The sequence below is a fragment of the Streptomyces sp. NC-S4 genome, assembly GCF_054353315.1.
Genome location: NZ_CM135937.1, coordinates 5,712,878 through 5,770,090 on the forward strand (window position 1 = coordinate 5,712,878; position 57,213 = coordinate 5,770,090).

Genomic DNA, 57,213 nt, shown 5'->3' on the forward strand with positions numbered 1-57,213 from the left:
CGGCGACCTCCTGCGTTCCAGCTACCCGCCCGCCGAGCTGACGACCGCGCTCTACAAGGCGGCCGCGAAGATCCCCGGCGTGGTGACGGTCGACGAGGCGGTCGACGCCGCGGGCCGCAGCGGCATCGCGGTCGCCCGGCTCGACGAGCACTCCGGCCAGCGCGAGGAGTGGATCTTCGACCGCCAGACCCTCACGTTCCTCGGCGAGCGCAGCGTCCAGGTGCAGGGCGAGTCCGGTGAGCAGGGCCTGATCAAGCCCGGCACGGTCGTGTACACCAGCGCCGTCATGACCCGGACGGTCGTCGACCGGATGAAGGAGCTGCCGCCCACGGCCCGCTGACCGGCCTGATCGACAAGATCCGGAAGGGACCGCCCTGGGCCGTCTCTTCCGGATCTTGCCGGGCCCGCGACGCCCGGCACCGCACCCGGCCGCGTTGTCGGGGCACCCGAGGACGTCCGGTACGCGGGCGCCCCTCCGCCTTGCCGGATACGGCACCGGACGCCGCGGGCTCGGCCGACAAGATCCGAAAGAGACGGCCTAGCGCCGCGCCCGGGCCCGGTCGTACGCCAGGGAGAGGGCCCCCTGCCCCAGCAGGACCGCACCCGCCGCCGCCCAGCCCGGGCGGCGGCGGTGGGCCGCCCAGGCCAGCAGGGGCACGCCCGCGGCCATTTGGGCGGCGCCCAGCAGCCGGGCCCTCGGGCCGCGCAGCCACGGGCCGAGCGGGCCCTGCTCCACGGCGTCGAGCCCGGCCCGTACCGCGTCGCGCCGGCCGGACCACTCCAGCGTCTCCACGCCGGGAGCCACCCGGGCCGCACCCCGCAGCCGGTCGGCCGATTCGCCCGGGGCGAGCCCGGGCGGCAGGGCCAGTCCCGCGCGCGTGAGCAGGGCGACCAGCGCGAGCAGCCGGGCCTCCCCGTCCACGGCGGGGTCGGGGTCGGCGCGGGTGAGGCGCTCCAGTTCCGCCAGGTCGAGTACGGGGTCCAGGCCGAGGCGTGCCGACAGGGTCCGCATGGCGTCGGGCTCGCCGGCCGGGCCCCCGGCCGCGTCCCACGCGTAGGCCACGGTCCGCCGGAACCCGCCGGCCAGGGCGAATCCGGTCCGGCCGCCCTCCCACCACAGGCTCAGCACGGGCCGGTCGGTGCCGATCGCGAGCGCCGAGCCCCACCCGGAGAGGACCTCCGCGACGGTCTCCGTGCCGTCCCGCCACGGCTTGTCCTCGGGAACCAGCACGCTCCACGCGCCCGCCGGGGCGAGCAGCAGGCGTACGCGCAACAGATGTGCCGGGGGCCGGACGGCAAGGGGTTCGGCACGGCAGAGCAGCATTCCGCCGGTCGCGGCCCTGGATATTGACATGCCCACACAGTAGTGCAAAACGCCCTGAATCGGAGGGTTTCGGAAGGGCGCTTGACTTCACCCAACCGCGATATATCGTGTTAGCAAGAAGACGCGATATGTTGCGTGCGTCGAGCCCCGTCCGTGAACGCACGAGGAGGATCAGCACCATGGCAGAGCAGTCGCCCGAGTCGTCGTCGCCGTCGACATGGCACTTCGACGCACCGCAGAAGCTCACCTTCGAGGAGCCGGTGACCGAGCTGCGCGTCCGCCTCGTGAGCGGCACGGTGAACGTGGTCGCCGCCGAGGAGGGCCCGGCCCGCCTGGAGGTGACCGAGGTGGACGGACCGCCCCTGTACGTCGTGCAGGACGGCGGCACGCTCACCGTCTCCTACGAGGACCTGCCCCGGAACGGCTCCCAGGGCCTCAAGCAGTGGTTCGAGACCAAGCCCTGGAAGGCCTGGGCCGGTTCCGCCTCCGGCCGCAAGGCCTGGGAGCGCAGCGTCGCGATCACCCTCACCGTGCCCGCCGCCACCCGGGTCCACGTGGCCGCGGTCGGTGCAGCCGTCTTCGTCTCCGGCATCTCCGGCGGCACCGACGTCAACGGGGTCTCCGGCGACGCCACGCTGGTCGGGCTGTCCGGCCGGGTCAAGGCGCACACCGTCTCCGGCAGCGTCGAGGCCCAGTCCGTCTCCGGCGAGTTCGGCTTCCACTCCGTCTCCGGCGGCCTGACCGTGGTCGACGGCTCGGGCGGCAACGTGCGGGCGGACTCGGTCAGCGGTGACATGCTCATCGACCTCGCCGCGGACCCCGCCGACCCCCGGCCGGTGGACATCTTCCTCAACTCCGTCTCCGGGCAGGTCGCGATCCGCCTCCCGCACCCCGCCGACGCCAAGGTCGAGGCCAACACCGCCACCGGCCGCGTCTCCAACGCCTTCGAGGACTTGCGGATCTCCGGTCAGATGGGCGCCAAGCGGATCACCGGAACGCTCGGCTCCGGCGCCGGCACCCTGCGGGCGACCACCGTCTCCGGCTCGATCGCGCTGCTGCGCCGCCCGCAGGCCGACGCGGACCGCCCCGCCGCCCCCCTCGCGCTCGACAAGAAGGTGCTCTGACATGCCGCCCGTCTTCGCCCACGGCCGACTCCGCCTGTACCTCCTCAAGTTGCTGGACGAGGCCCCGCGCCACGGGTACGAGGTGATCCGCCTCCTGGAGGAGCGCTTCCAGGGCCTGTACGCGCCCTCCGCGGGCACCGTGTACCCGCGGCTGGCGAAGCTGGAGGCCGAGGGCCTGGTCACGCACGCCACCGAGGGCGGGCGCAAGGTGTACTCGATCACCGATGCGGGCCGGGCCGAACTCGCCGACCGCGGCGGGGAACTGGCCGACCTGGAGCTGGAGATCCGCGACTCGGTCACCGAGCTCGCCGCCGAGATCCGCGACGACGTCCGGGGCGCGGCGGGGGACCTGCGCCGCGAGATGCGGGCCGCGGCGTCCGCGTCGGCGACCCAGGTCGAGGACGAGTCCTGGAAGGCCGCCAAGGAGGACCTGCGCAAGGCGCGGCAGGAGTGGAAGGAACAGGCGCGCCGGGCGAAGGACGAGAGCCGCCGGGCCCGCGAGGAGGCGCAGCAGGCCCGCCGTCAGGCCAAGGAGGCCCAGGAGCGGGCCCGCGAGGAGGTCCAGCGCATCGCGGGTCAGCTCCAGGAGCAGTTCGCCAAGTCCGGCGGCGTCCTGGGCAGCCTGGCCGGAGCCTGGCTCGGGAGCGGTACGCAGGCCCCGCACTCGGCGGGGGCCGCGGGGGCCGCGGGGACCGCCGGGGCGGCGGCGGACGCCGGAGTGGCGGACGGGGACTGGGCCGCCGACCTGGCGCCGACCGGTGACCCGGCCCGTGACCTGGACCGTCTGCTGGACCGTTTCCGCGACGAGGTCCGCGATGCGGCGCGGGACCACGGCGTGACCGCGGCCCAGGTGGCCGAGGCCCGCGGGCACCTGAAGGCCGCCAGCGGCCGGCTGGGAGCCACGTTCGGCGCCGGGTCGTAGCCCGCCCGCGGCACCGCTGCCGGGGCGCCGCCCCGGACCCCGCGCCTCAAACGCCGGCGGGGCTGAAAGAGCGGGGCGCCGCCCCGGACCCCGCGCCTCAAACGCCGGCGGGGCTGAAAGAGCGGGGCGCCGCCCCGGACCCCGCGCCTCAAACGCCGGCGGGGCTGAAAGAGCGGGGCGCCGCCCCGGACCCCGCGCCTCAAACGCCGACGGGGCTGAAAGAGCGGGGCGCCGCCCCGGACCCCGCGCCTCAAACGCCGACGGGGCTGAAAGAGCGGGGCGCCGCCCCGGACCCCGCGCCTCAAACGCCGACGGGGCTGAAGGAGCGGGGCGCCGCCCCGGACCCCGCGCCTCAGACGCCGGCGGGGCTGGAGGGGTGGTCAGGCTGCCAGGGTCGTTTCGGCCGTGCCGTAGGTGACGCCGTGGTCCGACAGGACCTCCGAGACGGTGCCGGGGCGGGAGGTCAGGGCCAGCAGCAGGTGCAGGGTGCCGATGTGGTTGTCCTTGCGGCCCAGTGCGATGCGCAGGGACTGCTCCAGCACCTTCTTCGCGTCCTCGGCGAAGGGGACCCGGTAGCTGCCGGTGCGGTCGTCCGCGTCCTCGCGCCCGAGGGCGGAGCGGATCGAGGCGCCCAGGGTCCGCCTGCGGGGCGCGGGAGCCGCGAGGGCGCCCTCGCCGTGGGCATCCTCGATCCGGGAGACGATCCCGGTGAGGTCGATGCCGAGTCCGGCCAGCGCCTCCTCGTCCGCCCTGGACATGCCGCCCCGGCGGCGGGCCGCCGCTAGGTCGGCGGCCACCGCCGCGCGGTCCACGCCGAGCGGGTCCAGGGTGCCCAGGGCCAGCAGGGAGAGCAGCAGGTGCTCCTCGGTGACGGTCGGAGCCCCGGCCTGCCGGGCCTCGGTCACCGCCCCGGTCACGGTCGACCGGGCGTCGCGGGTGAAGCGTTCGAACATCAGAGCCTCCCGTACTTCTTGTGCACGGCCTGCCGGCTGACGCCCAGCTCGGCCGCGATCTCCTGCCAGGACCACCCCTGCGCGCGGGCACTGCGTACCTGTACGGCCTCCAGCTGCTCCAGCAGCCTGCGGAGGGCGGCCACGGCACGCAGGCCCACGCGCGGGTCACGGTCACCGGCCCGCTCGGCGAGATCAGTGGCTTCGGTCATGGATGTCAATTTAGGTTGACGCGGGAGGTTCGTCAACCCTGGTTGACATCAATGGTGGTCAGGGCTTGAGGACGATCTTGCCGAAGAGGTCGCCCGCCGCGAGCTTCTCGAATCCCTCCCGCGCCCGGTCCAGCGGCAGCACCTCGTCGATGACCGGCCGCAGCCCGGTGGCCGCGCAGAAGGCGAGGAGGTCCTCCAGCTCGTCCTTCGAGCCCATCGTCGAGCCGACCACCTTCAGCTCCAGGAAGAAGATCCGGGTCAGCTCGGCGTGCGCGGGGCGGTCGCCGCTCGTGGCGCCGGAGATCACCAGGGTGCCGCCGGGACGCAGGGACTTCACCGAGTGCGACCAGGTGGCGGCGCCCACCGTCTCGATCACCGCGTCCACCCGCTGCGGCAGCCGCGCACCCGGCTCGAACGCTTCCACCGCGCCCAGCTCCACGGCCCGCTTGCGCTTGGCCTCGTCCCGGCTCGTGGCGAACACCCGCAGGCCGGCCGCCTTGCCGAGGGCGATCGCGGCGGTCGCGACCCCGCCGCCGGCCCCCTGCACCAGGACGGAGTCGCCGGGGCGGACCCAGGCGTTGGTGAACAGCATCCGGTACGCCGTCAGCCAGGCCGTCGGAAGGCAGGCGGCCTCCTCGAAGGTGAGCTCGGCGGGCTTGCGCAGCACGTTCCAGGCGGGGACGGTCACCTGTTCGGCGAAGGTGCCCTGATAGCGCTCGGTCAGGATCGAGCGCGGCTCGTCCGGGCCGACCCCGTGGCCGCTCTGGCCGATCACGGAGTGCAGGACGACCTCGTTGCCGTCCTGGTCGATCCCGGCGGCGTCGCAGCCGAGGATCATCGGGAGTTTTTCCTCGCCGAGGCCGACCCCGCGCAGCGACCACAGGTCGTGGTGGTTGAGGGAGGCGGCCCTGACGTTCACGGTCACCCAGCCGGGCCGGGCCTCGGGGGCCGGGCGGTCGCCCAGCACAAGGCCGTTCAGCGGCTGGTCACGGTCGATTCGGGCGGCGTAGGCAGCGAACATGCGGCGACGCTACCGCTCGGTAGTCCCGGCATCCACCCCCGTTCCCGTCACACGGCCGTGCCCGCCGTAGGCTCCGTTCGGGTGCGGACCGTACCCAAAGGGGAGGAAACCGTGCAGTACTTGAACGAGAACGACCCGGAGTGGGACCGCCACGACGGCGGATCGGGCCACTCCGCGCCCCCGTGGGCGGCGGCGGACGGCGGACTGGCCCTCGGCTATCTGACGGGGCTTCGGGCGCAGGGCTCCGACAGTGCCCGCCGGATCTTCGACCACCTGATCGAGCACCCGGGCGCTCGGATCGGATCGGCCGAGCTGTTCGAAGGGGTGCTCGGTCGGCCCGCCGCCGAGTTCACCCCGCCGAGGATCGCGGGGGTGATCTCCGCGATGTGCAAGCCGCTGGACGGAACCGGGCGGCGCTACCCGTTCACCTGGTGGGAGCAGGGAGCCGGCGAAGGGGCCATGTACGGGGTGCGGCCCTCGGTGGCCGCGATCTTCCTGGCGGCCCGGCTCCGGCTCGACGGGGCGACGGACACCCCCTAGGGGCGACCGACGCCGGGGGTCGGCAAGGCCCGCCGGGGCCGTACCGTGCGGGCGCCGTGCGGAAGGGCAGCGGAACGGCAGAGGCCCGGCCGGAGGGGATCCGGTCGGGCCTCTTGGCGTACTGCTCGGGTCCGGTCTCAGACGAGACGGGCCACACCGTCGGCCTTGGCCGCGGCGGCCACGGCCGTGGCGACGGCCTCGGCCACGCGCTCGTCGAACGGCGACGGGATCACGTAGTCGGCGGCGAGCTCGTCACCCACGACGCCGGCGATGGCGTCGGCGGCGGCGATCTTCATGCCCTCGGTGATCCGGGTGGCGCGCACCTTGAAGGCACCCGCGAAGATGCCCGGGAACGCCAGCACGTTGTTGATCTGGTTCGGGAAGTCCGAACGGCCCGTGGCCACGACCGCCGCGTACTTGTGCGCGACGTCCGGGTGGACCTCCGGGTTCGGGTTGGCCATGGCGAAGACGAACGCGTCCTTCGCCATGGTGGCCACCGCCTCCTCGGCGACGGAGCCGCCGGAGACGCCGATGAAGACGTCCGCGCCGTTCAGAGCGGTCTCCAGGGAGCCCGTCTGCCCGGTCTTGTTGGTCAGGCCCGCGATCTCCGCCTTGACGTCCGTCAGGTCGGAGCGGTCCGCGGACACGACGCCCTTGCGGTCGGTGACGCAGACGTCGCCGATGCCCGCGTCCACCAGGATCTTGGCGATGGCGATGCCCGCCGCGCCCGCGCCCGCGATCACGGCGCGCAGGTCGCCGAGGGTGCGACCGGTGAGCTTGGCGGCGTTGCGCAGCGCGGCCAGCGTCACGATGGCCGTGCCGTGCTGGTCGTCGTGGAAGATCGGGATGTCCAGCGCCTCCTGGAGGCGGCGCTCGATCTCGAAGCAGCGGGGCGCCGAGATGTCCTCCAGGTTCACCCCGCCGAAGGACGGGGCCAGACGGATGACCGTCTCGACGATCTCGTCCGTGTCCTTGGTGGCGAGCGCGATCGGAACCGCGTCCACACCACCGAACTGCTTGAAGAGGATGGCCTTGCCCTCCATCACGGGGAGGGAGGCTTCCGGGCCGATGTCACCGAGGCCGAGCACGGCCGTGCCGTCGGTGACGACGGCGACCACGTTGGACTTCCAGGTGTACTCGTTCACCAGCTCCGGCTGCTCGGCGATGGCCGTGCACACCTTCGCCACGCCCGGCGTGTACGCGAGGGACAGGTCGTCCTTGTCGTTCACCGGAACCGTGGCCTGGATGGCCATCTTGCCGCCCCGGTGCAGTGCGAACACCGCGTCGGGGTTGTTGTCCGTCGCGCTGTCGCTGCGAGGGTTGACGATCTCCGCTGCCACTTCGTGTGACCCCTTAATTCCTTTTGTTCGTTGAGGGTGGCCACTCCTGGTTAAGGGGTGGGCGGGCACCGCGTCCGTACTCCGCGTCAACGGTTGGCCCGTCTCCGCGAAGGGGAGGTTCGTACGCGCGGGCGCGCCGCACGCGCGCCCTGAGCCCCGGATGAGGGGTGTAAGGATCTGTTCTACCCGAAGAACGCTCGCCCAGACGAGTCGATTCCCGCTCAACTGTAGGCCTGCTGCCCGTCTTTTGGCGAAAAGTCCAAACCTTGCCGTCCAGTGGGCGAGACGCTCCGTAGAAACTGCGGCAAAAACAGCAGGTCACAGCAGTATCTGCGGCCTCGAACCCCCTTCTCCGCAGTCCTGTTGGGCTACCCCGGGCGCCCGTTATGCGATTTTGACCTGACGGGCACCCTGAATGTCTCAGTCCGAATGGCAAGATGCCGTAATCACACAAGGTCGCGACACTCGATGGTGCGTGTTCGACCGTTTTTCGTTGCTTTTCCACCAGCGCCGGAGGAACCAAGCCATGACCGCTAGCACCACCCGTCGTACGACCGCTGCACGGTCCCGGATCGCCGCGGTCGGCGCGATCGCGGTCGCGGGCGCCCTGATCCTCACCGGTTGTGGTGACCAGACCGACAAGGCCTCCGGCACCCCGTCGGGCGCGGCCGCCAACAGCAGCGCCCCGCTCTTCGCCAAGCTCCCGAAGAAGATCCAGGACGCGGGTGTGATCAAGGTCGGCACGGACGCCACCTACGCGCCGATGGAGTTCACCGAGGGCGGCAAGATCGTCGGTGTCGACCCCGACGTGGCGGCGGCGCTGGCCAAGCAGCTCGGCGTGCAGTTCAAGTTCGAGTCCGGCACCTTCGACACGCTGATCGGCAGCATGCAGACGGGCCGCAGCGACCTGGTCATGTCCTCGCTCACCGACACCAAGGCCCGTCAGGAGGGCCTGGACGACAAGGGCGCCAAGACCGGTGCCGGTGTCGACTTCGTCGACTACTTCTCCGCCTCGACCGGCATCCTGGTGAAGAAGGGCAACCCCCAGAACATCAAGACCCTCGACGACCTGTGCGGCAAGACGGTCGCCGTCCAGCGCGGCACCACGTACGAGGAGTCCGCCAAGACCCAGGCCGAGAAGTGCAAGACGGACGGCAAGGGCGAGCTCAAGATCGAGTCCTTCCCGACCGACGCCGAGGCCCAGACCCGCGTGAAGGCCGGTGGCGCCGCCGCCGACCTGAACGACTCCCCGGTCGCCGCGTACATCGCGCAGACCGCCGGTGGCGGCAACGACTTCGAGGCCATCGCCAACCCGACCGACGCCGGCCTCTTCGGCATCGCGGTGGACAAGAAGAACACCCAGCTGCGCGACGCGCTCAAGGAAGCCCTTGACGCGGTCATCAAGGACGGCACCTACAAGGCCGCCCTGGACAAGTGGAACGCGGGCTCCGGTGCCGTGACCGAGGCCAAGATCAACGCAGGCTCCTGACCCACGCGTACCACCGCAGCACACTGAAGGGCAGTCACTGTGACTGACAAGCTCGACAAGGTCCCGGGCCCGGCGGACAACCCGCCGGCCGGGGCCGTCCCCCCCGAGGCCATCAAGGCCATCCCGGTGCGCCACTACGGCCGCTGGATCAGCGCCGTGGTCGTCATCGGCCTGGTCGTGGCGCTCGCCTTCGCCTTCTCGCAGGGCAACGTGCGCTGGGCGACCGTCCCGGAGAAGCTGTTCGACCCGACGATCCTGCGCGGTGTCGTCAACACGGTCTGGATCAGCATCACCTCGATGGCCCTGGGCCTGGTCCTCGGTATCCTCTTCGCCGTCATGCGGCTCTCGAAGAACCCGGTGACCAGCACCATCGCCTGGTTCTACATCTGGCTGTTCCGCGGCACCCCGGTGTACGTGCAGCTGCTGATCTGGTTCAACCTCGCCCTGATCTTCCCGATCCTGAACCTCGGGTTCTACAAGGACGAGATGACCCAGGTCATGACCCCGTTCCTGGCCGCCCTGCTGGGTCTGGGCCTGAACGAGGGCGCGTACATGGCGGAGATCGTCCGCGCCGGCATCCAGTCGGTCGACGAGGGCCAGACGGAGGCCTCGCACGCGCTCGGCATGACCCGCACGCAGACCATGCGCCGCGTCGTGCTGCCGCAGGCCATGCGGGTGATCGTGCCGCCGTCCGGCAACGAGTTCATCAACATGCTGAAGACCTCGTCGCTCGTGGTCGCCGTGCAGTACTTCGACCTGCTGCGCGCCGCCCAGGACATCGCCTCGACCTCGTTCGCGGTGATGGAGATGTTCTTCGTCGCGTCGATCTGGTACCTCGCCCTGACCTCGGTGTTCAGCGTCGGCCAGTACTACCTGGAGCGCCGCTACGCCCGTGGTGCGCTCCGCTCGCTGCCGCCGACACCGCTGCAGAAGATCAAGGCGAAACTGTCCAGCTTCTCGAACCGCAAGGCGGTGGCCTGATGACGACTGCCATGGTGAAGGCCGAGGGCGTCCACAAGTCCTACGGTGCGGCGCACATCCTCAAGGGAATCGACCTGGAGGTCGCCCCGCGTGAGGTCTTCTGTCTGGTCGGCCCGTCCGGCTCCGGCAAGTCGACGTTCCTGCGGTGCATCAACCACCTGGAGCAGATCAACGCCGGCCGGCTGTACGTCGACGGGGACCTCGTCGGCTACCGCCAGAAGGGCGACAAGCTCTACGAGCTGAAGGACAGCGAGGTCGCGGCGCAGCGCCGGGACATCGGCATGGTCTTCCAGCGCTTCAACCTCTTCCCGCACATGACGGCCATCGAGAACGTGATGGAAGCCCCCGTCATGGTCAAGGGGGAGTCGAAGGCGGTGGCGCGCGAGCGTGCCATCAAGCTCCTGGACCGCGTGGGTCTCGGTGACAAGGGCGGGAACTACCCCACCCAGCTCTCCGGCGGCCAGCAGCAGCGCGTGGCGATCGCCCGCGCGCTGGCCATGGAGCCGAAGCTGATGCTCTTCGACGAGCCCACCTCGGCCCTCGACCCGGAGCTGGTCGGTGACGTCCTCGACGTCATGCGGGACCTGGCCGAGTCGGGCATGACCATGATCGTGGTCACCCACGAGATGGGCTTCGCCCGCGAGGTCGGCGACAACCTCGTCTTCATGGACGGCGGCGTGGTCGTCGAGTCGGGTCACCCCCGCGAGGTCCTGGGCAACCCCCAGCACGACCGCACGAAGGCGTTCCTCTCCAAGGTGCTGTAGCTCCGAGGGGTGGTGACGAGGGGCGGTACGGGATCCCGTACCGCCCCTCGGTCATGCCGGGACCGTCACGCCGGGACCGTCGTCCCGGGGTCGCTACTTCAGTCCGAGGACCAGCGCGTCCGAGGGGGAGCGCCAGACCGTACGGGCCTCCGCGAAGCCCGCGGCGCGCAGGGTCTCGGCGTGCCAGGCCGCGGTGGGGGTGTCGCCGTCCGCGTGCTCCCCGTAGATCTCGAAGCGCCGCTTCACGTGCTCGGTCAGCGCCGGGTCGGCGCCCGCCAGGTCCCACCACTCGCGCCAGTCCACCGCCCCGGCCGCCTTGGCCCGGTCCATGCCCGCGTGCCGGTGGGCGCGCTCGGCGGCGTTGATGCGCGGGGTGGCCGGTTCGGGCATGTGGTCGGCGTTCATGAAGACCCCGCCGGGGCCCAGCAGCGGCGCGAGCTGCCCGTACAGCACGGCCAGGTCCTCGCTGTGCAGCCAGTGAAGGGCGGTGGCCGTCAGGATCGCGTCGTAGTGGTCGTGGGGGAGGGCGGCGCGCCAGTCGGGGTCCTTGAGGTCGGCGGTCACGAAGGTGACGCGTGCGTCGCCCGCGAAGTGCCCCTCGGCGATCGTCAACAGGGCGGGGTCGAGGTCGACGCCCGTGCTGGTGGCTTCCGGGAACCGCTTGAGGACGCGGTCCGTAATACTTCCCGTACCGCATGCGAGATCCAGCACCCGGGGGGCGGGTCCCACCAGTGCCTCGACCATGTCCAGCATCACGCGGAACCGCTCCTCGCGGTCGGGCATGTACCACTCCTGCTGCCGGTCCCAGCTGTCCTGCCAGGCCTGCCAGACATTCGCCGTATCCGTCATCCCGAACCCCTCCATACGTAATACCCTCGAAGACGTCTCAGCTGTTACCGGAGACACTAATCCGCAGCCGTAAGGACTACAAGTGGAACTGGCCCATTACTCGGACTTCGCCGTGCGCCTGGTCAACACCGAGGAGCCGGCCCGCAACAAGGACGCGCTCACCTCGGTGGACGCCGTCCGCGCCCTGTTCGGCGCAAGTCAGCAGATGGCGCGCCGCGTCACCGACGGTGACGTCACCCGCTTCCGCAACGTCCGCGGCCGCCTGCGCTCCGTCTTCGAGGCCGCCGACGGCGGCGACGAGGTCCTCGCGGTCGACCTGCTGAACTCGCTGCTCATGGAGTTCCCCGTCAGCCCCCAGGTGTCCGGCCACGAGACCCTCGCCGAGGACGGCCGCCCCGACTGGCACATCCACCTCGCCGAGCACCCCTCGAACGCCTCCGCCGGCTACGCCGCCATGGCGGCCATGGGCCTGGCCTTCGCCCTCACCGAGCACGGCCCCGACCGCCTGGGCCTGTGCCAGGCCGCACCCTGCCGCAACGCCTACCTGGACACCTCCACCAACCGCTCCCGGCGCTACTGCTCCGACCGCTGCGCCACCCGGGCGAACGTGGCCGCCTACCGGGCCCGCAAGCGGCTGGAGGCCGAGGAGTCCGCCCGCAGCGGGCGCAGCGCCGAGGCGGCCCAGGACAGCCGGGCCCTCAGCGAACGCTGATCCTCCTCGCGCGGCCGGAAGCGCAGCACCGCCGTCGCCAGCACCAGCTCCGCGGGCACCGGCCCGAACACGGTGCTGTCGCCGGTCTCGTTGTACGGGTTGTCGCCGAGCACCCACCAGCTGCGGCCCGGCCGCCGCTCCACCGCGCGTTTGACCACCAGCAGGTCCTGCTGGAGCGGATGCCGCAGCACGACCACGCTGCCCGGCCGCACGGCAGCCCCGTACCGGACCACCAGCTGGTCCCCGTTCAGCAGCGTGGGCACCATCGAGGCCCCCGTCACGTCGACCACCCCGAACCGCGTGAGCGGGCGCCCGATCTCCACCATGCGTGTCCTCCTCGTCACCCCCGCATGCTGCCGCACGGGTCCGTACATTCGCTCACCGGTCCGGCCGTGCCCCTGGACTTTTGTCCCAAGCCCATGGGGGCGCCCGCGAAATCCGGTTGTTCAGCGAGTAACCTCCCCCTTGAGAAGACGATCACGAGGAGGACAAACTCCATGCTTTCCCGCCTCTTCGCCCCCAAGGCGAAGGTCTCCGCCCACTGCGATCTTCCGTGCGGCGTGTACGACCCTGCCCAGGCCCGCATCGAGGCCGAGTCCGTCAAGGCCGTGCAGGAGAAGTACCAGGCCAACGAAGACGCCGACTTCCGCGCGCGCGCCATCACCATCAAGGAGCAGCGCGCCGAGCTCGCCAAGCACCACGTCTCGGTGCTGTGGAGCGACTACTTCAAGCCCCCGCACTTCGAGAAGTACCCCCAGCTGCACACCCTGGTCAACGACACCCTGAAGGCCCTCTCGGCCGCCAAGGCGTCGAACGACCCGGCGACCGGCGCGAAGGCCCTCGAGCTCATCGCCGAGATCGACCGCATCTTCTGGGAGACCAAGGCCGCCTGATCCCGGGCGCCCGAGGAACCTCACCGCGCCGCTGTCCGCGGCGCACACGACACCGGCCCGACCGCTCCCGAGCGGCCGGGCCGGTGTCGTACGCACCCCTGCGGGACGTCCTCAGGGCGTCTCGCCGAGGACGGTGCGCAGCCAGTCGAGCGGGTCCTGGCCCAGCAGCTCGTCGGCCAGCCGCTGCCCGGCCTCCGTCGTCAGACGGGCCCTGCTGTTGTCGATCCACCGCTGGGCAAGGGCGTGACCCTGGGCCTTGTACTCGATGCCCTGGAGCATGCACTCCAGCTTGTCGGCGTCGCGGGCACAGACGGCCTCCGGCGAGTCCTTGGCCTCGTACTCGGCGACGATCTCCCGAATCGCCGAGGCCAGCACCTGAGGCATCCCGGCGGTCTGGTCGGCCGTCACCGCGATCGGGTCGGCGCTCGTCGCGTACTTCTTCCCGAGGTGGTTGACGTCCCCCGTGCGGGTCTCCTGGGTGTCGTGCCACACAGCGAGGAACGCCGCCCGCGCGGGGTCGGCGCCTTCCAGTTTCGCGATGATGGACGCGATGAGTGCCGTGCGCCAGGAGTGTTCGGCGACGCTCTCCGGGTCGTTGACGCCGGCCATCCACCAGCCCGTGCGGCGCGTGTGCTTGAGCGTTCCCGCCTCGTAGAGGAAGCCGGCCACCGCGGACAGGTCGTCAGCCACTGTGTCTCTCCTTCATGCCTCGGCGAGGCGGATCGCGTACCGAATGCCTTCCAGCTCCCGACGCGCGCGCGGCGAGGGCCCGGTGTCATCCAACAACACGGGCAACCGGTCCCGGAGGGTCCGCCCGGCGGCGGGGCCCAGGAGGGTGGGGCGCGCGGCGATCAGGGCCCACAAGGTGTGAATGTTCAGATCGAGGAAGCCGTGCTCGGGCGCGAGGCCTTTCACGAGGTGCTGGAACACTCTGTGGCCGTGCCAGGTCCCGGGCCCGGGTGCGGCGATGAACTCGTCGGAGAGCTGGAGGTGAGGGCTCTCACCGAGCCAGTAGGCCCAGTAGTTCAGATTGGCCGCCTCGCCCGTCTCGTCGTCCAGAGTGGTGGAGACGAAGTGCCGCATACGGTCTCGGTCGCCCTGGCGGGCGGCGACGGCTGCCACGGAGCGTGCAGCCAGCCAGCGGGTGAGCCAGTCCTGCGGACGCTCCGCCCGCTGCTGCTGCGCGAGCCAGGCGGCGGTGTCCGGGGCATCGTCGTAACCGGCCAGGTAGAGAGCCTGGCGGCGGAGCAGGAACTCGCCGGAGCGGGCTTCCTCCGCGGTTCGGCGGATGTGGCGGAAGAACCGTCGCCGGTCGTCCGCCGACAGCGCGGGTCCGTCGGGGCTGGGGCCGCGGCGTGGCCTGCCGACGGCCACGTGGGCGCGCAGCGGCTCGGGGGCCACCCCGTTCAGGGGCCAGACCAGCACCTCGACAAGATCGCGTTGCAGGACCCACGTACCCAGGGGGCTGTCACCTGTGGGCCCGTCGTCGGTGAGCACGTTCGCCAGGAGGAGATCCGCCTCCAGTGCCTTCTCCAGGACGAGGAGCAGCGCGGTGCTGGCACCCATGCGCATGAGCCGGTGGCGATGCGCCAGCATCTGCCCCACCGCCAGAGAGGTCAGCGGCCGCCGCCCCGACTCCCAGCCCGCCACCGTGTCCACGGAGACCCCGAAGGCCTCGGACAGAGACTCCTGCGTGTGCCCCAGATGCTCGCGGACCAACCGGAAAACATAGCCGGACACCACGCCGCCGCGACCGCGTTGGCGGGTTCCCTGACCGGGGGTCGGGGTGGGATCCACCGGTGCGCCCACGACACTCTCCCGCCTGCGAAATGTCACCAAAGTACCCGTACCGGGGGTCACTTCGTGGAGTGGTTTCCGATTTCTACGCTCGTCCCACTACCCGCTGAGGACCGTAGGGAGCTGCCGTGACCTGGAAGAAGACTGCCGACTGGTACGCCCGCAGCCTCGCCGATCCCGCGGCGGCGCATGCCGCATGGTGGGAGCACGGTGTCGCCGTGCTGCCGCTCGGGGCCCGCTTCGAGGCCGTACGGATCCCGGACCCGCTGGCCCACGCGGCCGTGGAGAGCAGTGACGACCGGATCGTGGACCTCGCGCTCACCTGGGCCCTGGAAGGGCCCGTGATCCACGACCCGCGCGGCCGGAACCGCTATGCGCTCGTCGAGCCGGGTACGGCGGAGCGCTGGAAGCCCCAGAGCACGGTCGAATGCCTCGGCCACGGCACCCACCTCGGGGTGCCTGACCTCGGGAGGGTCCGACCCGTGTCCAGCCGGACCCTCTACTGGGCCTCGACACCCGGCCCGGGGGCGTACTTCTGCCGGGTCGCGGCCGTACGGCTGCTCGTCCGGGTGGGCCGGGCACGTCTCGCCGAGGAGGTGGCGAGGTGACGGGCTGCCCGGATCGCCCGGCGGTCGAGGCCTCCTACGTGCACCCCGACAAGGAGTGCACGACGGCGCACGCGCCCTGCGCCGGGTGTGGACGGGCGGCTCCGGTCCTCGGCGCTGCTCGTGCCGTGCTCGACGCTGTCGTCGGCGACCTCTGAGCCGGTCAGGCGCCTGCGTCGGACTCCCCGGTCCGGGCTTCGCGGGTCGCGGTCAGATGTCTGGTCTGGCGTCTCGTCAGCAACTCGTCGACGGGTTCGAGCAGCCGGTCCCATGCCCGTTCGGCCTCGGGCGTCCGGCCACGGATGCGCGCATAGGCCTGCGCGGCGGCGATCGCCTCGTCGTAGAGGTCGCGATCGGCGGGCAGGGCCGTCGAGCGTTCGCGTCGCAGCCGCGTGATCAGCCACGGCATGTCCCGGGGCCACTGCGGGTTCCCCAAGGAGCGCACGCGCAGGTAGCCCAGCTGGTCCCACCAGCGGCGGTTGTGCCACTTGCGCGAGTGGGCCGGCGGCAGGCCGGGAGGCAGGTCCTTCACCGGGCCCATGCTGCCCGGTGGCGGCGCCGGGGCCGACGGAATTCGGTTCCGGCGGACGGAACCGGCCGGTCCGGGCGGGGGTCCGGGCAGGCCCGTCGGGCCGGTGCCCGGACCCGGAGGGTCACTCGTCGTCCGCGTCCTCGTCGTCGTCCAGCCGGGCCAGCCAGGTGGCCAGGCGTTCCACCGGGACCTCGAAGTCCGGGTTCAGGTCGACGAAGGTGCGCAGCTGCTCGGCGAGCCACTCGAAGGTGACCTCCTCCTCGCCGCGCCGCTTCTCCAGCTCCTCGATGCCGCGATCGGTGAAGTACAAGTCGGGCTCCGTGCCGTGATGGGGGTGTGCAGGGGGTGTTTCCCGCCAGGATAATCCGCCTATCGGCGAGACCTCCCGCACGCGCCGTTCCCGGGTCTAGCCTGGATGCCCAACGAGCGGGGGGTGCGGATGACGGACGGGCGCACGACCGGGTCCGCGCGCGCCTTCGAGCTTCTGGAGCCCCTCGTCCAGGCGGCGACCGTACGCGTTCACGCCCCGCCGGGCGGGTATGACAACCCTCGCAGTCATCGGACCGGTCCCACGTGGGGGAGCGGCTTCTTCATCGCCCCCGGCTGGGTCCTGACGTGCGCGCACGTGGTCGGCGAAGGGGGTGCTGCGGTGCGTCTGGCAGGACGCGAGGTCGGCATCACCTTTTCCGCCGGGAGCATCACCGGCACGGTCACCGGGCGCGTGGAGTGCGTACTGCCCGAGCGGCTGGAGGAGCGGCGGCCCGCCCGGCACGCGCTGTGGGACCTGCCCGACCTGGCGCTGGTCAGGGTGCTGGCACCCGTCTCGCACGCCTGCGTATGGCTGACCGACCGCTCCAGACCACGCTTCGACGAGGTCGCCTACTTCGGCTGCACCGAGGACCTCGGCACCCCCGAGATCACCGGCCGCACCACCCGGCTGCGCGGCACCGCCGGGAACGGCGCGGCCATCCGGCTCGGCGACGACGACGAGATCGAGCCCGGCATGTCCGGCGGGCCCGTGGTGGACCTCGTCCGCGGCGAGGTCGTCGGCGTGCTCAAGGCCCGGCGGCAGGCGGGGGGCGGCGGGCTCGCCGTCTCCGTCGTGCAGTTGCGCACCCTGCCGATGGCCGCGCGCGGCCAGGTCGGGCTCTACCGCCGGATCATGCAGGCCCACGACCTGTACCACTACGACCAGCACCTCAGCGACCTCGACAACCGGCGGACCTGGACGGACGTGCACGGCGAGCTCCCGCCGCAGGAGGGCGACCCGTACGCCGGCCGGGGCCGGCTCACCCCCGGTGAGCGCACCACCCTGTTCGGGCTGCTGGCCGAGCTGCCCCCGCCGGGCTCCTCCGAGGTCGTACGCGCCCTGGTCGAGGAGGCGCGCGGCGAGGAGCCGGACCCGCTGCCGCCGGCCCCGCTGAGCTGGCGCGACGGGCTGGGACTGCTGCACGACCCGCCGGGCGGGACCGCGGAGGCCGCGGCGATGCTCCGGTACGCGACGGACGTGAGCGTGGCCGAGTACCGGGAGCCGGCCACACCGGGCGCGGACGAGGAACTGTGGGACTGGGTACGGGCCACGGCCGAGCGGCTGTGGCGGCCGCTGCGGCGCGAGCTCGGCGAGCGCCACGAGCGGGGCCTCGCCGAGCGCGAGCGGCGCCGCCGGGCCTCGGCCGGGCGGGCGGCGCACGGCCCGGCACGGCGCTCCGGCGGCCTGCCGCCCGGGGCCTCGGTGCTGCTGGAGGTGTGGGCGCACGGCTGGGAGGACGTCTACGACTGGCGGGTCTCGGTGCTGGCCGGTCCCGCGCACACCGGACGGGTGACACCCGTGGACTCGGGCGTACGGGCCACCCTGGCGGGCCTGCCTGAGGCCTTGCGGGCCCCGCTCGCCGAGGCCTTCCGGCGCTGCGACACCCACGAGGCGGCGGCCCTGCTCGAAGTGGCCGTGGCCCCCGCGCTGTTCGGGCTGGCCGTGGACGAATGGGTGGTGGTGGGCGGCGTACCGCTCGGCGTGCAGCGGCCGGTGGTCCTGCGCCACCCCGCCGGGACGAACCCCGCCGCGACGAACCCGGGCGGCGCGAACCCCGCTGGCCCGAACCCGGGCGGAGCCGGCCCCGGCGCGGCCGCCCCGGGCGCCGCCAGGGAGCACCCCGCCGACCGCGAGGGCACCGACGCGTCCGCCCGATGGGCGCGGGTCCAGGCCGGACCGCTGCAGGACGAACGCGCCGACTGCATACGGGGACGCCCGCGCAGCCCCGCCGCCGAATGGCTGACCGGACTCCCCGACAACACCGTGCCGGTGCACTGCCGCGCGGCCGACCAGGAGCCCACGCTCGGCTCGCTGCACGCGGTACGCGACGCCGGCTACGGGGTGGTGGTGACCCGGCGGCCGCCACCGGACCCGGGAGCCTCCTGCGCGCCCTTCCACCGCGGGCTGCGGGAGGAACTGGCCGACGCCGGGCGGGCGGAAGTGCTCCCCGTACGCCTGCAGAACCTGCGGGGCCGGGCGTACGGGGCGGATCCCGACGCCTACTGGGCGGCCGGGACGGGGCTGGTGTGGGAGGACCCGGCGCGACCGCTGCCGGAGGAGGAGCCGCTCCAGGGCGACCTGTGACGGGGGCCGCCGCGGACGACGCGAGGGAGGGAGCAGGAGCACCATGAACGACGAGTGGCTCATTTACCGCGGGGTGGGCGAGCCCCACGACGGGATCGACGCCCTGCCCGACCCGCCGCCCTGGCGGGACTTCGACGGCGGACCCGTGGCGGAACCGGGCGGTCCGGCCCGGGCCGCCGACGGCAACGTGGCCCGGCGGCTCGGGGCGCACCGGCAGGCCGCCGAACTGCACCGGCCGGAACCGGAGGAGCTGGAGGCCATCAACGCGGCCCTGTACCTGCGGCGGCCGCTGCTCGTGACCGGCTTCCCCGGCACCGGGAAGTCCACCCTCGCGCACGCCGTCGCCCACGAGCTCAAACTGGGCCGGGTGCTGCGCTGGCCCGTGGTGTCCCGCACCGTGCTCCAGGACGGCCTGTACCGCTACGACGCCCTGGCCCGGCTGCAGGACGTCCAGATCGCCGCGAGCAGCGCGGGCAGCGCGGGCAGCGCGGGCACGGGCGGCGCGGGCGCGGGCGCGGGCGGCGCGGGCGCGGGCGGCGCGGGCGGCGCGAGCACCCCGGCCGCCGCCGCGGCCTCCGGGGTCCCCGGCATCGGGAAGTACATCCGGCTCGGGCCGCTCGGCACCGCCCTGCTGCCGACGGCCCGGCCCCGCGTCCTGCTCATCGACGAGCTCGACAAGAGCGACATAGACCTCCCCAACGACCTGCTGAACGTGCTGGAGGAAGGGGAGTTCGCCCTCCCCGAGCTGGAACGGGTCGCCGACAGCGAGCCCGAGGTCCAGGTGCTCACCGACGACGGGACCAAGGTCACCGTCCACGGCGGCCGCGTGCGCTGCCGGGCCTTCCCGTTCATCATCCTGACCAGCAACGGGGAACGGGACTTCCCGGCCGCCCTGTTACGCCGCTGCATCCAGCTGAAGCTCGGTCAGCCCGGCGAGAAACGGCTCGCCACCATGGTCCGCGCCCACCTCGGCGAGGAGGCCGCCCGCCTCGGAGCCGACCTGATCCGGGAGTTCCTCAGCCGCTCCCAGTCCGAGCTGGTCGCCGCCGACCAGCTGCTCAACGCCGTGTACCTGACCCACTACGCCGCCCCGCCCACCCGGGAGGACCTCGCCGACCTGCTCATCCAGCGCCTCGACCGCCCGAGGTGATCGGCCGTGGCATCCGCCGGCGCACCCGGCGTCCGTGAACTGGCCGCGCTGCTGCTCGCCGCCGGGCTCGACCCGTCCGCCGGGGAACTCGCCGACGCCCTGTGGCTGGCCGGGCACATCGGCGGCCCCGGGGCCCGGCCCGCCCCCGGCGGGCCCGAGCCCGGCGGTCCGCCGGCCGCGCCGGAGGAGCCGGGCGGGGAGCCCGTCGAGCCCGTGCGCGCCGATCCGGAGGCCGACGCCCCGGTCGGGCTCTACGCACCCGGGGCGGCCCGGCCCGGCGGCGCCGACGGCGAACCGCCGGGGGAGTCCCCCGAGGAGTACGGAGTACCCGTACGAGTGCCCGGCGCCGCCGCGCTGCCCCGCATCCTGGACATCCAGCGGGCCCTGCGCGCCCTCCAGCGGCACCGCCCGCCCGGCCCGCCCACCCGGCTGGTGATCGACGAGGCGGCCACCGCCGAGGCCAGCGCCCGCGCCCTCGGACTGGTCATCCCGGTGCTCCGGCCGGAGAGCCGGCGCGAGGCGACCGTACGGCTGGTGATGGACGCGTCCCCGTCGATGGCCGTCTGGCAGGACATGTTCGAGGAACTGCGGTCCGTGTGCGAACGGCTGGGCGCCTTCCGGGACGTCCAGGTCCACTACTTGCACCGCCTCGCCGACGGCACGGCCGCGCTCGGCCGCAGCCCCGCACCCGGCTGCGTGCGCGCCTCCGGCCTGCGCTCCGGCGACCAGCTGCGGGACCCGACCGGCCGGGCCCTGACCATGGTGGTCTCCGACTGCGCCGGGCCGCTGTGGCGCGAGGGCACGGCGCAGCGGCTGCTGCACCGGTGGGCCGAGTGCACCCCCTGCATGGTCGTCCAGCCGCTGCCGCAGCGGCTGTGGGGGCGCAGCTGGCTGCCCACCGAGCGGGGCACGCTCACCCGGCCGGAGGGCGGCGGGCAGCAGCTCGCCTTCCGGCCCGACCGGCCACCGCTGCCCGGGCGGCCCACGGGCGGGCTGACCGTACCGGTGCTGCCGCCGAGCGCGACCGCCCTCGGCGCGTGGGCCCGGCTGCTGGCCGGGCTCACGGCCGGGCCCGTACCGGCCGAGGTGGGCCGGGTCCGGGCCGACCATCCGGCCGCGCCCCTGCCGCCGCCGCGTGCGATGCGGCCGCCGCGCGAGCTGGTGGCCCGGTTCCGGTCCTCGGCAGCACCACGGGCCGTGCAGCTCGCGGTGTACCTGTCGGCGGCGCCGCTGACCCTGCCCGTGATGCGGCTGGTGCAGCGCACGATGCTGCCGGACTCCGAGCCCTCCGACCTGGCCGAGGTACTGCTGAGCGGGCTGCTGCGGCGCAGCGGTCCGGGGCCGGGGCACTGGTACGAGTTCGTCCCCGGGGTGCAGGACGTACTGCTGGGGCCGCTGGGGCGGGACGAGGCCGCGCTGGTGCTCAAGCACTGCTCCGAGTACGTACTGGCGCACTTCGGCCGGGGCGTACGCAACTTCCCCGCGCTCGCGGTCTCCCAGCTGACCGGGACCCCGCCGGCGGTCGCCGACCCCGGACCCGAGGACGACGAGCGGGCGCCGGAGGGGCGGCTCCCGCAGGCCTTCGCACAGGTTTCGGCCAAAGTCGTACGGCGCTACCTGCCCGGGATGCCGCAGGAGGGCCCCGCGGTGCGCCGGCCCCCCGCGGCCCCGGTGCCCACCCGCGCCGGGGCGGTGCGCGCAGCCCGGGACCGGCTCGCGGACGCCGACGCCGACGGGGAGGGCGGCGCGCGGGCGCTGTACGAGGCCGTGGCGGTGCTCCGGCGGGCGGTGACGGCCCCGCCGGGGCCCGGCGATCCACCGGAGGAGGCGGAGACCGAGCTGGCGGGGGCGCTGCTGCGGCTGTGGGCGGCCCAGCGGGACCCGGAGCTGCTGGCCGAGGCGGAACGGGCCGTGACCGGGCTGCGGACGGCACGGGCGGGGGCGGTGCTCGGCCGGGTGCTGTACGAGCGGGCGCTGGCCGCCGGACCGGACGCGGAGCTGCTGGCGGCGGCGGACATGGAGTTCGCGGCGGCCGGAGCCGCGGCCGACCCGGAACTGCGGCGGGACTGCGCGGTGCGGCGGGCGGAGACCCTGATCCGGCTGAGCGGACTGCGGGACGAGGCGGGCGCGCTCCGCGAGGCGCGGGCGGCCCTCGAACCCCTGGCGGGCCGGGCGCCGGGCGCGGACCCGGCCCACGGGACGGACGACGGCCCGGACCGCGGCGGGGAGGGCGCCGGGCGCGGCGGCGGGGAGGGCGCCGGGGAGGGCAGCGGGGAGGGCGCCGCGCACGGCGGTCCGGCCCCGTACCCCGAGCTGCACCTGGCCCTGGGCCGTGTCCTGCTGGCCCTGCTGCCCCGCACCCCGGATCCGGCCGAGCGCACGGCCCTGGCCGAACAGGCCGCCGCCCGCCTGGCCGCGGCCCTGGCCGCCCCGCCCCCCGCCCCCGGCCACGGCGGCCACGGCGGCCGTACCGGCCCGGGCACCGCGCAGGTACGGGTGGAGCTCGCCGAGGCGCTGCGCCACCTCCCCGGCCGGCTGGAGGAGGCCGCCGGGCAGCTGGGCACGGCCCTGGCGGAGGCGGGCGGCGACCCGGAACTGCGGGTGGCCGCACTGGTGTGCCTGGCGCGCGTGCACCGGGAGCGGTACGCGCGGGACGCCGACCCGGCGGCACTGGAGGACGCTGCCGAGGCGTACGGCCGGGCCCGGCGGCTGATCCCCCGTGACGCGGAGGCCTTCGGGGAACTGCTGCCCGAGTGGGGCGACGTACTCCTGGACCGGGCCCGGGCCACCGACGGGCGGCGGTTCACCGGGGCCGCCGTACGCGTCCTGCGCGAGAGCCGGGCCGCGGTCCCGCAGTCCGACCCCGGCGCGGCCCACCGGCTGCTGCGGCTGGCCACCGGGCTCCGGCTGCGGCACGCGTACGAGGGCGACCCGGTGGATCTCCGAGAGGCCGAGTACCTGCTGGAGCTGGCCGTCCGGCACAGCCGCAACCCGCTGGAACAGGCCCGCATATGGCGCGACCACGGCGACGTCCAGCAGGAGATCCACGGCCACACGCGGGCGCTGGAGCGCCTCGACCGGGCGGCGGACTCCTACCGGAGGGCCTGGCGGGCCGCCCTGGAGGCCGATGTGGAGGAGCGCGCGGACACCGCCGTCCAGCTGGCCGCCCGCGTACAGCAGTTGCGCGGGGACGTGCTGGAACGCCTGGCCCGGCCCCGCGCGGCCCTGGACGCGTACCGCTCGGCGCTGGAGCTGTGGACGCGGACCCGCGAGGGCGCCGCGGGGCGCTCGGACGCGGTCCGCGTACGGATCCTGGCGCTGGAGGCCGCGCTCTGACGCCCGCGCCGAGGGCGCGGGCCCGGCCGGGGGCCGCTGTTTCCGCGGACCGGCCGACGGGAAAAGGAAGCCGATGGGAAAAGGAAGTGGACCATCCGGTGTGCGACGCGACAGGGGGCCCGGCGGCACATGGTGACGAAGCAGCAGGAAGTGGCGGCGGCGACCCCGGGATGTCCGGGGCGGCTGCCGGATCTCTCCGGGCTGGACCTGGCGGCGCTGCGCGGGATCGATCATCCCGTGCTGGCCGGGGTGATCGAGGGCATGGTCGAGCGGGTGACCCATCCCGCGGAGATCCTCAACGCCTTCGACTCCAGCGTGGCCTGATCCCACCATGCCTGATCCGTCCTACCTTGAAACCGAGTTGACCACTTTCCGCCGTTAGCCGGGACCGTCCCCAGGGCAGGGATGGACCGTCCGCCGGGGTGTCCCCGGGCGGTTGTCGCCGGGGGAGGGAGGTGCGGTGATGCGGCGAGCGGCCACGAGCGGAACCCCGCTGCCCGCACCCGACGGCCCCGACACGGCACCCCGCACCGACCTCACCGCGCCCCCCGACCCGGCCCCGCACGCGGACGCACACCCCGCCGCGCGCGCCGAAGCACGTCCCGAACCGCACCCCGATGCGGGTCCCGCCTGCGCTGTCGCCGCGGCGGCCGCCCCGCGCGCCGATGCCGGTCCCGCCTGCGCTGTCGATGCGTCGGCTGCCCCGTGCGCCGATGCAAGTCCTGCGCCGCGCGCCGCCGCGGTGGCTGCCCCGCGTGTGGATGCGCGTCCCGACCCGCGCACCGACGTGCGTCCCGCCCCGCACACCGATGCGGGTCCCGCACTGCACGCCGATGCGGGTCCCGCCCGCGGTGTCGCCGCGGTGGCCGCTGCTCGCGCCGGTGCAAGTCCCGCGCCGCGCCCCGTCGTGGTGGCTGCCCCGCGTGTGGATGCGCGTCCCGACCCGCGCACCGACTCGCGTCCTGCCCCGCGCGCCGATGCGGGTCCCGCACTGCACGCTGATGCAGGTGCCGCCTGCGCTGTCGATGCGTCGGCTGCCCCGTGCGCCGATGCAAGTCCCGTGCCGCGCGCCGCCGTAGTGGCCGCCCCGCGTGTGGATGCGCGTTCCGAACCGCGCACCGACGTGCGTCCCGCCCCGCACACCGATGAAGGTCTCGACCCGCGGGGTGACGCCGATGCGGACGCGCAGTGGCTGCGGCACGCCCGGTGCGCGCCCTGGCCCTATACCCGGCTCGACGTGGCCGCCGCGCGGGCCGCCGGCCACCGGCCCCACCCGATCCGCCAGTTCGTCCTCAAGACCCGCAGCCGCTGCAACCTCGCCTGCACCTACTGCTACGTCTACGAGATGGCCGACCAGGGCTGGCGCGACCAGCCGACCGCCATGACCCCCGCCACCACCGCCCGCGCCGCGCAGCGGATCGCCGAGCACGCCGCCGCCCACGACCTGCCCCGCATCGACCTCGTCCTGCACGGCGGCGAACCGCTGCTCACCGCCCCCGCCCGACTGGCCGAGCCCGTCGACGCCGTCCGGGCCGCCGTGGCCGGGGCCGCCCCGCGGACCCGGGTCACCGCCACCGTCCAGACCAACGGCACCCTGCTCACCCGCGGCCGCATCGCCGCCCTCGCCGCCGCCGGGATCCGGGTCGGCGTCAGCCTCGACGGCGGGCTGCCCGCGCACAACACCCGCCGGGTGGACCACGCCGGACGGCCCGGCTTCGCGTCCGCCGCCCGCGGCCTGCGGCTGCTGGCCCGCCATCCGCAGAGCTACGCCGGGGTGCTCTGCGTCGTCGATCTCGACCACGACCCGGTGGAGACCTACGAGTCCCTGCTCGCCTTCGCCCCGCCCAGCATCGGGCTGCTCCTGCCGCTCGCGAACTGGAGCGCCCCGCCCCCCGGCCACCACCCGGACCGGACCCCGTACGCGGACTGGCTCCTCGCCGTCTTCGAGCGCTGGTGGCACGACGGCGTACGGCGCACCCGGATCCGGCTCTTCGAGGAGATCATCGCCCTGTTGCTCGGCCTGCCCACCACCACCGAGACCCTCGGGCTCACGCCCGCCGCCACCGCCGTGATCGAGACCGACGGCTCCATCGAACAGGCCGACTCGCTGAAATCCGCGTACGAGGGGGCCGCCGCGACCGGGATGACCCTCGACACCCACAGCTTCGACCAGCTCCTCGACCACCCCGGGCTCGCCGCGCGCCAGCTCGGGCGGGACGCGCTCGCCGCCCGGTGCCGCGCCTGCGAGCTGGTCGACGTGTGCGGGGGCGGGCACTACCCGCACCGCTACCGCGCCGGTGAGGGCTTCCGCCAGCCGTCCGTCTACTGCGCCGACCTCCAGCCGCTGATCCGGCACATCGCCGCCGCCGTCCAGCGGGCCGCGCAGACCGCCGGGCCCCCCGCCGCCCAAGCCGCCACCGCCCAGACCCCCACCGCCCAGACCCCCGCCGCCCACCCCCCGGCGGTCGCCTCATGACCGACGCCCTCACCGCCTTCAGCGTCCCCTCGCCCACCCTGCGCGCCCTCGCCTCCACCGAACCCTCCCCGGAGGGCACCCGCCTGGTCCGCGACGTACGCCGCTCCAAACGCCTGCTCCTGCTGCGCGCGGTCCTCGACGCCGCCCCCGGCGGCCGGTCCGGGGAGACCGCCGACCACTGGGCCCTGCTGGAGGAGGCCGAGCGCCGCGACCCCGGCGCCGTGCGCGACGTACTGCACTACCCGGCCACCGGGGTGTGGGCCGAGGAGACCCTGCGCCGGCTGCACGCCCCCTGCGGCCCCCCGGCCGACCTCGGACACCTCGGGGCCCTCGCCGTCGCCGCCGCCCTGCGCGCCGGGATCCCCTTCAGCCACACCCTGCGGCCCCTGCACGGCCGGCTCGTCCTGCCCACCCTCGGGCTGCTGCGCCCGGACCGCCCCGGCCCGCTCGCCCTCTGCGAACGCTCCTGGGACCCCGACGACCCCGCCACCGTGCCCCTGCACGCCCTGCCCGGCGGCCGGACCGCCCTCGACGACCTCGACCCCTACCGGGCACCCGGACCCGCGCAACCCGCCCCGGTCCGCCCCGCACGCCGGCTCACCCCCAAGGGGCACAAACGGTGGGACACCCAGTGGTCCGGCGCGCTCACCCTGCTCCAGCGCTACGACACCATCCGCGCCGAGGAGACCGTCCAGCTGCTGCGTTCCCTCGTACCGCTGGCCGGCGGCTCCCGCTCCAGCGGTGCCACCCTCCCCGCGGCCGCCGGCTCCGTACTCGCCCGCGCCCAGGCCCCGCCCGCGCTCGCCGCGACCCTCGTCCACGAGGTCCAGCACGGCAAACTGACCGCCCTCACCGACGTCCTGATCCTGCACACCGCCGACCACACGCCCCGCCACTGGGCCCCCTGGCGCAGCGACCCCCGCCCCCTGGAGGGCCTGCTGCACGGCGCCTACGCCCACCTGGCCCTCGCCGGGTACTGGCAGCGCGCCGCCCTCTACGGGGCCCGCGGCGCCTGGGCCCAGCACGCCCGGATCCGCGCGCAGGTGGCCGCCGTCCTGCCCGTCCTGCGGGGGCACGATCGACTGACCACCGCGGGACGGGAGTTCACCGACGCGATGGGGGCCGCCGAACGAGCCATGGACGACCTGCCGCCGCCCGGCGACCAGCACACCGCGGCCCGCCGCGCCGTCGACCGCGAACGCCGCGCCTGGTGCGAGGCACACCCCGAACTCGCGCCGTTCGCACAAGGCTGACGGACCGTCCGCTGCGGTACCTTTCAAGCCCGTCCACCGCCCGGATTCCAGGGAGACGGCCCGATGACCACCGGTAGTCGCCAGGACCGTGAACCGGCGGCGCAGCAGCCGCCCCAGCCGCCCCAGCCACAGCGATTCGTCATCAGCTTCGCGGGATTCAACCGCCCCTGGGCGGTGTGGATCGCGCACCGCCTGGAGGAGCACGGCCACCGCGTCGCCCTCCAGCGCTGGGACCCGCAGAACAGCCCCGGCATCGACCAGGCCCTCGACGACCTGGCCCGCTCCGGCAGCCGGGTCCTCCTCGTCCTCAGCGAGCGCTACTTCTCCGCCGGCACGCACACCGACGAGCAGTGGAACACCGCCCTGCGCGCCGTCACCGACCGCCACCCCGACCGGTTCGCGGCGGTCTGCCTCACCGACGCCCCGCTGCCCAGCGCCGTCGCCGTGCTGGAGAAGACCGACCTGTGGGGCCTGGACGCGTACGAGGCCGAGTACCGCGTGCTGCGCCGCCTGGAGCTGCCCACCGACCGGATCGGCACCGAGACCGGCCGCCGCGGGCCGCGCTTCCCCAACGACCCGCCCGAGATCTGGGGCCGCGTCCCGCGCCGCAACCCGCGCTTCACCGGCCGCAACGACGTCATCGGCAACCTGCGCGAGGCACTGACCGAGGCCCCGCCCGGCGCCTCCACCGTCACCCTCCTCGGGCTCTCCGGCGTCGGCAAGACCCAGGTCGCCACCGAGTACGCCTACCGCTTCGCCTCCGAGTACGACGTGGTGTGGTGGGTCCCCGCCGAGGACCGGCCCACCCTGCGCGAACGCCTCGCCGACCTGGCCCCCGCGCTCGGGCTGCCGCGCGGCGCGGGCAGCTACGGCGAGCAGATCCGGGCCGTCCTGGAAGCGCTGCGGCGCGGAAACCCGTACGGCCGCTGGCTGATGGTCTTCGACGGCTGCGACAACCCGGACGACCTGATCGACCTGCTGCCCTCCGGCGCGGGCGACGTCATCATCACCTCCCGCAACCGCGAGTGGGCCGCCCGGCACACCAGCCTGGTCGAGGTCCCCCTCTACGCCCGCCCCGAGTCGATCACCTTCATCCGCCGCCGGGCCCTGCGCCTGACCGCCGACGAGGCCGACCAGCTCGCCGAGGCCCTGGAGGACTACCCGCTCGCCCTCGACCAGACCGCCGGCTGGCTCGCCGACTCCCCGCTGCCGGTCGGCGACTACCTCCTCCTGCTCCAGCACCGGATGGACTCCCGCGAGGCCGTCACGGTCTCCGAGGACTACCCGCTGCCCTTCCCCACCGCCCTCGCCATACTGCTCAACAACGTCCGGGAGAACTTCCCCGACGCCCTCGCCCTGCTGCGGCTGTTCGTCTTCTTCGCCCCCGGCCCCGTGCCGCTGCGCCTGCTGCGCGAATTCCCCGCCGACGACGTGCCCGAACAGCTCGCCGGGCTGATCAACGACCAGATCCGGTGGAACGCCGCCCTCAACAAACTCGTCCAGTTCTCCGTCGTCCGGCTCGAGTACTCCGACCTGGCCGTGGAGGAGGGCGGCAGCGGGCTGGAAACCGTACAACTGCACCGCATGGTCCACGGCATCGTCCGCGACGACCTCTCCGAGGCGGAGGCCGAGCCCCTGGCCCGCGCCGTACGCCAGGTCCTCGCCGCCGCCGACCCCGGCCGGCCCTCCGACTCCCGCCTGTGGCCCCGGTACGCCGAACTCATCCCGCACCTGGCCAGCGCCGGGGTGCTCACCAGCAGCAACCCGCGCATCCAGAACTTCCTGCTGCACTGCCTGCGCTACCTGATCCTCGCCGGGGAGTACCGCACCTGCCTGCGGCTCTCCGAGGAGACCGACCTGATCTGGCGGGCCCTGCTCGGCGAGGACCACCCCAAGGTCCGCGAACTCAGCTACCAGTACGGCGAAGCCCTGCGCAACCTCGGCCTGTTCCGGCGCGCCGAGACCCTCACCCGCGCCCGCGCCGACCGGCTCGCCGCGGAGCGCGGCGAGCGCGACCTGGAAACCCTGCGCGCCACCAGCTCGTACGGCGGGGTCCTGCTGTGCATCGCCCGCTTCGAACCGGCCCGCGAGATCTTCGAGCACTGCCTGGCCACCTACCGCGAACTGCTCGGCGAGGACGACTCCACCACCCTCGCCGCCCAGAACAACCTGGCCGCCACCTACCGCCTGCTCGGCCGCTACCAGGACGCCTACGACCTCGACCTGGACACCCTGCGCCGCCGCGAACGGGTCCTCAGAACCCACCACATCTCCACCCTGTCCTCCGGGATCGCCTGCGCCATGGGGCTGCGGCTGATGGGCCGCTACCACGAGGCCCAGACCCGGCAGGAACAGGGCGTGAAGATCAACACCCAGGTGCTGGGCCTGGAACACCCGCAGACCCTGCGCGCCGAGCACAACCTCGGCATGTGCCTGCGCCGCTCCGGGGACATCCCCGGCGCGGGCCTGCGGCTGCGGACCGTGTGGGAGCGCGCCACCCGGGTCTTCGGGGTCGACTACCCGTGGACCCTGATGGTCGCCTCCGACTACGCCACCTACCTCAGGGAGTACGGGGACATCGGCGAGGCCCGCCGGATCTCCGAGGACGTGGTCCGCGGCTACCAGTCCCAGCTCGGCCTCGCCCACCCGTACAGCATCGGCACGGTCGGCAACCTCGGCCTCGTACTGCGGGCCCAGGGGGAGCGCTCGGCGGCCCTCTCGCTCGCGGAGCAGGCACTGGTCGGCATGCGGGGCGCGCTCGGCGACCGGCACCCCTGGACACTGGGCTGCGCCCTGAACGCCACCGGGCACCGCAACATCACCGGGCGGCTGGAAGACGCGCTGGACCTGAGCCGGAACACGCTGCGCACGGCCGAACGGGTCCTCGGCCCGGACCACCCGATGGCCCTGAGCGCCCAGATCGCCCTGGCCGCGGACCTGCGGTCGGTGCGGGAGTACGAGGAGGCGGCGAAACACGAGGACGCGGGCATCAAGGGCCTTACCCGCACGCTGGGCCCCCAGCACGTCCACACGATCTCGGCAAAACAACAGACGAGGCCGTACTGGGACTTCGAGCCCCAGCCGTAGGGGGTGGTACGGGAGGCCCTCGGGCGGGACCTCCGGGAAGGCGGGTGCGGTACGGAACCGCTCGGGCGGGGCCCTCACCCCCTCGGCCCGGCCTCCGGGGCGGCGGCTGCCCATCCGTCCCCCCCCCCCGGAGGCCGGGCGAGAGCCGATGCGCCGCCGGGCGGGATGGGGCGAAGGCGCCGGCTCCGGCGGCGGGCGGGATCCACTCGGGCGGTATCAGGGACAGGTACGGGGGTTTCCCGTCAGTCCCATCGTCCCTCCGGGTCGGGCCGGTCCCTCAAGGGCGCTCCTCCTTCGTCGTCGCGTCGCTTCGCGATGGCCTTCGGCCACCCTTGACCGACCGTCCCGCCCCGGAGAAACGAAAGACTGCCGGGAAGCCCCCAAAGGAACGGGCCGGGGGACAAGAGACCACCGGGGACGTGGGCGATGCCCGGGCGGGCGCCCGAGGGGGCGGATCCCGAGTCGGGTCCCATCCGCACCGGATCCCGGGTCCGGGCGGGCCGATGTTCCCCCACGCGGCAACCGGACGGAGCCGGCGGTGTGCCGGGCGGCCCGGACGCCTCAGATCGCTACGCGCTTCGGTGGACACGGCGTCCGACGTCCGTCCGGGGCTGGTCAGGCCGGTTCTACGTTGCCGACAGTCCAACTGCCCGGGGAGCGGTGCGGACCTGCACGACGTGATGTTGCTGGACCTTCGCTGAAGGGACCACCGGGTGTTCAGGGATGCCTTGCCCTGTGCTCCTCATCGAGGGCGTCCGGCGGCCGTCCGGGGGCGGCTATTCGGCCGGCTGGACGTTGCTGACTGCGGTGGTGAACTCGCGGCCCGAGGCTGCTCGGATGTAGGCCAGCTCCATCCAGTGGGGGTGGACGGAGTCCGACACGTTCTCGTTGATCACGGCCATCAGCAGTCCTTCGGTGCCGGACGCGACGTCCCGTACGCGGCGGCGCAGCAGGTGGTGGGGGACGTATTCGTAGCGTTCAGTCATCGGACGGTTCCTGGAGGGAGGCGACGAACCGCTCCCAGCCGACGCGAGCACGGTCGAGGAGCTCCTCGCTGGGCTCGTGCTGCTGGCTCAGCCGTGGGCCGGCCGGGGCTTCATGGGCGTCGGTGGTCGGTGTGTCGCTTCGACATGGCCTCTTGGCCTCCATGTCCGTGTCCCTCCAGAGGATCCGTCGGCTGGATACCGTTCAGCCTGGACGTCCTCCACGGATGCGGAAATGTCCGCCCGTTGTACTTGCGTTGCACTTGTGTCCCCGTGCGCGCCCGGGCCGTGCTTCGATTGCGGCAGGAAGGGAGCGACGCGTGGCGACCGTGCAACGTTGGACCGGCCTGGAGGCCCGCGCCCTGCGCCTTGCGCTGAGGATGAGCGTTCGATCGTTCGCCTGCCATCTTGGTGTCGGCATCCGCACCATCTCAAAGTGGGAAAAACTCCTTGCCACGACAGAGCCCCGCCAGGACACCCAAGCGATCTTGGACACTGCGCTGGCCCGCGCGAACGCGGCCGCCCATCTACGCTTCGAGACCTTCCTGTCCGAAGCGGACAGGGCTCCGTCCGCTGTCGGCATGCGCGGGGTCGTCTCGCGGGGGCCGCTGGCCTGGGAGTACGAGTCTTGGGTGGACGATCTCGACCGTGCTGTGGTCGCCCTCTCCCGGCAGGACTTCATGTTTGCGGAGAGTTTGACCGGCCGATGGCTCGAACGTTTCAAGCCGGCCGCGCTGGATGACAGGGGTCTTTATCTCTTCGCGCGCTCAACGGCCCTGCTCGGGGATCTGCGGCGGGACCAGGGCGCTGTGCTCGGCCCGCTGTCGGCCCAGCGAGCCTATGCCTCGGCGAGGTCCCTGTTCGGGCAGCTGGACATCCCTCGCCGCGTAGCCCAGATCGATCTGTCGCTCGCGGTGGTTGCGGAGATGTCGGGCAGCCTGGAGGTCGCAGCCCAGCAGTACGAGTCGTTGGCCGTCGACGATCGATTGTCCCGCCGCGACCAGGTCCGGGCCCGGCTGTGGGTGGGGACGGCCTTGAGCAAGGACGGAAGCCACAGCCATGCCTCCCGCGTCATGCTCGCCGCGACCCGTGAGTTCGAGGACCTCGGTGAGCCCGAGGATGGGTCGGTCGCTCACCAGAAACTGGCACTGGCTCACCGCGGGGCCGGAGATCTCACCAGTGCCCTGCGTTTCATCGGTATGGCCCGTAGGACGGCGACCACCGACGCGCCGATGCAACAGGTCCGACTGGACACGGCCCACGGCCACATCCTGCTGTCCGATCCCGCCACCCGCGATGATGGGCTGGCCATACTCGACAAGGCAGCCGGCCTGGCTGGACGGTTCGGGCTGAGTCATCAGCTGGCCAGCATCGAGGGCATCCGGTCCATGAGGGAGAAGAGCGCGTGACGGACATCCAGCAGAGGATCACCGAGGAGCAGTGGCGGCGGGCCGAGCTGATCTGGGACTACCACCGGATGGGTCACCGCCCGGTGCCTGTGGACGTTGCGATCGGACTGGGCAGTCACGACCTCGGGGTTGCTGCGGCCTCTGCCGATCTCTACCGGGCCGGGCTGTTCCCGGTGCTCGTGTTCACCGGGGGCAACAGCCCTACCACTCGGGCTCGTTTTCCCCGAGGGGAGGCTGTCCACTTCCGCGAGCACGCGCTCGAACTCGGGGTTCCTGACTCTGCGATTCTCGTCGAGCCGAACGCGGCCAACACCGGCCAGAACATCACGCTCACGCGCGACCTCCTGGCCGCGAACGGCATCACCCCGAAGACCCTGCTGCTGGTCTCCAAGCCCTACATGGAGAGGCGGTCTTTCGCCACGGCCCGCAAGCTCTGGCCTGAGGTGGAGGTCCTCTGCGCCTCGGAGCCGCTCGAGCTGGACGACTACCTCAAGAGCATCGGTGACGAGAAGCTCGTTGTGGACATGCTCGTGGGTGACCTTCAGCGGGTGATCGAGTACCCGAAGCTCGGGTACGCCATTGCCCAGGACGTTCCGGAGGACGTGTTCGACGCGTACGAGTCGCTCCTGCGCGACGGGTTCACCAGCCGCGTCATCGGCTCCTGACTCCGCCCCGTGATGGGCGCCCCGCGGTACCTGTTGCTACTGCCCGACGATGTCCTGTAGTTCGGTGAGGGAATCGATCGACCAGTCCGCGGCGGCCCGGACCTCGGGGGTGTCCGCCCACCAGTGGCCCCAGGGGCCGCGCCGGATGTGGGCCGTGCGCAGCCCTGCGGCTCGCGCGGGGTGGATGTCGTTGGCCGGGTGGTCGCCCACGTACAGGGTTTCGTCGGCGGGGCTGCCGGAAACCGCCAGCACCTGGTCGAAGAAGGCGCGCGCCGGCTTGGACACGCCCCACTCGCCCGAGGTGACGACGAGGTCCGCGGGGAGGTCGAGCGCGCGCAGCAGGTCACCGGCCCGGGGGCTCTGGTTGCCCGCGACGACCACCCGTACCCCGGTGGCCCGGAGTGCGGTCAGGGCCGGACGGACGTCCTCGTAGAGGTCGCTCTCGTCGAGCCGCTCGCCGCGTCCGGCGGCGTCGCGGGCGGCGTATTCGGCGGCGATGTCGATGCCCGGGCGCAGGAGGCGGATCGCGTCCGCGTTGTCCCGGCCGTCCACGACCACGGCACCCACCAGCGCGGAGAGGGTGTGCCTGGTCACGCCGAGCCAGTCCGCCCATGCGGCCCAGTAGCGATCGTCTCGGGTGAGGGTCTCACCGATGTCCAGAACGACGGTCCGAATCATTCGGCCAGCGTAGGTGCGTTGGGGCGGGGTTGTTCCCGTCCGGGGGACGGGAACAACCCCCGAGGGTTACAGGCCCGGGATTCCGGTGAGGACGGGGCCGTTGTCGATCTGCCTGCCCTGGCCTTTGACCCTGTCGCGTTCCGCGGGTGTGACGCACTTGGTGTCGCCCTCCCACTTCTCGCGCCAGACGTAGCCGGGCTTGCATGTGCTGGGTCCGTAGTCGCCGCCGCCGGGCTGGCGGTTGGGGTTGGCGTCGTGGACGCGCTGGCGTTCTGCGGGGGTGACGCACTTGGTGTCGCCCTCCCACTTCTCGCGCCAGACGTAGCCGGGCTTGCATGTGCTGGGTCCGTAGTCGCCGCCGCCGGGCTGGCGGTTGGGGTTGGCGTCGTGGACGCGCTGGCGTTCCTCCGGGGTGACGCAGAGGGCGTCGCCGTCGTAGCTGTCGCGCCAGACGTAGCCGGGCTCGCACGTGTTCGGTCCGTAGGCCCCGTCGGCGTGGACGCCGACCGTGGAGCGGGGTGGGTGGCCGGTCGCCGCGGAGGCCGGCAGTGCGACGGCTCCGGAGACGACGGCGACCGAGGCGATGGGGATGACGAAGCGGGCGATGCGCCGCTTGGGCCGGATGGCGGCCGGGGCGTGGACGTCGTAGGACATGGTGGGCTCCTCGAAGGTGTGGATCGGCTGGTTCGGGGTCCCGCGGTCTGCGCCGCGGGGTCACGTTCCCAGTACGCCCGCCGGGTCGGCCCCGGTCACGTCCCGCAGGCTCGTGACTTGACGCGACAGCCGGAGGCCCGGCCCCCGGGAGGGGCCGGGCCTCAGCCCATGGGTATTCGTTACTTGAGTATGATGTTGGCTCCGAAAATGTTGCCGACCTCCGCGCATTCCTTGACGTCCTCGCGGCTGAAATAGGGGGTGCTGGCGGTCCCGGTCAGTCCCTTGGCGGTCGAGGTGCAGTACCACTTGCGCGGCGACTTGTAGGCCACCTTCCAGACCTCGCTCTTTCCTGCCGCCATGTTTCCGGAGCACTGCGTCGCGATGTCCGTGTGGACGCAGATGTTCGCGATGGTCGCCGAGAAATTGCTGAGGCGGAAGGCCGCGACCGGGGCCGCCTGGCTCGCGGGTGCCGTCAGGAGCATTCCCGCGCCGATGGCTGTCACCATTCCGGCGACCGTGGCCATCCTGGTGGTCCGCTTGATGGTTCGGGACATTGTTGCCTCCAGTGGTGGTAATTCTGTGCCGGGATATATGAATTGACTTCGGCCGGGGTTATCGGGTGCGGCTCCGGCGAATCGTCGCATCCGTTCGGCAATGGCCGAGAAGGGTGAGCGCGATTTCGGACGCTGCTTTATGTCGTCGCAATACAGTCGATATGGCTGCTGGTGGTGACGGTGTTTCCATATACGATTTCCGGTGTGCTGCGCCCACCCCGGCCGGAGTTTCCGGAAGACTTCCTCGCCGTCGAAACGTGATCGTCATACGCGGAACCGAGTACGGCGAGACAGGGATTCGGTGCAGCCGTTGTCTCGATTCCGGTGGGTTTACGGCTGTCGTGAGAGCTCGCCGCGCTCCCTGCGGGCCGCGTCCGCCTCCTCGCGCATCCTGTCGAGCCGCTCCTCCAGCTGGGCGACCCGCTCGCGGTAGCGCTCCAGCTCGGCGCGCACGAACTGCACGTCGGTCATCTGTTGCGCGGACTCCTTGCGGATCTCGTCCACCTCCGCCTCGAACCGGTGCCTGGCCACGTCCAGTTGGGCGACGGCCATGTCCGCCGCCTCCTCCGCCAGCGCGGTGCGTCGTTCGGCGTCCAGGGCCCGCTGGTCGGCGGCCTCGGTCACGGTCCGGATGCGCTCCTCGGCCGCGGCCGAGTCCGTGATGAGCGCGAGCTCCTCGAGGTATCCCGGCAGGTCCGCCGACAGCTGGGAGATGAGCGCCACGAGGTCGGCGCGGGCGCCGGATCCCTCCTTGCCCTTCTTCTCGGCCTCGGCCGCCCGGCGCTTCTCGTCCTTGCGCTGCTGCCGCTTGGCCCGGAACCTGCGGAACGCCCCCAGCGCGTTGTGGTCCGGGTGAGCGCAGTACGTGGGCTCGGGGTTGCCGGGCGTCGGCGGCTCGGGGTGGTTGGTGCACTCCGGGTAGGCGCAGAGGGGAAGCGTTTCGACCGTCATTCTTCTGCTTTCTCGTGAAATTTCGGGTCCGCCGGAGGCGGCCGGTACCGGGCGCGGCTCGCGCCCGGTCGGTCGCACTCGGGGAGGTACGAACACGCTAGAGGCAGAAGGGGAGTTGTGGGCGTTTCGGGAAGGGGCGTCAGATTTCGGTAAGATCATCGGCCGTCCTGGGCCAAGAACGCCGGAAGGCCCGGCCCCCAGAGGGGGGCCGGGCCTTCCGTGGTGCCGCGGGGCGGTTACGCCTCGAAGACCTCGTTCAGCAGGAGCTGCTGCTCCGCCTGGTGGCGCTTCGCGGAGCCCACCGCCGGGGACGAGCCGTGCGGGCGCGAGATGCGCCGCAGGCGCTCGCCCGACGGGACGTCCGCGCCGACCGCCAGGTCGAGGTGGTCGATCAGGTTCAGCGCGATGAACGGCCACGCACCCTGGTTCGCCGGCTCCTCCTGGGCCCAGATGTACTTCTCCGCGTTCGGGAACTTGGCGATCTCCGCCTGGAGTTCCGCGCCCGCCAGCGGGTACAGCCGCTCGATGCGGATGATCGCGGTGTCCGTGATGCCGCGCTTCTCGCGCTCGGCCTCCAGGTCGTAGTAGACCTTGCCGGCGCAGAAGACGACCTTGCGGACCGCGTTCGCGTCCACCGTGGTGTCACCGATGACCGGACGGAACGAACCGGACGTGAACTCCTCCGCCTTCGACGCCGCAGCCTTCAGACGCAGCATCGACTTCGGGGTGAAGACGATGAGCGGCTTGTGGTGCGGGTTGTGGACCTGCCAGCGCAGCAGGTGGAAGTAGTTCGACGGCAGGGTGGGCATGGCCACCGTCATGTTGTCCTGCGCGCACATCTGCAGGAAGCGCTCGGGACGCGCGGACGAGTGGTCCGGGCCCTGGCCCTCGTAGCCGTGCGGGAGGAGCAGCGTGACGCCGGAGGTCTGGCCCCACTTCTGCTCGGCCGAGGAGATGAACTCGTCGACGACGGTCTGCGCGCCGTTGACGAAGTCACCGAACTGGGCCTCCCAGAGGACCAGCGCGTCGGGACGGGCCAGCGAGTAGCCGTACTCGAAGCCCATGGCCGCGTACTCGGAGAGCAGCGAGTCGTAGACGTTGTAGCGGGCCTGGTCCTCGGACAGGTACAGCAGCGGGGTGTAGTCCTCGCCCGTCTCCCGGTCGATGAGGACCGCGTGGCGCTGGCCGAAGGTGCCGCGGCGGGAGTCCTGGCCGGACAGCCGGACCGGGGTGCCCTCCATCAGCAGCGAGCCGAAGGCGAGGGTCTCGCCCATGCCCCAGTCGATGGTGCCCTCGTCGATCATCGCCGCGCGGCGCTGCAGCTGCGGCAGCAGGCGCGGGTGGACGGTGACGCCCTCGGGGATGGTGACCTGGGACTCGGCGATCCGCTTGACGACGTCCTGGGAGATCGCGGTGTTCACGGCGACCGGGAAGTCGGCGGACGGGGCCGGGGCGGCCGGCGCGGCGACCGCGGGCTGCGTGGCGGCCTCGCGGACCTCCGCGAAGACCTTCTCCAGCTGGCCCTGGAAGTCCTGCAGCGCCTGCTCGGCCTCTTCCAGCGTGATGTCGCCGCGACCGATGAGGGACTCGGTGTAGAGCTTGCGCACCGAGCGCTTCTTGTCGATCAGGTCGTACATCAGCGGCTGCGTGAAGGCCGGGTTGTCGGACTCGTTGTGGCCGCGGCGGCGGTAGCAGATGAGGTCGATGACCACGTCCTTGTTGAACGCCTGGCGGAACTCGAAGGCGAGCCGCGCGACGCGGACGACGGCCTCCGGGTCGTCGCCGTTCACGTGGAAGATCGGCGCCTCGATCATGCGGGCCACGTCGGTCGCGTACATCGAGGAACGCGAGGACTCCGGGGCGGCGGTGAAGCCGACCTGGTTGTTGATGACCACGTGCACGGTGCCGCCGGTGCGGTAGCCGCGCAGCTGCGACATGTTCAGCGTCTCGGCGACGACGCCCTGGCCGGCGAAGGCCGCGTCGCCGTGGAGCGCGAGCGGGAGGACCGTGAAGTCCGTGCCGCCCTTGTTGATGACGTCCTGCTTGGCGCGGGCGACACCCTCCAGGACCGGGTCGACCGCCTCCAGGTGGGAGGGGTTCGCGACGAGCGAGACCTTGATCTGCTCGCCGTCCAGGCCCGTGAAGGTGCCCTCGGCGCCCAGGTGGTACTTGACGTCGCCGGAGCCGTGCATGGACTTCGGGTCGAGGTTGCCCTCGAACTCGCGGAAGATCTGCGCGTACGACTTGCCGACGATGTTCGCGAGCACGTTCAGGCGGCCGCGGTGAGCCATGCCGATGACGACCTCTTCGAGGCGGGCCTCGGCGGCCGAGTCGATGACGGCGTCGAGCAGCGGGATGACGGACTCGCCGCCCTCCAGGGAGAAGCGCTTCTGGCCGACGTACTTCGTCTGCAGGAAGGTCTCGAAGGCCTCCGCCGCGTTCAGGCGGCGCAGGATGCGCAGCTGCTCCTCGCGCTCCGGCTTGGTGTGCGGGCGCTCGATGCGGTCCTGGATCCAGCGGCGCTGCTTCGGGTCCTGGATGTGCATGAACTCGACGCCGGTGGTGCGGCAGTACGAGTCGCGCAGCACGCCGAGGATGTCGCGGAGCTTCATCATCGACTTGCCGGAGAAGCCGCCGACCGCGAACTCGCGCTCCAGGTCCCACAGGGTGAGGCCGTGCTCGGTGATGTCGAGGTCGGGGTGCTTGCGCTGCTTGTACTCCAGCGGGTCGGTGTCGGCCATGACGTGGCCGCGGACCCGGTAGGAGTGGATCAGCTCGAAGACGCGGGCGGCCTTCGTGACGTCGTCGTCGTGCGAGGCGTCGATGTCCCGGTTCCAGCGGACGGGCTCGTACGGGATGCGCAGCGACTCGAAGACGGCGTCGTAGAAGCCGTCCTCGCCGAGCAGCAGGTTCGCGACGATGCGCAGGAACTCGCCGGAGGCCGCACCCTGGATGACCCGGTGGTCGTAGGTCGACGTCAGGGTCATGACCTTGGAGATGCCCAGCTTGTTCAGGGTGTCCTGCGAGGTGCCCTGGAACTCGGCGGGGTAGTCCATGGAGCCGACGCCCATGATGACCGACTGTCCGGGCATCAGACGGGGCACGGAGTGCACGGTGCCCAGGCCGCCGGGGTTGGTGAGGGAGCACGTCACGCCGGTGAAGTCGTCCATCGTCAGCTTGCCGACGCGGGCGCGGCGGACGATGTCCTCGTAGGCCTGCCAGAACTCGAAGAAGTTGAGGGTCTCGGCCTTCTTGATGCCGGCGACGACGAGCTGGCGGTCGCCGTTGGGCTTCACCAGGTCGATGGCGAGGCCGAAGTTCACGTGGTCGGGCTTGACCAGGGTCGGCTTGCCGTCCTTCTCCGCGAAGGAGTAGTTCATCGACGGCATGGCCTTGATGGCCTGGACCATCGCGTAGCCGATCAGGTGCGTGAAGGAGATCTTCCCGCCCCGGGCGCGCTTGAGGTGGTTGTTGATGACGATGCGGTTGTCGAACAGCAGCTTCACCGGGACGGCGCGGACGGAGGTGGCCGTCGGCACGTCGAGGGAGGCGTTCATGTTCTTCGCGACGGCAGCCGCCGGGCCGCGGAGCGTCACCAGCTCGGGGCCCGCGGGGGCCTCGGCGGCGGGCGCGGCCTTCGGAGCTGCGGCGGAGGGGGCGGGCGCGGCCGGTGCGGCGGCCGGGGCCTGGGAGGTGACAGTCACAGCAGGGGCACCAGAGGGGGTGGCAGGAGCAGGGGCAGGGGCCGGCACGGGCGTGGGCGCGGCGGCGGGAGCAGGGGCCGCGGCGCGCGCCGCCCCCGTGGCGGCGGCGTCGGTGGCCTGCGGCGCCGCGGTGACGGTGGTGGCGGCCTGTGCGGAGGCGCCGTCCGTCGTCGCGGGCTTCTCGGGACCGTCCGACTTCACCGGAGCGACAGCGCCCCCCGGCTTGTAGTCGGCGAAGAAGTCCCACCAGGCCCGGTCGACCGAATTCGGGTCCTGGAGGTACTGCTGATAGATCTCGTCGACGAGCCACTCATTGGCGCCGAAGCCTGAGGCAGGGTTCTTCCCGCCCTCTGCTGCTTCGGTCGTGGTGCTCGAGTTACTGGGGGACTGTGGCGACACGGCGGCAACCGCCCTCTTCCGCTTCACAAGGTATGGACAGCGGGAATAAAGGCTACGCCTCCTCGGGCGCTGCATGCAGGCCGGGCGGGACTTACGTCGCGTAGGTCACATCGAACGGCGGGTTTCGGCACGTGGAATGGCGGGAAACGAGCCTGGTTCGGGTAGGGGGCACCGAGGTTGCGGCCCCCTTGGCTTCGCACCCCTGACGGACCTCGGGTACGTGTGGCCGAGATCATGTCCTTCGCACTCGAACCCTACGTCAACACGGGACCTATGAGCTGCCCGGAAGCGTGACGAGGATGCGGCAGCCGCGTGACGATTCGGCCACTCCGATCCGGCCTCCGTGCAGTTCCACGGCCCAGCGGGCGATCGCCAGGCCCAGTCCGGTGCCTCCGTCGCCGCCGCGCGCGCTGCCCCGGTTGAACCGCTCGAAGACGCGATGGCGCTCCGCCTCGGGGATGCCCGGGCCCTCGTCGCGCACCTCCAGCACCAGGCTTCCGGGCGCGTCGCCGGTCCGGGCGCGGACCGTGACCCGGCCGTGCGGAGGGCTGTGCTTGACCGCGTTGTCGATCAGATTTGCGACCACCTGGTGGAGCCGCTCGGCGTCCGCGTGCGCCCACAGCTCGGGCGGGAAGACGTCCAGGTGCAGATGCACGTCGTTGCGGGCGTGCCCGCCCGAACCGGAGAGCAGCCCCGGCCGGCCGGCTGCCGCCAGCCGTGATTCCTTCAGCACGCCCGACAGGTACGGCCACACCTCGAAGCGGCGGGCGCGCAGCGGGACCACGCCGTTGTCGACCCGGGACAGGTCCAGCAGGGTCTCCACGAGCCCGCCGAGCCGCTCGGTCTGCTTGAGCATGGTGCGCATGGTCTCCGGATCGGCGGCCGAGACCCCGTCCACCACGTTCTCCAGTACGGCCCGCAGTGCCGCGATGGGCGTGCGCAGCTCGTGCGAGACATTGGCGACGAGCTCCTTGCGGTGCCGGTCCACCGCCTCCAGGTCGTCCGCCATCAGATTGATGGTGGAGGCCAGGTCGCCCAGCTCGTCGCGCCGCCCCGCGCCGCGCACCCGCCGGGTGAAGTCGCCGTGGGATATCGCCCGGGCCACCGTCGTCATGTCGTCCAGCGGCGCCGTCAGGCTGTGCGCCACGAACTGGGTGATCAGCATCGAGGCGATCACCGAGAAGACCGTGATGAAGCGCAGCTCGGTGTCGGTGCGCAGGGCCACCAGCAGCAGGCCCGTCGTGATGAAGACCGAGACCACCACGAGCGTGCCCAGCTTGGTCTTGATCGAGAAGGGCGAGAAGGGCCGCAGCCCCGCAGGGGGCCGTTGCCGTTGCCGCTGCCGGATCGGCGGGACGCTCATGCCTGGGCCGGGGTCTCCAGGGCGTACCCGACGCCGTGGACCGTACGGATCCGCTCCGCGCCGATCTTGCGCCGCAGGGCCTTGATGTGGCTGTCGACGGTACGGGTCCCCGACGCGTCGGCCCAGTCCCACACCTCGGCGAGCAGCTGCTCCCGGGAGAGCACCGCCCGCGGGGTCCCGGCCAGGCACACCAGCAGGTCGAACTCGGTGGGGGTCAGGTGCACGTCCTCGGTGTGCACCCGCACCCGGCGCTGCGCGTGGTCGATCTCCAGATCGCCCAGGCGCAGGGTGGCCCCGCGCGGGGTGTGCGCGGCCATGGTGGCCCGCTCCACGCGCCGCAGCAGGACGTGGACCCGGGCGGCCAGCTCGCGCATCGAGAACGGCTTGGTCATGTAGTCGTCCGCGCCGACCCCGAGCCCGACCAGCAGGTCGGTCTCGTCGTCACGCGCGGTGAGCATGAGGACCGGTACGGGCCGCTGGGCCTGGACCCGGCGGCAGACCTCCAGGCCGTCGAAGCCGGGCAGCATGATGTCGAGGACCAGCAGCTCGGGCAGCCAGCTCTCGGCCGCCGCGACGGCCGAGGGGCCGTCGCCGGCGGTCTGCACCTGGAAGCCCTCCGCTCGCAGGCGGGCCGCGATGGCCTCGGCGATGGTGTGGTCGTCCTCGACGACCAGCACACGCCGCTGGGCGCCCGGTGTCGCCGCGGCGCTCTGATGGGTGGTGTGTGTCTGTTCCATGTCCGCCCCTGAAGATCCCGCGTGAATGGGGTGCAGCGTAGAGGAGGCGTCGGCCTGCGGCTACGTGGGGTTCGGACATGGCATATGTACTGGACCACGGTAAGCGGAATATGTGATACCGGGTGCCGGTCCCCCCATGGGACCGGCACCCGGCGGGCGAGACCGGTCAGGTGCCTCGCCGTTCCTGCCCTCCGCGGGGTGCCCGGGAGGGCGCCCGGAGGGTGCACGGGGGGTGTTGCGGAGGTGCCCGGGACCGTCAGAGGTCCAGCCCGTGGCCGTGCGGGAAGACGGGGTCGAGCGTGTCGTTCGGCACATCGGGACGGGAGGTCTCGACGGCCTTCATCGAGCGCGGGAGCTCGAAGGGGAGGCGGCCCTCGGGCCGGGCGCGGCCGAAGGCCACGTCCAGCAGGGCGGCGTCGCAGGCCCCGTAGTCGGCGATCAGGGCCGCCGCGCGCTCGGCGATCTCCGGGATGACGGCGGCCCGCTCCAGGTTGATGCAGACCAGGGTCGGGACCCGGTCCAGGAGGGCCAGGATCCGAGCCAGTTCGGGCTCGGGGAAGGCCAGCGAACCCGAGTGGAAGTAGGACTCGAAGATGTTCTCCCGCGGCTCGTACGGGGTCCGCAGCCGCAGCACCGCGAGATCCGCGTCGGCCGGGTCGTCGACGACCTCGCCGTACGCGGCGGCCACGGCCGCGTCCACGTTCCGCACGTACAGCTTCGGCCCCGTGGCGAGCGGGAGCAGGCCGTCCGGGTTGGTCAGGACCGTGAGGGAGCGGCGCTGGGCCGCGGCCCCCAGGGCCGTGAAGTCGGACCGGCCGACGATCTCGGCCGCCGCGTCCGGGTCCACGTACGGGTCCTCGAACAGGCCGAGCGTGAACTTCTCCCGCAGCAGGCGGCGTACCGAGTCGTCGATCCGGGACTCCGCTACGCGGCCCGAGCGGACCAGCTCCACGATCACTTCGGGGCACTGCTCGCCGCCGAACTGGTCGCAGCCGGCCTCCAGGCCGCGCGCCGCCCGCTCGGCCACGCCCAGGTGCTCCAGGCCCCAGGCGCGCGCCGGGTGCACCTGCCCGAAGACCGTCGCGTCGTTGAGCAGGCCCCAGTCGGTGCAGACGATGCCCTCGAAGCCGAGCTCCTCGCGGAGCAGGCCGGTGACCACGCCCCTGTTGAAGCCGAAGCCGACCTCCTCCCAGTCCGTGCCGACCGGCTGGCCGTAGTACGGCATCATCTGCGCGCACCCGGCGGCGATCGCCGCCCTGAACGGTTCCAGGTGGTGCTCGCGCATGCCGCCCGGGTAGACCTGCTCCTTGCCGTGCGCGAAGTGCGGGTCCTCGCCGTCCTTCTGCGGGCCGCCGCCGGGGAAGTGCTTGACCATCGCGGACACCGACCCGGGCCCGAGGGCCGGGCCCTGCAGGCCGAGTACGTAGGCGCGTACGAGCTCGGCGGTCAGCCGGGCGTCGGAGCCGAAGGTGCCGGACTGGCGGGCCCAGCGGGGCTCGCTGGCCAGGTCGATCTGCGGGTGCAGGGCGACGCGGAAGCCGACGGCGAGGTACTCGCGCCGGACGGTGTCGGCGAAGCGGTGGACGAGCTCGGGGTCGCCGATGGCGGCCAGGCCCAGGGCTTCCGGCCAGGCGGAGAAGGCGCCGGCGTCGAAGGACGCGCCGATGTTGTCGGTGAAGGCGTGGCGCGGGTCGGTGGAGAGGGTGACCGGGATGCCGAGGCGGGTGGCCGCGGCCATCTCCTGGACGGCGTTCTGCCACCGGGCCATCTCGCGGGGCCCGTGGGTGCCGAGCAGGTTGAAGTGGGTGAGGAAGCGGTCCTCGACCAGCTCGGGCGTGGTGAAGGGGAGCATCGAGCCGTCGGTCTCGGTGACCGGGGTGCCGTCCGCGTTCATCATCAGCATCGAGTGGAAGAGCTGGCCGGCCTTCTCCTCCAGGGTCATCCGGGAGAGCAGGTCCTCCACGCGGCGGCCCACGGGCAGTGCTGCGTCTTTGTAATCGGGCGTCGCGTTCATGGCGGGCTCCTGGAGCACGGGACCGGGCGGATCGGCACGGTCACGGTAGAGCTGAAAACCGAGTACCCACTAGGTTTCTCTGAGGTGAGCTGGGTCACACGCGCCGGACGGCCGGAAACAGCCGCGGCTTAGGGTGTCGGCATGGCACAGGACACGGGGCGGACGCAGCGCAGGGCCGCGAAGGGCGCGGCCCGGGGGACCTACGCGGTGGGCGACGCCCGGCGGCAGAAGATCCTCGACACCGCCGTCGAACACTTCGCGCAGTGGGGCTTCAACGCCTCCTCACTGGCCCGCATCGCCGCCGACTGCGGGATCACCCAGGGCGGACTGCTGCACCACTTCCGCGGCAAGGAGGACCTGCTGCTCTCGGTCCTCGACCGGAGCGAGCGGCACGACGTGGAGCGCCTGTTCGGCGAACCCGCGGGGTCGGTCGCCGCCCACTTCGCCACCCTCGTGGAGCTCGCCGCCGACAACGAACGGCGGCCCGGCATCGTCCGGATGTTCAACACCCTCGTCGGCGAGTCCGGCAACCCGGACCACCCGGCACACGCGTACTTCACCCAGCGCTACGCCCGGGTGCTCGGCCACACCGTCGAACTGCTGGAGGCGGGCGCCGCACGGGGCGAACTGCGCCCGGACACCGACTGCGAGGCCGCCGGCCGGGAGATCCTCGCCGTCATGGACGGCCTGCAGATCCAGTGGGTACTGGCGCCCACGAGCGTGGACATGCCGGCCCGGCTGCGCGCGTTCCTGGACCGGCTGCTGCGGGACATCTCCGCCTAGGCCGTCTCTTTCGGATCGTGCCGGGCCCGCGACGCCCGGCACCGCACCCGGCCGCGTTGTCGGGGCGCCCGAGTACGTCCAGTACGCGGTACGCACCTCCGCCTTGCCGGCCACGGCACCGGACGCCGCGGGCTCGGCCGACAAGATCCGAAAGAGACGACCTAGCCGCCCGTGAACGGGGGCAGCGCTTCCAGCACCTGCGTCAGGGCCTTCGGGAGGGACTCCTGGTCGCCGGCCACCTCGTGGCCGTCGTGCACGAAGGCGTAGAAGTACCCGTCGTAGACCGTGGGGCCGCCGGTGGCGATCCGGGGCAGGTGGGCGAAGTCGGCCTCCCGGAGAGCGGTGCGCAGCCGGTCGAGCTCCGCCCCGGACAGCTTGCCGGTGCCCGTCGGCTTCGCCTCGGCGTCCAGCCGGACGAAGGAGCCGTCGCCCTTGACGAGGAGGGTGTGGGTCCGCCCGGCGAAACCGCCGCTACGGGTGACCCGGACCAGGGTCTCGCCCGGTGCGGGGACCCGGCCTGCCGTGGGGCTCGCGGTCGGGGCGGCCGTCGCGCCCGTGCTCGGGGCGGTGGTCGCGCCCGTGCTCGTGCTCGGGTCCGCCGAGGCGCTCGTACCGGGCTCCGTGGAGGGCTTCGGGGCCGCGTCGTCGCCGCCCCCGGGACCCGAGGGCCCGCAGCCCGCCAGGACCACCGCGCTCAGCACCGCCACCGCGGCCGCTCGTAACGTGCGCACACCCACCTCCGCCGGGACTCGTGCCCAACCCCGAGTATGGAGTCCGCACACCCGTTGCGACACCCGTCCCGACCGCACGCGGAGGCCGACATCAGCCGGATCGCCCCATGGCGCCTGCTCCCGCCGCTGCTGGCCGTGCTCCTCGGCCTGTGGGGCCTGGAGCGGGGCGGCAGCATGTGGCGCGACGAGTCCGTCACCTGGCAGGTGGCCCACAGGCCGCTCGGCGGGATCGTGGAGCTGCTGGGCCGGGTCGACGCCGTCCACGGCCTGCACTACGTGCTCCTGCACGGGGTGTTCCGAGTGTGGGAGGGCGGCCTGTGGGCGCTGCGGCTGCACTCCGTCGCCGCCACCGCCCTCGCGGCCGCCGGCGTGGCCGCCGTCGCCCACCGGCTCGCGGGGGAGCGGGCCGCTCTGCTCGCCGGCTGCGTGTACGCCGTACTGCCCCCCGTGCAGATGTACGCCCAGGAGGGGCGCTCGTACGCCCTGGTCGCGGCCGCCGTGGTGTGGGCGACGTACCTGATGCTGCGCGAGCGGTGGCCGGCCTACACGGTGGTGCTGCTGATCGGCTGCTGGCTGCACGAGTTCGCCGCGCTCGCCCTGCTCGCCCACGCCTTCACCGCGTGGCGCTCGCACGGCTGGCGCCGGAGCGCCGCCGTCCTGCTGGTCCTGCTGCTGCCGCTGGCCGTGGTCAGTGCCCGGCAGGCCGAGCAGCAGCTCGGCTGGCTCGGGCGGCCGAGCTGGCAGGACTGGGCGGCGTACGCGGTGGTGGCCGCCGCGGCCCTGCTGCTCGCGCGGGGCGCGCCGCCCGACCTCGTACGGGTGGCGCTCCCGCTCGTCCTGCTGCCGCCCGGCGTGCTGATGGTGATCTCGCTGTTCAACCCCTGGTACGTCGACCGGTACGTGATCTACGCGCTGGCCGGACTCGCCCTGCTGGCGGGGGTCCGGCTCGCGCGGGCCCGCGGGTGGTGGCCCTGGCTGCTGGCGGGCGCGCTCCTGGTGCCGTTCGGCATCTGGTCGGTGTGGCTGCGTACGCCAGAGAGCCGCAAGGACGACGTGCTCGCGGTGGCCGCGGCGGTCCGGGAACGGGCCCGGCCGGGGGACGCGGTGCTGTTCACGCCCTCGCGCAGGCGCGAGTGGCTGCTGTCCTCGCCCGAGCTCTACGGTCAGCTGCGCGACGTGGCCCTGGACCGCACCCCGGCGGCCTCGCACAGCCTGCAGGGCACCGAGCTGCCCCCGGACCGGATCCGGGCGGCGCTGCTGTCCTCGCCCCGGGTGATCGTGCTGCTGGACCCGGCCGGCCAGCCGCTGGACCCCTACCCGCGGGAGGCGGTCAAGCGGGAGGAGCTGGCCGCCCGCTTCGACCTGTGCTCGATGACCGGGGTGCGCGGCGCCCGGGTGGCGGTCTACGCCCGGCCGGGCGGCTGCGGTCCGGGCGACCTCCCGAAGTAGCGGCCCGGCCTCCGTCCGGGCGGCCGCGTTGGAGGATGGGGCGACCCGTGTCCCACAGCCGGAGGTTCCGCATGACCACACCCCACCACGCCCCGTCCGCGACGCGGCCCGGCCCCCTGCCGGGCCCCCTTCCCGGACCGCTCGTCGGGGTCGACTGGCTCGCCGACCGGCTCGGCGCGCCCGGCCTGGTCCTCTTCGACGCCTCCGTCGGCGCCCACCGCGCCGCCGGCCACCGGATCCCGGGCGCCCGCCCCTTCGACCTCGACGGCCCGCTGTCCGACCACTGCGCGCCCGCCCCGCACACCATGCCCGGGGCCCCGGAGTTCACCGAGGCGATGCGCGACCTCGGCGTCGAGGACACGGACACCGTCGTCGTCTACGACGGTGCCGGGGTCTACTCCAGCGCCCGCGCCTGGTGGATGCTGCGCGCCATGGGCTTCGACCGGGCCGCCGTACTCGACGGGGGACTGCCCGCCTGGACCGCCGCCGGCCTGCCGGTCTCCGCCACCGGCCCGGTGTACGACGGCCCGCGCGGCTCCTTCACCGCACGGCCCCGGGCCGGGCTGCTGGTCGACGCCGCCACCGTCGCGCGGGCCCTGGCCGACCCGGCCGCGGCCGTCCTCGACGCCCGCACCCGGGAACGCTTCGCCGGCACCGCCCCAGAACCCCGCCCGGGCCTGCGCGGCGGCCACATGCCCGGCGCGGTCAACCTGCCGTTCGCCGAACTCCAGGACCCGGGCGGTCTGATGCGGCCGGCCGGGGAACTGCGCGCGGCCTTCCGGGCACTGACGGGGGATCGGGAACGGCTCTACCTCAGCTGCGGCTCCGGGGTGACCGCCTGCGTACTCGCCCTCGGCGCCGACCTCGCCGGATACGAGGAGATCGCGGTGTACGACGGCTCCTGGAGCGAGTGGGGCCTGCCGGGCGGTCCCGGAGAGTCCGCGCAGTACCCCGTGACCACCGGCCCGTAGCGGACGGCGGGCGGGGGTTAGCCCCACCCGGGGTCCGGGTACGAGCCCCATCGGCCCGGGGCACGCTCCCGCACCAGAATCGGGCCATGACCTCTCACCCCGCCTCCGCCCGCACGGCCCGCGCCGCGATCGCCGCCCTCGGCGCCGGCCTCCTCCTGGCCGGCTGCTCCTTCCGGGTCGGCGCCTTCGCGGACGACGCCCACAAAACGGCGGCCGCCGACGCCACGGTCACCGAGGCGGTCGGCGCGGTGAAGGTGACGGGGGCCAGGTCCGGCTCGATCGCCGTCACCCCCGGGACCGGCCCCGGAGTCACGGTCCACCGCACCGTCCACTACCGCGGCGACACCGTCCCGGCGACCGGCCAGAAGGTCACCGCAGGCGTACTGACCTTCAGCGACAACTGCTCCGGGAACTGCTACATCGACTACCGGCTGGAGGTGCCGGCCGCTGCCACGGTCGAGCTGGAGAGCTCCAGCGGCGCCATCACGGTGACGGGGGTGGCCGGGGCCGAGGTGAAGGCCGACTCCGGGACGGTCAGGGCCGACCGGATCGGCGGCCCGCTGAAGGTCCGCACCTCCTCGGGCGAGATCACCGCCACCGGCCTGTCCGGCCCGAGCGCCGAGATCCGCTCGTCCTCGGGCAACGCCCGGCTGGACTTCGCGAAGGCCCCGTCATCGGTGCTCGCCGGGACCAGCTCGGGCGACGTCACCCTGAAGATCCCGCAGGCCCCGTACCGCATCGAGGTCTCCACCGACTCCGGCGACCGCGACGTCACCCTCCCCGACGACGCCTCCGCGCCCTCCCGCGTCTCGGTGGCGACCACTTCGGGCGACATCCGCATCTCCGCGCCCTGACCGTCCGGGCGTTCCGGCATCACTCGAACGGGCTAAGGACCGGCCGTTCCGCTGCTCAGGGAGAAGGCCGGGCCATAGCCTCTCGGACCACGGAGAGCACCCGCCGCGGGGACGGCGAAGGGTGGCTTCGCTCGTGTTCCGGGGGGTTCGATGATCGAGAAAATCGTGGTCGGTGCTGCCGTGGCACTGCTCGGCTGGACGGCCCGCACGCTGGTGCAGAACCGGCGTCATCTGTCCCTGCTGCGCCTGCTGCTCACGCCCCGCCGCCGCATCCGCGTCTCGGTGGCCGTCCTCTTGTGCGTGCAGGACGAGGACCACCACGTCCTCTTCGGTTCCCCCACCCGGCCGGGATCGTTCGGACCGCCCGGCGGAGTCGTGAAGTACCACGCGTCGGAGCGCGGCGGCGTCAAGAAGCTGCGGTTCGAGCCGGAACCCCGCACGAACGCCGTGATGCAGCACGACCTGCGGGGCTTCCTCCCGGCCGTCATGGTGCCGGGCCTCGCCCGGTGGCTGCAGCGCGGCACCGGCCGGGAGCCCTCGACGGACTGCCTGCGCCGCGAGCTCGCGGAGGAACTCGGCGAGGTCGGCCGCCCCGACCTGACACACCTGTCGCAGGCGGTGGGCTTCTGCCTGGTCCGCAAGGTGATCGACGGACCGTGGAAGGTGCCGGGCGAGCAGTACCGGCAGATCCGGTTCCTCGAGGTGTACGACCTCCTGCGCGACCGGCCCGAGGCCGAGGAACTGCGCACCGCCCTGCTCGCCTCGTCCCGGGACCCGGGCGACTCCCAGGTGATCGGCGCGACCCGGCAGGAGATCCTGCGGGGCCGGTCCGGACCCCACCAGATCCTGCCCCAGTCCGCCTTCCTCATCGGCGACCGACGCGTGCGCGAGGACATCCAGCCCGTGCGCTGAGAGGCGATACCAGGTGAACGACCCCTTGGCCCTGCTGCACGCCGAAGCCGCGGCCCTCAACATCGACCTCACCCCGGACCTGCTCGGCCGGGTCATGGCCTGCTTCGGCGAAGGCGTCTTCGCGAAACTGCTGGACCCGAACGCCGGCGCCACGGTCCTCGAAGGGGTCTGGAGGGCGACCTACAACAAGCTCGACTTCGAGAACGCCGTCATCGTCTGCCTCGCCCTGCGCCGGGTGATGGCACTCGGACCCTCCCGGCTCCGGCCGCATCTTGGCGACCTCCGGTGGCGGGCGACCTGGTGCCACGTCCACCTGTACCTGGCGGGCTCCCTGTACCAGCGGTCCAAGGAACTGATGGGCACGGGCTCCGGCGACGCGGTCCGCCCGATGCTCACCGAGGCACTGCGCTGCTGGGACACGGTCGAACCGAACGACGTCCACCTCGCCAAGGGGGATCCGGGCCGGATCTGGCGCGGCATGCGCGGCGTCACCCGCCTCGTCCTCGCCCGCCAGGACGCTTCCCCGCTCGACCTGCTGCACGGCGCGCGGACCGACCTGCGCCTCGCCGAGCAACGCGGCGACACCACGGCCGAGCACTTCGCCTTCCACCTGGAGGTCCTCTACCGACTGGCCCAGGACCCGGCGGAACTCCCCACCCTGTGGATCGAGGCCGACGGGCTCGTCACCCGGGCCGGACCCCACGTCGCCGGTTCCTTCACCTGGCTGTGCGCGCTCGGCGAACTGCACCTGCGCAAGGCCCAGTCGGTGGTGAGCGCCGAGGACGAGCCACTGTTCGAAGGCCCCGCCCCGGCGACACCCGACGACGAGCCGGGAGCCCCGGACGTATCCGACGAGGAAACGGCCGCCGACCGCCGCACGGCCACGCTGGCGGCCTACGAGGAAGCGCTGCGGAACTTCCAGGAGGCACAGGACCGGGCCACCGGCCAGGAACACGCCTTCCGGCTCGTCATGCTGCGCCACAACCACGGTGTCGCCCGGGCGGGCATCGCACGAACCCTCCAGGCGCTCAGACGCGTCGACGAGGCCCGGCCGCACTACGTCACCGCGATCGAGGACATGCGCTGGAGTGCCTCCCACACCACACCGGTCCAGGGCTCCGCGTTCCCCTCGGCGCTGATCGACTACGCCCTCTACCTGTACCGCGCCAAGGACTTCGCGGCGGCGCTGGCACTCGTCCAGGAAGCCCGCCTGCTCTGCGCGGCCAGCCCGGGCCTGCTCGTCGAGTCCAGGGAACGGTTCACCGCCGAGCTGTGGCGCGCCACCGAACTCCGGTCCCTGTGGCCGGAGACGGAGACACCGTCCGAGGAACCGGCGGACCCCGGCACCGGATCCGGCCCCGATCCGGTGGAGGTACGGACCCGGCTCGACGCGCTCCTGGCCGCCGGTCCGGTCGACCTGCTGTCGGCCGTGCCCCTCGTCCAGGCCGCCGGGCTGCTCATCGCCCAGGCGGACACGGCCGACCTCGCGCGCGTGCGCACCGCACTGACGACCCTGCACGCGCTGCGGGACACGGCCCCGGCCGGGAACCGTTCCTGGCTGTCCGCCCGGATGGGGACGTTGTACGGCCGGCTGGACCGGCTGGGGCGGACCCCGGACGGCGCGGCCGCCGGGGACACCGGACCGGCCCCGTTCGGCAACCCGGTCGCACAGGCCTACGCCTGCTTCGGCGACGCCGTCCGCGAGACGGCCGTCCGCCGTCGGCACGTCGAGTTCGGTCTCGGCCGGGCCGCGTTGCACCACGCCAAGGCCCTTCTCGCGGAGACGGGCGATTCCGAGGCCGCCGTCATGCTGCTGCACGAGGCGCGGGAAGTCCTGCTGGCGTGCATCGAGGAACCGGCCGCGGCTGACGACGAACCCCTCACGGCGGCCGCCCCCGTGGAGCAGCCGCTCGTCCGCGAGCGCGTGACCAGCTACCTCGGCGAGACCTGCCTGCGCCTGCACACGCTGACCCAGGACGCGGACCGCCTCCAGGAGGCGGTGCACTGGTTCGAGCAGACCATCGCGGCCGGCGACGCGGCCGGCAACGTCCAGGGCATGCTGGGCGACGCCTACCTCCGCCTGGCGCGCGCCGGAAGCACCCATGACCTGCGCACCGCCCTGGCGCACAAGGCACGGGCTCGCGAGGCGGGGGACCGCTCCCGTGAGAACCTCAGCGTGTCGGCCGCCGGCCACCAGCGGCTGTGGCGGTCGACCCGGGAGCCGCAGGAGTTCGTGACGGCGGTCGATCTGGCGCTGCAGGCCTTCGGGCTGGACCCGGACTGGCCGTGGCCCCTGCTGCAGCTCGCGGCCATGGCCGGCGCGTCGTCCACCGTGACAGCGCCGGCGCCGCAGCCGGAGCAGCCGCCGCAGCCGACGCAGCCGACGCAGCCGGAGCAGCCGGAGACCGGCGGGTCCGGGCCCGGGGACGCCGAGACGGATCGGCTCCGGGCCGCCGTGTGGGCCGGCGACCAGGAGCTGTTCTACGCCCGGGCGGCGCGGACGGCCGTGCACTCGCAGGCCTTTCGCCGGGCGGTGCTCGGCGGGCGCTCGGAGACCTTCGTCCTCGACGACCCGCACCGGCTCCTGTCCACCACCCTGGTGCTGAAGCCGACCTACCTCGCCGAAGCGGAGGCCGAACAGGCCCACCTCGGCTCCCTGGGGAAGTACCTGCGCGACACCGCCGCCCCCCGCTGGATGCGGCTGCCGGAGGTACTCGCCCTGGTGGACCTGCCGCCCGACTTCGCCAACAACCGCGAACTGCCCCCGGACACCGCCCTCGCCTCCCGCCGCGCCGTGGGCCGCAGCCTGGCCGGCGTCATCGCCGACGCGTACGAAGGCCGGGGACGGTCACCGCGCGAGCCGGTGGCCAACGCCCTGCGGTATCTGGCCCGTATCCACGCGTGGTCGAGCACGATCGCGGCTCCGGACGGCCCCGGGGGCGCGGCCCGCGCGCAGGCCGCCGCGGCGGCCGTACTGGAGAAGCGGGCCACGAAACTCGCCCTCCCCGACACCCGCGGACTGGTGGAACGCTGGGAGGCCGCCGTCCGGTGGCCCCTGGCGTCGGTACCCGGCCGGGACGCGCACGCGGAGAACTGGCTGATCACCGACGCCCGTGACGTGGTGGCCCTCGACCTGGAACCGCACGGGTGCTTCCCGCTGCTCTACGAGGTGGTGCAACTGATCGAGGACCACGCGGCACTGAGCCTGAAGGAGAGCGGCTGGCCGGAGCGGGAGGCCCTGTGCCGGGTGTATCTGGACGAGCTCATGGCCCTGGGGCACCCGGACACCGTGGCAGCCTCCGACGTACTCCCGGCCTATCAGGCGTTCGCACTGGTCAGAGCGGTCTTCCTGGTGGAGCACCTGACGGTCGGCCGATCCGGCTCCGCCCCGACGCAACGCGCCCCCGAATCGACCGGCTCCCGCCGCTGGGCCGGCCGCCGCCTCGGCCACGCCCACGCACTCGTGGAGCACTGCGCCGCCACCATCACCGACCCCCGGCTCCGGGACACGGCGCTCCACCTGGAGGCCCTGCTGCCCCGATGACCGGCGTTCGCCCCGGGCGAACGGGGCCCCGGGAACATCGGGAGGCGCACATGCATTGAGTCGGCAGAGCTCAACTTCACTGCCGGAGGGAAGATCATGGCTTCGACGTCCGTCACACTCACCCTGCCCGTGCTGCCGCTCGACGACGAGGTCGTGCTGCCCGGAATGGTCGTACCGCTGGACCTGTCCGACGCCGAGGTACGCGCCGCCGTGGAGGCGGCCCAGGCCGCCGCCGGGAAGAGCGGCAGCGGCAAACCCCGGGTCCTGCTCGTGCCGCGCATCGACGGGACGTACGCCGGGACCGGTGTGCTCGGCACCGTCGAACAGGTCGGCCGGCTCTCCGGCGGGGACCCCGGGGCGCTCATCCGCGGCCTCGGCCGGGTCCGCATCGGGGCCGGCACCACCGGCCCCGGGGCCGCGCTATGGGTCGAGGGCGAGACCGTGGACGAGACGGTGCCCGATCCGCTGCCCGGAGCGGTCACCGAGCTCGTCAAGGAGTACAAGGCACTCGCCACCAGCTGGCTCAAGAAGCGCGGCGCCTGGCAGGTCGTGGACCGGGTCCAGCAGATCGAGGGCGTCTCCGCGCTCGCGGACAACTCGGGGTACTCGCCCTTCCTGACGGTCGAGCAGAAGGTCGAACTGCTGGAGACCGCCGACCCGGTCGCCCGCCTCAGGCTCGCCGTCAAGGCACTCAGCGACCACCTCGCCGAGCAGGACGTGGCCGAGTCCATCGCCAAGGACGTCCAGGACGGCGTCGACAAGCAGCAGCGCGAGTTCCTGCTGCGCCGGCAGCTGGAAGCCGTACGCAAGGAACTGCGCGAGCTGAACGGCGAGAAGGACGGCGAGGAGTCCGACGACTACCGCGCCCGCGTCGAGGCCGCCGACCTCCCCGAGAAGGTCCGGGAGGCCGCCCTCAAGGAGGTCGAGAAGCTGGAGCGGTCCAGCGACCAGAGCCCGGAGGGATCCTGGATCCGCACCTGGCTGGACACCGTGCTGGAACTGCCCTGGAACGAGCGCACCGAGGACGAGTACGACATCCGGGGGGCCAGGGCCGTGCTCGACGCCGAGCACGCGGGCCTCGGCGACGTGAAGGACCGCATCACCGAGTACCTCGCCGTCCGCAAGCGGCGCGGCGAGCGCGGCATGGGCGTCATCGGCGGCCGGCGCGGCGGCGCCGTGCTGGCCCTCGTAGGCCCTCCCGGCGTCGGAAAGACCTCGCTCGGCGAAAGCGTGGCCCACGCCATGGGCCGCAAGTTCGTCCGCGTCGCCCTCGGCGGCGTCCGCGACGAGGCCGAGATCCGCGGCCACCGCCGGACCTACGTCGGCGCCCTGCCCGGCCGCATCGTCCGGGCGATCAAGGAAGCCGGGTCGATGAACCCGGTGGTCCTCCTCGACGAGATCGACAAGGTGGGCTCCGACTTCCGCGGCGACCCGGCGGCCGCCCTGCTGGAAGTCCTGGACCCGGCGCAGAACCACACCTTCCGCGACCACTACCTGGAGGTGGAACTGGACCTCAGCGACGTCGTCTTCCTGGCCACCGCCAACGTCCTGGAGGCCATCCCCGAGGCCCTGGCCGACCGGATGGAGCTCGTCCGGCTCGACGGGTACACCGAGGACGAGAAGGTCGTCATCGCCCGCGACCACCTGCTCCCGCGCCAGCTGGAGCGCGCCGGGCTCGGCCCCGACGAGGTGGTCCTCGCGGAGGACGCCCTGCGCAAGCTGGCCGGGGAGTACACCCGCGAGGCGGGCGTACGCACCCTGGAGCGGTCCCTCGCCCGCCTGCTGCGCAAGGTCGCCTCGCAGCACGAACTGGGGGAGCGCGAGCTGCCCCTGAGCATCGGCGCCGACGACCTGCGGGCCCTGATCGGGCGCCCGCACCACGTACCGGAGTCCGCCCAGGACCCGGCCGAACGGCGCACCGCCGTCCCCGGCGTGGCCACCGGCCTCGCGGTGACCGGCGCGGGCGGCGACGTGCTGTTCGTGGAGGCCTCGCTGGCCGACCCCGAGACGGGCGCGGCCGGCCTGACCCTCACCGGCCAGCTCGGCGACGTCATGAAGGAATCGGCGCAGATCGCCCTCAGCTTCCTGCGCTCCCACGGCGCGGAACTGGAGCTCCCGGTCGCCGACCTGAAGGACCGGGGCGTGCACATCCACTTCCCGGCGGGCGCCGTGCCCAAGGACGGTCCGAGCGCGGGCATCACCATGACCACCGCGCTCGCCTCGCTGCTCTCCGGGCGGCAGGTGCGCACGGACGTGGCCATGACCGGTGAGGTCTCGCTGACCGGGCGCGTCCTGCCCATCGGCGGGGTGAAGCAGAAGCTGCTCGCCGCGCACCGGGCCGGACTGACCACCGTGATCATCCCCAAGCGCAACGAGGCCGACCTGGACGACGTCCCGGCCGAGGTGCTGGAGAAGCTGGAGGTGCACCCGGTGACGGACGTGCGCCAGGTCCTGGAGCTCGCCCTGGCCCGGGCGGAGGCCGCGGTCGTCGCGGCGGCCTGACCCTGCACACGGCCCGGTGTCCCGCTCCGGCGGGGTACCGGGCCGTCGCCACGCCCGCTGCGAAATACTGGCCCCGCATCCACGTGGGTGCCACACATCATCGAAGGAGCGGGACGTGCACGGGAGCGAAGACCAGGAGTTCCTTGCCCTGGAGCGGGAGCTGTCCGTCTTCCTCCGGCGGGCCCGCGCCTCCTCGGGCGAGATGGCCCGCGAGCTCCACCCCGAGCTGGAGCCGGCCGCGTACGGGCTCCTCGTACGCCTGGAAGCGGCCGGCCGCCAGCGGGCCACCGAGCTCGCCGCCTACTTCGGGGTCGGCAAGGCCACCATGAGCCGGCAGCTGCGGGCCCTGGAGGTGCTCGGCCTGGTGGCCCGCGAGCCGGACCCCGCCGACGGCCGGGCCTCCCTGGTCGGCCTCACGGAGGAGGGCCGGGAGCGGTTCCTGCGGGTCCGCGGAGCGCGCCGCGAGCAGTACATGCGCAAGCTCGCCGACTGGGACCGCGGCGAAGTGGCGGAACTGGCCCGGCTGCTGAACCAGTTGAACGCGGGCGGGGAGTAGGGCGCCCGCCGGGGCCACCCGGGAGCCCCGGCCGTCCGGAGGCGGGGCCGCTCAGAGTTCCGCGTAGACCGCCGACGCGTCGTCGTGCCGCTTGTACCGGGCCGACGGGCGGGCCGGGTCGGACTCGATGGCACGCACCCGGCCGATCAGGCCCTGCGCACCCTCCTTCCGCAGCACCGCAAGGCAGTCGGCCCAGTCGCCCTGCCCGAAGGTGTCGGTCCACCGGCTCGCCCCGTCCGTGAGCGCGGCCACCGCGCGCACCCGCCCGCGGGGGTTACGCCCCGTCACCGCCCGGGCCGCCACCGCCGGGTCCGCGGCCGCCGTGAAGAAGCCGCCCTCCGCGTTGCGCAGGGCGTCCGTCGCGGCCACCGAGCGCAGCACCTCCGGCGGGATCCGGTCCAGCCGGTCGTCGAGCACGGCGGTCACCTCGCCGCCGGGTGCCTCGAGGAGCAGTACGGAGTCCGAGAGGACGAGGTGTTCCACGTACTCCGCGTCCCAGCGGACCACGACCACCGTCGCCTGCGGGGTGCGCACGTGAGAAAGGTCACAGGTGTCCCGGTGGGCTTCGGCCGTGGCGCGGACGGACTCGGCCAGAACCTGATCGAGCGGCATGTCCCGCCGCGATCCGGACAGTTCGGTCAATCGGCCGCCGAGGCGGGCGGCGAACCAGGGCACCCCGTGCACGCATCCGTCGTCGCCGCGCGGCGGCGTGACCCCGTCCAGAACCACCAGGACGCCACCGCCCGAGGAAGGGATCGCGGCCGACACCCAGTCCTCATTGGGGTGTTCCTGGTGGCCGGGGGCCGAGGCGAGGTCGATGCGCATACCC

General features: G+C 73.0%; 49 protein-coding genes and 1 pseudogene (1 of these 50 running past the window's edge). 27 read left to right on the forward strand and 23 right to left on the reverse strand.

The window, feature by feature from the left end:
- On the forward strand, positions 1-340 hold the end of the coding sequence (locus ACXNSR_RS25910) for a CU044_5270 family protein (RefSeq protein WP_458637834.1). The gene continues 782 nt to the left of window position 1, outside the view; only the last 340 of its 1,122 coding nucleotides appear in the window; the start codon falls outside the window, past its left edge; the stop codon is at positions 338-340.
- 198 nt (positions 341-538) lie between these two features.
- Here the strand turns inward: ACXNSR_RS25910 and ACXNSR_RS25915 are convergent, their stop codons facing one another.
- On the reverse strand, positions 539-1,348 hold the full coding sequence (locus tag ACXNSR_RS25915) for a hypothetical protein (RefSeq protein ID WP_458643392.1): 810 nt from the start codon (positions 1,346-1,348) through the stop codon (positions 539-541).
- Positions 1,349-1,503: 155 nt separating this feature from the next.
- Between ACXNSR_RS25915 and ACXNSR_RS25920 the strand changes: the two genes are divergently transcribed.
- Complete coding sequence (locus tag ACXNSR_RS25920) at positions 1,504-2,448, forward strand: DUF4097 family beta strand repeat-containing protein (protein WP_458637835.1); 945 nt, start codon at positions 1,504-1,506, stop codon at positions 2,446-2,448.
- Between the two features lies 1 nt (position 2,449).
- Positions 2,450-3,370, forward strand: coding sequence for a PadR family transcriptional regulator (locus ACXNSR_RS25925; RefSeq protein WP_458637836.1), 921 nt, complete (start codon positions 2,450-2,452; stop codon positions 3,368-3,370).
- 380 nt (positions 3,371-3,750) lie between these two features.
- On the opposite strand, the gene ACXNSR_RS25930 is transcribed toward ACXNSR_RS25925, so the two are convergent.
- Genes ACXNSR_RS25930 through ACXNSR_RS25940 form a run of 3 tightly spaced genes read right to left on the reverse strand, consistent with a single transcriptional unit; the run spans position 3,751 to position 5,553 of the window.
- Positions 3,751-4,323, reverse strand: coding sequence for a Clp protease N-terminal domain-containing protein (locus ACXNSR_RS25930; protein WP_458637837.1), 573 nt, complete (start codon positions 4,321-4,323; stop codon positions 3,751-3,753).
- A complete protein-coding gene (locus ACXNSR_RS25935; RefSeq protein WP_030013034.1) occupies positions 4,323-4,532 on the reverse strand; it encodes a helix-turn-helix domain-containing protein in 210 nt (69 codons plus the stop codon). Before ACXNSR_RS25935 ends, ACXNSR_RS25930 begins: the two co-directional genes overlap by 1 nt.
- 58 nt (positions 4,533-4,590) lie before the next feature.
- On the reverse strand, positions 4,591-5,553 hold the full coding sequence (locus ACXNSR_RS25940; protein ID WP_458637838.1) for a zinc-binding dehydrogenase: 963 nt from the start codon (positions 5,551-5,553) through the stop codon (positions 4,591-4,593).
- Between the two features lie 111 nt (positions 5,554-5,664).
- Between ACXNSR_RS25940 and ACXNSR_RS25945 the strand changes: the two genes are divergently transcribed.
- Positions 5,665-6,093, forward strand: coding sequence for a DUF6416 domain-containing protein (locus ACXNSR_RS25945; RefSeq protein WP_458637839.1), 429 nt, complete (start codon positions 5,665-5,667; stop codon positions 6,091-6,093).
- A gap of 137 nt (positions 6,094-6,230) precedes the next feature.
- Here ACXNSR_RS25945 and ACXNSR_RS25950 read toward each other — a convergent pair whose 3' ends face one another.
- The gene (locus ACXNSR_RS25950; RefSeq protein ID WP_150259204.1) at positions 6,231-7,433 is read right to left on the reverse strand and encodes an NAD(P)-dependent malic enzyme; all 1,203 of its coding nucleotides are present in this window, start codon (positions 7,431-7,433) and stop codon (positions 6,231-6,233) included.
- Between the two features lie 526 nt (positions 7,434-7,959).
- Between ACXNSR_RS25950 and ACXNSR_RS25955 the strand changes: the two genes are divergently transcribed.
- From ACXNSR_RS25955 to ACXNSR_RS25965, 3 genes are read left to right on the forward strand one after another with little or no spacing between them, the layout of a single operon-like run.
- Entirely contained in the window at positions 7,960-8,922 is a 963-nt protein-coding gene (locus tag ACXNSR_RS25955; RefSeq protein ID WP_458637840.1) for an ABC transporter substrate-binding protein, read from the forward strand.
- A gap of 39 nt (positions 8,923-8,961) precedes the next feature.
- Positions 8,962-9,903, forward strand: coding sequence for an amino acid ABC transporter permease (locus ACXNSR_RS25960; RefSeq protein WP_458637841.1), 942 nt, complete (start codon positions 8,962-8,964; stop codon positions 9,901-9,903).
- Positions 9,903-10,667: an amino acid ABC transporter ATP-binding protein gene (locus ACXNSR_RS25965; protein ID WP_328788785.1), complete on the forward strand. Its 765-nt coding sequence runs from the start codon at positions 9,903-9,905 to the stop codon at positions 10,665-10,667. The genes ACXNSR_RS25960 and ACXNSR_RS25965 overlap by 1 nt, the downstream gene beginning before the upstream one ends.
- Before the next feature lie 93 nt (positions 10,668-10,760).
- On the opposite strand, the gene ACXNSR_RS25970 is transcribed toward ACXNSR_RS25965, so the two are convergent.
- Complete coding sequence (locus tag ACXNSR_RS25970) at positions 10,761-11,516, reverse strand: methyltransferase domain-containing protein (protein ID WP_458637842.1); 756 nt, start codon at positions 11,514-11,516, stop codon at positions 10,761-10,763.
- Between the two features lie 82 nt (positions 11,517-11,598).
- On the opposite strand from ACXNSR_RS25970, the gene ACXNSR_RS25975 reads away from it, so the two are divergent.
- Positions 11,599-12,228 carry a CGNR zinc finger domain-containing protein gene (locus tag ACXNSR_RS25975; protein ID WP_458637843.1) on the forward strand — a complete coding sequence of 210 codons (630 nt, stop codon included), beginning with the start codon at positions 11,599-11,601 and terminating at the stop codon, positions 12,226-12,228.
- On the opposite strand, the gene sodX is transcribed toward ACXNSR_RS25975, so the two are convergent.
- Positions 12,132-12,554, reverse strand: coding sequence for a nickel-type superoxide dismutase maturation protease (gene sodX, locus ACXNSR_RS25980; RefSeq protein WP_458637844.1), 423 nt, complete (start codon positions 12,552-12,554; stop codon positions 12,132-12,134). The genes ACXNSR_RS25975 and sodX overlap by 97 nt on opposite strands.
- 171 nt (positions 12,555-12,725) lie before the next feature.
- On the opposite strand from sodX, the gene sodN reads away from it, so the two are divergent.
- Positions 12,726-13,121 (forward strand): superoxide dismutase, Ni, encoded by a 396-nt coding sequence (gene sodN / locus ACXNSR_RS25985; protein ID WP_030009413.1) that lies wholly within the window; start codon positions 12,726-12,728, stop codon positions 13,119-13,121.
- Between the two features lie 111 nt (positions 13,122-13,232).
- Here sodN and ACXNSR_RS25990 read toward each other — a convergent pair whose 3' ends face one another.
- Both ACXNSR_RS25990 and ACXNSR_RS25995 read right to left on the reverse strand, forming a co-directional pair.
- Entirely contained in the window at positions 13,233-13,811 is a 579-nt protein-coding gene (locus ACXNSR_RS25990; RefSeq protein ID WP_458637845.1) for an HD domain-containing protein, read from the reverse strand.
- A gap of 12 nt (positions 13,812-13,823) precedes the next feature.
- A complete protein-coding gene (locus ACXNSR_RS25995) occupies positions 13,824-14,930 on the reverse strand; it encodes a helix-turn-helix domain-containing protein (RefSeq protein WP_458637846.1) in 1,107 nt (368 codons plus the stop codon).
- 116 nt (positions 14,931-15,046) lie between these two features.
- On the opposite strand from ACXNSR_RS25995, the gene ACXNSR_RS26000 reads away from it, so the two are divergent.
- Entirely contained in the window at positions 15,047-15,526 is a 480-nt protein-coding gene (locus tag ACXNSR_RS26000) for a hypothetical protein (protein ID WP_458637847.1), read from the forward strand.
- A 160-nt stretch (positions 15,527-15,686) separates the two neighbouring features.
- Here ACXNSR_RS26000 and ACXNSR_RS26005 read toward each other — a convergent pair whose 3' ends face one another.
- Both ACXNSR_RS26005 and ACXNSR_RS26010 read right to left on the reverse strand, forming a co-directional pair.
- Positions 15,687-16,055 (reverse strand): hypothetical protein, encoded by a 369-nt coding sequence (locus ACXNSR_RS26005; protein WP_458637848.1) that lies wholly within the window; start codon positions 16,053-16,055, stop codon positions 15,687-15,689.
- 121 nt (positions 16,056-16,176) lie between these two features.
- Positions 16,177-16,365 (reverse strand): DUF6104 family protein, encoded by a 189-nt coding sequence (locus tag ACXNSR_RS26010; RefSeq protein ID WP_030009408.1) that lies wholly within the window; start codon positions 16,363-16,365, stop codon positions 16,177-16,179.
- A 129-nt stretch (positions 16,366-16,494) separates the two neighbouring features.
- Here ACXNSR_RS26010 and ACXNSR_RS26015 point away from each other — a divergent pair, with 129 nt between their 5' ends.
- The 7 genes from ACXNSR_RS26015 (at position 16,495) to fxsT (ending at position 29,971) form a co-directional block, all read left to right on the forward strand.
- Complete coding sequence (locus ACXNSR_RS26015; RefSeq protein WP_458643393.1) at positions 16,495-18,669, forward strand: VMAP-C domain-containing protein; 2,175 nt, start codon at positions 16,495-16,497, stop codon at positions 18,667-18,669.
- A 43-nt stretch (positions 18,670-18,712) separates the two neighbouring features.
- Positions 18,713-19,819: an AAA family ATPase gene (locus tag ACXNSR_RS26020; protein ID WP_458637849.1), complete on the forward strand. Its 1,107-nt coding sequence runs from the start codon at positions 18,713-18,715 to the stop codon at positions 19,817-19,819.
- 6 nt (positions 19,820-19,825) lie between these two features.
- Complete coding sequence (locus ACXNSR_RS26025) at positions 19,826-23,155, forward strand: SAV_2336 N-terminal domain-related protein (RefSeq protein WP_458637850.1); 3,330 nt, start codon at positions 19,826-19,828, stop codon at positions 23,153-23,155.
- 129 nt (positions 23,156-23,284) lie between these two features.
- Positions 23,285-23,479 carry an FxSxx-COOH cyclophane-containing RiPP peptide gene (gene fxsA / locus ACXNSR_RS26030; RefSeq protein WP_189732525.1) on the forward strand — a complete coding sequence of 65 codons (195 nt, stop codon included), beginning with the start codon at positions 23,285-23,287 and terminating at the stop codon, positions 23,477-23,479.
- Between the two features lie 913 nt (positions 23,480-24,392).
- Complete coding sequence (locus ACXNSR_RS26035; RefSeq protein ID WP_458643394.1) at positions 24,393-25,631, forward strand: FxsB family cyclophane-forming radical SAM/SPASM peptide maturase; 1,239 nt, start codon at positions 24,393-24,395, stop codon at positions 25,629-25,631.
- Positions 25,628-26,884, forward strand: coding sequence for an HEXXH motif domain-containing protein (locus tag ACXNSR_RS26040; RefSeq protein ID WP_458637851.1), 1,257 nt, complete (start codon positions 25,628-25,630; stop codon positions 26,882-26,884). The genes ACXNSR_RS26035 and ACXNSR_RS26040 overlap by 4 nt, the downstream gene beginning before the upstream one ends.
- A gap of 63 nt (positions 26,885-26,947) precedes the next feature.
- The gene (gene fxsT / locus ACXNSR_RS26045) at positions 26,948-29,971 is read left to right on the forward strand and encodes an FxSxx-COOH system tetratricopeptide repeat protein (protein WP_458637852.1); all 3,024 of its coding nucleotides are present in this window, start codon (positions 26,948-26,950) and stop codon (positions 29,969-29,971) included.
- 742 nt (positions 29,972-30,713) lie between these two features.
- Here the strand turns inward: fxsT and ACXNSR_RS26050 are convergent.
- A pseudogene (locus tag ACXNSR_RS26050) lies at positions 30,714-30,957 on the reverse strand (hypothetical protein).
- A complete protein-coding gene (locus ACXNSR_RS26055) occupies positions 30,950-31,120 on the reverse strand; it encodes a hypothetical protein (protein WP_458637853.1) in 171 nt (56 codons plus the stop codon). Before ACXNSR_RS26055 ends, ACXNSR_RS26050 begins: the two are co-directional and overlap by 8 nt.
- A 154-nt stretch (positions 31,121-31,274) precedes the next feature.
- Here ACXNSR_RS26055 and ACXNSR_RS26060 point away from each other — a divergent pair, with 154 nt between their 5' ends.
- Positions 31,275-32,363 carry a helix-turn-helix domain-containing protein gene (locus tag ACXNSR_RS26060; RefSeq protein WP_458637854.1) on the forward strand — a complete coding sequence of 363 codons (1,089 nt, stop codon included), beginning with the start codon at positions 31,275-31,277 and terminating at the stop codon, positions 32,361-32,363.
- Positions 32,360-33,028 (forward strand): YdcF family protein, encoded by a 669-nt coding sequence (locus ACXNSR_RS26065; RefSeq protein ID WP_458637855.1) that lies wholly within the window; start codon positions 32,360-32,362, stop codon positions 33,026-33,028. The genes ACXNSR_RS26060 and ACXNSR_RS26065 overlap by 4 nt, the downstream gene beginning before the upstream one ends.
- A 36-nt stretch (positions 33,029-33,064) precedes the next feature.
- Here ACXNSR_RS26065 and ACXNSR_RS26070 read toward each other — a convergent pair whose 3' ends face one another.
- The 8 genes from ACXNSR_RS26070 to ACXNSR_RS26105 all read right to left on the reverse strand — a co-directional run bounded on the left by ACXNSR_RS26070 (position 33,065) and on the right by ACXNSR_RS26105 (position 44,082).
- Positions 33,065-33,706: an HAD family hydrolase gene (locus ACXNSR_RS26070; protein WP_458637856.1), complete on the reverse strand. Its 642-nt coding sequence runs from the start codon at positions 33,704-33,706 to the stop codon at positions 33,065-33,067.
- Between the two features lie 66 nt (positions 33,707-33,772).
- Entirely contained in the window at positions 33,773-34,360 is a 588-nt protein-coding gene (locus ACXNSR_RS26075) for a hypothetical protein (protein WP_458637857.1), read from the reverse strand.
- 179 nt (positions 34,361-34,539) lie between these two features.
- Positions 34,540-34,914, reverse strand: a complete 375-nt coding sequence (locus ACXNSR_RS26080) for a hypothetical protein (RefSeq protein WP_458637858.1) — start codon at positions 34,912-34,914, stop codon at positions 34,540-34,542.
- 330 nt (positions 34,915-35,244) lie between these two features.
- Entirely contained in the window at positions 35,245-35,865 is a 621-nt protein-coding gene (locus tag ACXNSR_RS26085; protein WP_458637859.1) for a hypothetical protein, read from the reverse strand.
- A gap of 236 nt (positions 35,866-36,101) precedes the next feature.
- Entirely contained in the window at positions 36,102-39,968 is a 3,867-nt protein-coding gene (locus ACXNSR_RS26090; RefSeq protein WP_458637860.1) for a multifunctional oxoglutarate decarboxylase/oxoglutarate dehydrogenase thiamine pyrophosphate-binding subunit/dihydrolipoyllysine-residue succinyltransferase subunit, read from the reverse strand.
- A gap of 271 nt (positions 39,969-40,239) precedes the next feature.
- Entirely contained in the window at positions 40,240-41,331 is a 1,092-nt protein-coding gene (locus ACXNSR_RS26095) for a HAMP domain-containing sensor histidine kinase (protein WP_458637861.1), read from the reverse strand.
- Positions 41,328-42,068, reverse strand: a complete 741-nt coding sequence (locus ACXNSR_RS26100; protein WP_030011297.1) for a response regulator transcription factor — start codon at positions 42,066-42,068, stop codon at positions 41,328-41,330. Before ACXNSR_RS26100 ends, ACXNSR_RS26095 begins: the two co-directional genes overlap by 4 nt.
- 256 nt (positions 42,069-42,324) lie before the next feature.
- On the reverse strand, positions 42,325-44,082 hold the full coding sequence (locus ACXNSR_RS26105) for a glycoside hydrolase family 3 protein (protein WP_458637862.1): 1,758 nt from the start codon (positions 44,080-44,082) through the stop codon (positions 42,325-42,327).
- A 141-nt stretch (positions 44,083-44,223) separates the two neighbouring features.
- On the opposite strand from ACXNSR_RS26105, the gene ACXNSR_RS26110 reads away from it, so the two are divergent.
- The gene (locus ACXNSR_RS26110) at positions 44,224-44,865 is read left to right on the forward strand and encodes a TetR/AcrR family transcriptional regulator (RefSeq protein WP_458637863.1); all 642 of its coding nucleotides are present in this window, start codon (positions 44,224-44,226) and stop codon (positions 44,863-44,865) included.
- 161 nt (positions 44,866-45,026) lie between these two features.
- On the opposite strand, the gene ACXNSR_RS26115 is transcribed toward ACXNSR_RS26110, so the two are convergent.
- Positions 45,027-45,596 carry a hypothetical protein gene (locus ACXNSR_RS26115; protein ID WP_458637864.1) on the reverse strand — a complete coding sequence of 190 codons (570 nt, stop codon included), beginning with the start codon at positions 45,594-45,596 and terminating at the stop codon, positions 45,027-45,029.
- A 54-nt stretch (positions 45,597-45,650) separates the two neighbouring features.
- Between ACXNSR_RS26115 and ACXNSR_RS26120 the strand changes: the two genes are divergently transcribed.
- The 7 genes from ACXNSR_RS26120 to ACXNSR_RS26150 all read left to right on the forward strand — a co-directional run bounded on the left by ACXNSR_RS26120 (position 45,651) and on the right by ACXNSR_RS26150 (position 56,384).
- Positions 45,651-47,045 (forward strand): glycosyltransferase family 39 protein, encoded by a 1,395-nt coding sequence (locus ACXNSR_RS26120; protein ID WP_458637865.1) that lies wholly within the window; start codon positions 45,651-45,653, stop codon positions 47,043-47,045.
- 71 nt (positions 47,046-47,116) lie between these two features.
- Positions 47,117-48,016, forward strand: a complete 900-nt coding sequence (locus ACXNSR_RS26125) for a sulfurtransferase (protein ID WP_458637866.1) — start codon at positions 47,117-47,119, stop codon at positions 48,014-48,016.
- Between the two features lie 86 nt (positions 48,017-48,102).
- Complete coding sequence (locus ACXNSR_RS26130; protein ID WP_458637867.1) at positions 48,103-48,870, forward strand: DUF4097 family beta strand repeat-containing protein; 768 nt, start codon at positions 48,103-48,105, stop codon at positions 48,868-48,870.
- Positions 48,871-49,020: 150 nt separating this feature from the next.
- The gene (locus tag ACXNSR_RS26135) at positions 49,021-49,782 is read left to right on the forward strand and encodes an SMODS-associated NUDIX domain-containing protein (protein ID WP_458637868.1); all 762 of its coding nucleotides are present in this window, start codon (positions 49,021-49,023) and stop codon (positions 49,780-49,782) included.
- A gap of 13 nt (positions 49,783-49,795) precedes the next feature.
- Positions 49,796-53,326, forward strand: coding sequence for a hypothetical protein (locus tag ACXNSR_RS26140; protein ID WP_458637869.1), 3,531 nt, complete (start codon positions 49,796-49,798; stop codon positions 53,324-53,326).
- A gap of 96 nt (positions 53,327-53,422) precedes the next feature.
- Complete coding sequence (gene lon, locus ACXNSR_RS26145) at positions 53,423-55,828, forward strand: endopeptidase La (protein WP_458637870.1); 2,406 nt, start codon at positions 53,423-53,425, stop codon at positions 55,826-55,828.
- Between the two features lie 115 nt (positions 55,829-55,943).
- Positions 55,944-56,384 (forward strand): MarR family winged helix-turn-helix transcriptional regulator, encoded by a 441-nt coding sequence (locus ACXNSR_RS26150; protein ID WP_033218751.1) that lies wholly within the window; start codon positions 55,944-55,946, stop codon positions 56,382-56,384.
- 51 nt (positions 56,385-56,435) lie between these two features.
- Here ACXNSR_RS26150 and ACXNSR_RS26155 read toward each other — a convergent pair whose 3' ends face one another.
- Entirely contained in the window at positions 56,436-57,209 is a 774-nt protein-coding gene (locus tag ACXNSR_RS26155; RefSeq protein ID WP_458637871.1) for a protein phosphatase 2C domain-containing protein, read from the reverse strand.
- Between the last annotated feature and the right edge of the window lie 4 nt (positions 57,210-57,213).

Bases quoted from the DNA above. Each gene is read 5' to 3' on its own strand.
- ACXNSR_RS25920 (WP_458637835.1), top strand. From the start codon at position 1,504: ATGGCAGAGCAGTCGCCCGAGTCGTCGTCGCCGTCGACATGGCACTTC.
- ACXNSR_RS25925 (WP_458637836.1), top strand. From the start codon at position 2,450: ATGCCGCCCGTCTTCGCCCACGGCCGACTCCGCCTGTACCTCCTCAAG.
- ACXNSR_RS25930 (WP_458637837.1), bottom strand. From the start codon at position 4,323: ATGTTCGAACGCTTCACCCGCGACGCCCGGTCGACCGTGACCGGGGCG.
- ACXNSR_RS25935 (WP_030013034.1), bottom strand. From the start codon at position 4,532: ATGACCGAAGCCACTGATCTCGCCGAGCGGGCCGGTGACCGTGACCCG.
- ACXNSR_RS25940 (WP_458637838.1), bottom strand. From the start codon at position 5,553: ATGTTCGCTGCCTACGCCGCCCGAATCGACCGTGACCAGCCGCTGAAC.
- ACXNSR_RS25955 (WP_458637840.1), top strand. From the start codon at position 7,960: ATGACCGCTAGCACCACCCGTCGTACGACCGCTGCACGGTCCCGGATC.
- ACXNSR_RS25965 (WP_328788785.1), top strand. From the start codon at position 9,903: ATGACGACTGCCATGGTGAAGGCCGAGGGCGTCCACAAGTCCTACGGT.
- ACXNSR_RS25970 (WP_458637842.1), bottom strand. From the start codon at position 11,516: ATGACGGATACGGCGAATGTCTGGCAGGCCTGGCAGGACAGCTGGGAC.
- sodX (WP_458637844.1), bottom strand. From the start codon at position 12,554: ATGGTGGAGATCGGGCGCCCGCTCACGCGGTTCGGGGTGGTCGACGTG.
- sodN (WP_030009413.1), top strand. From the start codon at position 12,726: ATGCTTTCCCGCCTCTTCGCCCCCAAGGCGAAGGTCTCCGCCCACTGC.
- ACXNSR_RS26015 (WP_458643393.1), top strand. From the start codon at position 16,495: ATGACGGACGGGCGCACGACCGGGTCCGCGCGCGCCTTCGAGCTTCTG.
- ACXNSR_RS26020 (WP_458637849.1), top strand. From the start codon at position 18,713: ATGAACGACGAGTGGCTCATTTACCGCGGGGTGGGCGAGCCCCACGAC.
- fxsA (WP_189732525.1), top strand. From the start codon at position 23,285: ATGGTGACGAAGCAGCAGGAAGTGGCGGCGGCGACCCCGGGATGTCCG.
- ACXNSR_RS26040 (WP_458637851.1), top strand. From the start codon at position 25,628: ATGACCGACGCCCTCACCGCCTTCAGCGTCCCCTCGCCCACCCTGCGC.
- fxsT (WP_458637852.1), top strand. From the start codon at position 26,948: ATGACCACCGGTAGTCGCCAGGACCGTGAACCGGCGGCGCAGCAGCCG.
- ACXNSR_RS26055 (WP_458637853.1), bottom strand. From the start codon at position 31,120: ATGGAGGCCAAGAGGCCATGTCGAAGCGACACACCGACCACCGACGCC.
- ACXNSR_RS26070 (WP_458637856.1), bottom strand. From the start codon at position 33,706: ATGATTCGGACCGTCGTTCTGGACATCGGTGAGACCCTCACCCGAGAC.
- ACXNSR_RS26075 (WP_458637857.1), bottom strand. From the start codon at position 34,360: ATGTCCTACGACGTCCACGCCCCGGCCGCCATCCGGCCCAAGCGGCGC.
- ACXNSR_RS26080 (WP_458637858.1), bottom strand. From the start codon at position 34,914: ATGTCCCGAACCATCAAGCGGACCACCAGGATGGCCACGGTCGCCGGA.
- ACXNSR_RS26085 (WP_458637859.1), bottom strand. From the start codon at position 35,865: ATGACGGTCGAAACGCTTCCCCTCTGCGCCTACCCGGAGTGCACCAAC.
- ACXNSR_RS26095 (WP_458637861.1), bottom strand. From the start codon at position 41,331: ATGAGCGTCCCGCCGATCCGGCAGCGGCAACGGCAACGGCCCCCTGCG.
- ACXNSR_RS26100 (WP_030011297.1), bottom strand. From the start codon at position 42,068: ATGGAACAGACACACACCACCCATCAGAGCGCCGCGGCGACACCGGGC.
- ACXNSR_RS26105 (WP_458637862.1), bottom strand. From the start codon at position 44,082: ATGAACGCGACGCCCGATTACAAAGACGCAGCACTGCCCGTGGGCCGC.
- ACXNSR_RS26110 (WP_458637863.1), top strand. From the start codon at position 44,224: ATGGCACAGGACACGGGGCGGACGCAGCGCAGGGCCGCGAAGGGCGCG.
- ACXNSR_RS26125 (WP_458637866.1), top strand. From the start codon at position 47,117: ATGACCACACCCCACCACGCCCCGTCCGCGACGCGGCCCGGCCCCCTG.
- ACXNSR_RS26130 (WP_458637867.1), top strand. From the start codon at position 48,103: ATGACCTCTCACCCCGCCTCCGCCCGCACGGCCCGCGCCGCGATCGCC.
- ACXNSR_RS26135 (WP_458637868.1), top strand. From the start codon at position 49,021: ATGATCGAGAAAATCGTGGTCGGTGCTGCCGTGGCACTGCTCGGCTGG.
- lon (WP_458637870.1), top strand. From the start codon at position 53,423: ATGGCTTCGACGTCCGTCACACTCACCCTGCCCGTGCTGCCGCTCGAC.
- ACXNSR_RS26155 (WP_458637871.1), bottom strand. From the start codon at position 57,209: ATGCGCATCGACCTCGCCTCGGCCCCCGGCCACCAGGAACACCCCAAT.